Raw genomic sequence first — 56071 nt, 5'->3', positions numbered from 1 at the left:
CGTCCGACGTGCCACAGGCCGACAGGGCGAGCGCGCCGGCGAGGGTGAGGGAGACGGCGGCGAGGGTGCGCCGCCGGAGGGCGGGCACCGTGGCGCGACGGCGTGGGGGCATGACGTGCTCCTGCTCTACGAGGGTTGTGCGGGGGCTCCACAGGGGGCGTGGCGCCGGGCGGGGCGGGCCCTGGCGGCACGCCGGTCTCCTGGTGAGGCGACCCTTACCTTAAGCCGGCCCACGATCCCCCCGTGAGCCGCTTCCCTCGCCGCCCCGTCCCCCGCCCGGTGCGCCTCACGGGCGGGGCCGGGCCGCCACGGCGCTCCGTTCGCGGTCGCGCCGCGCCGGCCGCCCAGTCGGGCCAAGCACACCAACCCCGCACATGCCGGAAATCCGGGCGCTAGCCACCCTTTCGCGTGAAGTAGCGCACCGGTCTCCGCTCCTTACGGGGTCGACAAAACTACGTTCAGGCACTGGAGGTGACCGTTCCATGACGGCCTGTGCCATCGAGACCGCTCCCCAGACTGACCGCACCACGCGTTCCACCCACCCCGAGACCGCCCCGGGGCCCGCCCCCGGCGACGGCGGACGGGGCCCGGGTGACGCCGTACGGGGCCCGGCCGAGCACACCACCGCAGCCGCCGCGGCGCAGCCCGGCCCGGCCGCCCTGACCCTCGCAGCCGACGGTTCGTACGCGGCCCGGCTCGCGGTCTGCCGCGCGACCGGCGAGCGCTTCCCGGAGCGCTGGACGCTGAGCGGCCCCGAGCCGTACGCCGTGCCGCTGCCCGCGCGGCAGCCGGAGGAGCCGGAGAGCGAGGTGTTGCCGCTGGCGGACGGGCGCGTGCTGATCCGCCGTCAGGTCGCCGAGCGGCACGCGCTCTCGCTGCTCTACCCCGCCGGCCCCGGCACCGGCGAACTGCCGCTCGGCTACGTCGAGTGCGACGAGCTGACGCTGCTGCCACCGGCGCCCTGCGGCACGCTGGCGTACGCGCTGGCGCCCGGCGAGCACTCCACGCACGTGTGGCTGGTGCACGGCGGCTCGTTCGGGCCCGAGCACGTCGCGGAGGTGCCCGGGCGGTGCTCGGGAGGAAGTTGGCTGGACCGCACCGGGCGGCTGCTCGCCCTGGACCGCGAGTGGGGCGGGCGGGTCAAGTCCGTCGTCGTGGACCTGCGCCGGGGCGGTGAGACCACGCCGCTGCTCCAGATCGCCGAGGACAGCGACGACCGGCTCGTCCTGGCCGACCCGGACAGCGGCCTGCTGCTCGTGCGGTCCAACGCGCCGGGCCGGGAGCGGCTCGGCTGGGGCGTGCTGGGCAGCACGCTCCCGGTGCGCTTCCCCGACTGCCTCGACCCGCGCCCCGCCGACCCGCGTACCGGCGGCACGGCGCACCCGGCGGTCACGTTGGCGCCGTTCGCGGCCCAGCCGGGTCAGTCGCTGACGCCGGAAAACTGCGCGGTGGCGTTCCGGATGACGCCGGTGCACCCGGGCGGCGGCGCGAGTTGGGTCGCCGTGTGGCGGCCCACGGACCGCCGGCTGCGCCACCTGTCCGCGCCGTCCGGCTGGTTGCCGGGCACGGGCCTGTGGACCCGGGACGGCGAACTGCGCCTGCCGTACGCCACCACGCAGACGACCTGCGGTCTGGCCCGCCTGCGCGCGGCCGACCTCGCCGCGCAGCCCCCGGCCAGGCGACGGGCGCAGCCCGCCCACGTCCCGCCCGCGCAGGCCGGGCCCGCCGGCCGTGGCGTACGCGAGGGCGCGGGGCAGGGGCGCGCGCCGGGCGCTGGCCGGCCCAGGGTGCCGGGCCACTCGCTGGCCCCGTACGAGGCGGCCCGCTTCCGCGCGCCACTGCCCGCCTACGAGGCGCCGCTGCCCACGCACGAGCGGTGCGCCGAGCCGCCCGCGCACCCCGCCGCCCCGCGCGGGGGCGGGGCGCTCCCGCTCGACGCCACGCAGCACTGGCACGGGGGCCCGGGTCGGCACTACGAGAGCCAGTACCGCGCGAGCCCGCACCACGAGAACCCGTACGCAGCGCCGGCCGCCTGGGGCCCCGCCGCCGATCCGCACCGCGCCACGGCCGCGGCCCGCCCCGTGCCGCTCCAGCAGGCACCGTTGGAGCGGCCGGCGTAGGGCGGGCGCCGGCGGGCGGTTCGTTGATGTCGCGTCGGCGCCGACCGGTCGATTCCCCTCGACCGGTCGGCGCCTCGCCGTAACTCCCGGCACCGCACAACGCATTGCATCTCCCGCTATATCCGCCTCAGCAGCGCAAAGCGGGAGCGTCTGCGAAATCGCGGGGAAATACGCACCGTTCGGCGCGTACTCGCCGGCGGAGAAGCCCGCGACGAAAGGCAGTCGAAATCCGGCGCCTTATGCAGTCGGCGCGTGATCCACGGGCTGGTTAGACTTGAGTGGGGGCTACGCAAGCCGTAGGCGGAGCACGTTTCCGTGCGCCGAACGGCTCGTCGTTGGTGGCGTGTTGACGCTGGTCACAGCTCGCGTGCACGGGCAGTGACCCCCCGCGCGCACGACATTAGCGATATCTCACGGAGTGACTTCCCTCATGGCCAATGCCCGAATGGATTCCCCCGATACGCGTCAATGGGGATCGCCCGCATCGCAGCGGGGCGATGCCGCGTCCACCGACGCCGCGGGCGCCGGCAAACACCGCGGCCCGGCCGCCGCCGAAAGCGGCCAGGAACAGCCGCACGGCAAGCACCGACGCCCCGCGGGCCAATAGCAACAACCCATCACGCGCGGAGAAAGCGGCACCCGGGCGGCCGGGGCGGGACGCGGTGAGGGGGCACTCGGCGGTCGCGTGCGGGACACCTCGCCACCGGCCCTCCCCTTCTCCTCCCGCCCCTCCCCCGCACCCGTGACATTTCTCCCGCCGAGCCGCTGACATTTACATCTGCCCAGGTCAGCGGCGGGCTTCGTAGCGTCTGAGGCATGACGCGACCAGCCCGCACGGGCCCCCACGCACCGGCCGCACCCGGCGCCACCGGCCCAGCCACCTCAGGAAGCCCAGCCACCCCAGAGAGCCCAACCACTCCAGCCACCCCAGGCAGCCCCGCCACTGGGGCCAGCCTCGCCACCCCGGTCGGCGCGGGTGGCCCGTTCGACGGGCCGGGCCGCCGGGGCGCCGCGCCGGCCGTGCGGCTGAGCGGCGTGAGGCGCCACTACGGCACGGTCCGCGCCGTCGACGGACTCGACCTGGAGATCGCCCGCGGCTCCACCGTCGCCCTGCTCGGCCGCAACGGCGCGGGCAAGTCCACCGCGTTGAACGTGCTCCTCGGCCTGCTGCCGCCGACCGCGGGCGAGGTCGCGCTCTTCGGCGCGCCGCCGCGCCGCGCGGTGCGCGAGGGCCGGGTGGGGGCGATGCTCCAGGACGGTCGGCCCATCCCGCGCGTGACGGTACGGGAGTTGGTCCGGTTCGTGGCCGCCAGCTATCCGAGCCCGCTGCCCGTGGCGGAGACGCTGGCGCTCGCCGGGCTCGACGCGCTCGCCGACCGGCGCGTGGACCGGCTCTCCGGGGGCCAGGCGCAGCGCGTCCGGTTCGCGCTCGCGCTCGCCGGAAACCCGGAGTTGGTCGTGTTGGACGAGCCGACCACGGCCCTGGACGTGGCCGCGCGGCGGGCGTTCTGGGAGGCCATGCGGCGCTACACGGGGCGGGGCAACACCGTGCTGTTCTCCACGCACTACCTGCCGGAGGCGGACGAGAACGCGGACCGGATCGTCGTCATCGACGGCGGGCGCGTCGTCGCCGACGGCTCCGGCGCCGAGGTGAAGCGCTCCGTGGGCGGCCACCTGGTCGCCTTCGACCTGGCGGGAGCGTCGGGCGCGGACCTGGCGCGGCTGCCGGGCGTGACGGCCGTGCGGGTGCACGGCGGTCGCGCCCGGCTGCGCAGCGTGGACTCCGACGCCACCGTCCTGGCCCTGGCCGAGCGCGGCGCCGTCCGTGGCCTTGAGGTCGTCCCGGCCAGCCTCGACGACGCGTTCCTGGCCCTGACCGCCGCGCCCGCGACGGCGCGCGGCGCGGCGGAAGACGGTGCGGCGGAAGACGGTGCGGCGGAAGACGGTGCGGCCGGACGGGATGCGGCGGGGCGCGGCGCGGCGGAGGCGGTGGCCCGGTGATCGCCTACCTGAGACTCGAAGTACGCCGCACGCTGCGCGACGCCGGTTTCGTCATCTTCGGCGTCGGCATGCCGGTGGCGATGTACCTGCTCTTCTCCAACCTCGTTCTGGACGGCGGCGGTCAGCGGCCGGAGGCCACGGTGTCGCTGATGGTCGGCATGGCCGCGTACGGGGCGCTCGGTTCCGCGCTCAGCGTGGGTACGGGGCTCGCCGAGGACCGTTCGCTCGGCTGGCTGCGGCAGTTGCGGCTCACCCCGCTCGCGCCCTCCCGCGTCGTCGCCGCCCGCGCCCTCACCGGTTCGGTCATCGTGCTGCCCGCCATCGTGGCGGTGCTGCTGGCCGGCCGGCTCGTCAACCACGTGGCCCTGGCCCCCTGGCAGTGGGGCGCCCTCCTCGGCCTGCTCTGGCTGGGCAGCGCGCCCTTCACGCTGCTGGGCCTCGGCAACGGCTACCGGCTGAGCGCGCAGACCACCGGCGTGGTCAACCTCGTCTGCAACCTGGGCCTGTCCGTGGTCGGCGGCCTGTGGGTACCCACCGACTCCTTCCCCGGCTGGCTGCGGGCCCTGTCCGGTGGGACCCCCACCCACCGCTTCGCCGAACTGGGCTGGAGCGTGACCGACGGGCACGCGCCGCACCTGGCGACGGCCCTGGCGCTGGCCGGCTGGCTCGCCCTCTTCGCCGGCTACGCCCTGCACGCGTACCGCGTGTGTACCCGTACGGCATGACGCGCGGCCGAAACCAGCCCACCCCCGGCCGGTGCGCGCCGCCCGCGACGGGCCGGGGACCGGCGTCCGGGCCTGGCCCGTACGGTACGCACTGGCCGGAAACCGACGCCCACGGCCGCGCGGGCGGGGCGCCGGCCGGTGGGCGCAGTGGTCTGGTGAGCGGTGAGCGGAGGCTGGGTGTGACGGCGTGGTGGGAGCGGGTCGGCGCGCGGCTCAGGCGTCGGGTGGCGCGGGGCGCCGACGGGGCACCCGGGGCGCGGGACGAGGGGCCGAGCGAATGGGTGCTCGTGCCCTGGCTGCTGCTCGCCAGCGGGGCGGCGGTGGACGTGTGGCAGGGCGAGGTCGCCCAGCGCTGGTGGGCGGCGGCGGGGCTGGCCGCGTTCGTCGCCTGCTACCTCGCCGCCATCTTCGTCGGCAGCGTCCCCGCCCGGCGTCGCGTCGCGGTCCTGTTCCTCCTCCCGGCCGCGGCGCTGGCCTGCGCGCTCGGCAGCGCGTACGGGGGCGGTTGGCTGACCCTGTTCTCGCTGCTGTCGCTGGCCACCGGGGTCACGGTGCGCGCGCCGGCGGTGCCGCCGGCGCTGCTCGGCGTGGTGGCCGTGGGAGTGCTCAGCGCCGCGTTCGGCGACCACCCGGACGAGGTGCTGACCGTGGCGTACTCCTCACTGCTGTCCGGCGCGGTGGTCGCCATCATCCGGCGGCTGATCGTCACGGTCCACGAACTCCACGCCACCCGGGACGAGTTGACGCGCTCGGCCGTCGAGCGGGAACGGTTGCGCTTCTCCCGCGACCTGCACGACCTGCTCGGCCACACGATGTCCGTCGTGGTGGTCAAGGCCGAGGCGGTACGGCGGCTCGCCCCGCGCGACCCGGAGGCGGCCCTGGCCCAGGCGGCGGACATCGAGGCCATCGGCCGGCAGGCCCTCACCGAGATCCGCGAGGCCGTCACCGGCTACCGCGAGGGCAGCCTGGCCACCGAGTTGGACCGGGCGCGTTCGCTGCTGGACGCGGCCGGCATCACGGCGGTCGTCCGCCGGTCGGGGCCGCCGCTACCGGCCCAGACCGAGGCGTTGCTCGGCTGGGTGGTACGGGAGGGCGTGACCAACACGGTCCGGCACAGCGGCGCCACGCGGTGCGAGATCGAACTCCGCACGGGCGCGGACGCGGTGCGGCTGACCATCGTGGACGACGGGTCCGGCGGTGCGGCGGGCCCTGCGGGCCCTGCGGGGGCAGCGGGGGCAGCGGGTGAACGGCCCGCCGGTTCGTCCGAGCACGGTGCGACGCGGCCGGGCGGCGGAACGGGGCTCGCGGGCCTCACGGAACGACTCGCGGCGGCCGGCGGCACGCTGCGCTCCGGCCCGGCCGGCCGGCGCGGCTTCCGGCTCACCGCCGCGCTGCCCGTGGACCTCACCGCGCCGTTTCCCGGAGCCGATGTGGCGCCGGGGGACGGCGCGGGCGGCGGGGCGGCCCGTCAGTAGTAGCCCTTCGAGCCGTCCAGCGACTCCCGGAGGGTGTCCATGTGCCCGGCGTGCCGGGCGGTCTCCTCGATCAGGTGGAACAGGATCCACCGCAGGCTCGCCTCGCGGGCGGCGACTCCCGGCGCCCGGCCGGTGTCGTCGAGCGCGTGTCCCGCGATGATTTCGTTCGACACCGCGCACTGCCGCTCGTACTCGGCGAGGAGTTGGGCCAGCGGTACGCCCTCCACCCGCATCTCGGCACTCTCGGGAGCGTCGGCGGCGGCACGCGGCCCCCGCTCCGGCCGGCCGAGGAAGACGTGCTCGAACCAGAGGTGCTCGACCCAGGTCAGGTGGGCGACAAGGCCGGCCATCGTCATGAGGGGCGAGGTGGGCAGCAGCGCCCGGTGCGCGTTCTCGTCACTGAGGTCGGCGCACTTCCACTGGACGACCGCACGCTGCATGTCGAGCCAGCCGACCAACTGGGTCCGCTCGTCAGCGGTGTAGGGAGGACGCTCGCGAGGTGGTGTCGTCATGGCCGGCGACGCTACCTGGGCGGCGGCGCACCCGCATGGCGTTTTCTCGCGGGTTGGTGGAGGGCCGGCCAGCGGGCGGGGCGGGCGCGGCCCGGTGCGTACGGCCGCTGTGGGGGCGCGAGCACCCGTGTCTACGTCAGCCGGAGTGGGCGCGACTTGCCAGTGCAGGGATTGCGGCGATCACTTCAGGAGTGAGGTGATCCCAGATAATTCCTGGACGGCTCCTACCTGGCTTGCACTCAAAGGCGTCGTCTGGGGTGATGATGAGATCCACGCGAAAGTCGTGCTCGGTCTCTGGCAGATCCTCGTCCAGGACCTGCAAGGAGTGGACTGTGGTTGCGATACGAGTATGCGGACCTATGAGTCCCGCCTCGTGGAGAAGGGCTACTTCGATGTCGGCGTATCCGGCACCCTTCCCCAGTCGCACGCCGTCACGATTGACGGCAACGCTTCCGCAGACAACCAGATCAATCGGCGGCATAGCATCGAGGTCTACCGGTTGCGCCAACCTCGCCACTGCGCGATGGGCAGCCGCCTCGCTCGGGGGCACGGTGAGGCTTTTCGCGTCCACATGGTAAAACGGTTTCTGCGCGGCAAGCTTCGGGGATGCCATGTACAGCTGTTTGCCGTCTTCGAGCGCCCGAGTCCGGACCGGGAGTTGGGCCAGATCGGGGACCGCTTTGACTACGCGCACAGCTTGCCAATCAGGATGTTCAGCGAGGCGAGCAGCCGCCATTTCCGAACCCGTGAAATCCGGAATATGTCCGGCTACACCAAGCGACACTGCACGCTCGCGCTCCAAGAGATCCCAGACCCGTTCACGGAATGCCTGTTTGACCTGCTGAACCTGCACACTGTTCACCAGAACTCCTTTTGCTTCATCCGACCACCATGAGATTCATGAGGCGGTCGTAGAGACCATGCACTGCCGGAGCATCCCGCCACGGCTTCAGTTCGCGCGCCGCCTGAAACACGAGGTTCAACCCGCCACCACCTCGGTGGCGCCCTACGACGTCAATCGCGACGTAGAGTGCGGCGATGGCTTCATCGATCTTCCGTTGCCTAATATAAGCCAACGCGAGATTGGACAGCATAATCGCATGAGGCTTCGAGCCGTCACGCAAGGCATGCGTGGCGCCCACTAGAAACTCCTCGGCGCGAGAGGCATCGCCCAGAAACAGGAAGCAGGAACCGGCCAATCGACCGAACTGACTGAGGGAGAAAAGAGGCGCTGCCGCGTCAGATCCAGACACCTGGTCAAAGTGGCGCTCTGCCTTGCCTAACTCCCTCTCGCAATCCTTGCGCTCGTGCAACATGGCGTGCGCTTCGGCTGCGTGCAGTACGGCAAGACCGCCGAGTACCTGACTGTAGCCCTTCACTGTGGACGCTGTCCTCTGAGCAAGCTCCAGACCGGCGCGGGGGTCTTTCTCGCCGTACAAAGCGACAAAAGCGGTGCGCAGCAGTGCCAGACCTTCGGCAATCGGATCGCGCAGCTCGCGGGCGGCCGTCTCAGCCTGGTCGAAGTACGTTCGCGCCGTGGCGTGTTCAGTTCTTCCCGAAGCGTCCCATACTAATTGTCCCATCAGTATCGATGCCTCGGCTTGCGCGGCATGAAGATCTCGACGAATGACACCCGTCGTGGTGTAGGTCTGCCAGTGGCCCAATTGGCCCAAGCACTGCCCTGCATCGGCGATGAGGGATGTGGAGGGCTCGCTGACGTATCGAGCATCCAGGTCCTGTACGCGTTGCCGGAGTCCGGCCACGGTCAACAGGTCAAGGCTTCTCGGGTTGTCATGGGCATATTGCGCTCGCGCTCTGGGCTCGGAATCGAGCACCGATGCCAGATGGGGGTTCCCGTTGCCGGTGGCGTCAACGCTCCCCGGAGGGTCTTCCCACGGCCGTCTCGGCAGCCCAAGCATCTCACCTGGAATTCCGAAACCATCGGCCACCCGCTCGATCACACCTTGCCCCCGAATGCCGCGAACTCCACGGATGACATCGCTCACACGGGAGTTGGTCATCTTGCCGATGGCCGCCGCCATAGCAGCATGACTTGCTCCGGTGCGCCGGTTCACGAGTCGGAAGATCTCTTGAAAGTCCCGAGCTGCGCATGCGCGCTGCATGGCATCGCTCCGCAGCACCGCCTCGGGGATCGTCAGTGGGCAGTGATTCCCTCGGACTTCGTGTTGGTCCACGAGGCCACCTTGCTGGGCCGAAGGGGCATGGCCACATCAGCGTATCCCTTGCTCCACCCGACGGGGTTCCCCAAGGGGTGCTGTGGGGTTCCCCGTTCAGCGTTCCCTAACAGCTCCACCCCGTTGCACGCTCTGTGAGTGCCCGTCATCCCTGACGCCGTCATCACGGCCCGGGACGTTGCCGATCCGAGGGGAGCGGACCGACATGAGGGAAGCGAACTGGTGGACGCCCCTCCTCCATCGCCGAAGCGGTCGGTGCGACGCCAGAGCTCGCGCTCCGGCAAACGGACCACAGGATGCGCTCCCGGAAGCAGTTGGGGACGACGTGATTACTGTGCACACAGTGCGCGACAGTCACGCCCTCTGTGGAGTCACCGGAGTAGTGGCCCAGTAGCGACGAACCGTCACGTGCCCTGAACACATCGACCGCGAGTGACGGGAAACTCACCGCCACCGCCCGTGCTCCTGTGTAGAGAAATTCCGGGCGAGGGCGGACCTGCAAGGCGTACGACATCCTTCTCCGTCGGGATTGCCGGCGATCGGGAAGGAGAACCACCGCTGAAGGGAACCGTCGAAATGACCGTCATGCTCGAAACCACGAACAGTACGACGTACCGCGACCCGCGCTCCCTGCTGAACGCGGTACGTCCTCATGTCAAGGAATGCACGTACAACGTGCTGGAGAGCCGAGGGTCCGTGGGGCTCGACATCTGGGACCGCGAGATCTCGCTGCTCCTGCGCGACAACGTGATGGTGCGCGACATGGCGGAACGCCTCCTCGGCAACGCGGTCGCCTACCTGGTCACGGCCATGGAGCATCCGAACGTACACATCGGCGTCGGGAAGGTCGTGGACATCGGCGTCCACCAGATCATCCTGGACACGCCCGTGTACTTCGCTTTCTGCGACCTGTACAACGGCGGGCGCTACAAGCACCACGCGCCACTGATCGAGCGCAGGGGTGACGGCCTGGTGATCCGTACCGCCGAGTTCATCCGCTCCAACGGCTTCGACGCCGACGAGGAGCTGTGGGCCGTCGACGGCGCGAACTGCTCCCCGTGCGACAACAAGGCGCCTGACAGTCACTGACGCCGCTAGAGTGCCCCGTCTCCGTACCCTTCGGGGCCGGGGCCACCGCCTTCAACGACCTCGCGGAGGAAGCCCGTTGCCTGCTCAGCACGATGTCGACTCAGAGCGCGAAGTGTGGGACACGTACGCCGAGTCGACGGCGAAGGACGTGTTCGACTCCGATCCGGTGTTCAGGTGGACGCAGTACGGCGACCACGGTCCCGGTACCGAACTGCTCGGTTCGCCGGAAAACGTGCTTGAGATCGGGTGCGGGACTGGTCGTATGCTCGCCTACCTCGCGCGGCAGGGCGTCAAGGCGACCGGCGTCGACCTCTCGCCCGTCATGGTCAGGAACACTTCCGAGCGGTGGGGACCGTTGGGTGCGCGCTTCGTCTGCGCGGAGGTCCTCGAGTACCTCAATGACCACACGGAGACCTACGACGCCGTTTACTCGATCTTCGGGGCGGCCTGGTTCAGTGATCCGAAGAGGCTCTTCCCGCTGGTTCACGCTCGCCTGAACGCCGGTGGCAGGTTCGTCTTCTCCCAGCCCCCCGCCATTCCGGGAGCGTATGGGCCGCAGGGCATGTACAAGGGCGGGTTCGCGGGCAAGGCGACGTACACGTACCGCTACAGCTACACGCCCAGGAAGTGGTCGAGCCTGCTGGCGAAGACCGGGTTCACCGATGTCCACGCCTCAGTCCTGGACGCCCCGACCCCCGGGCACATCGGCACCCTGATCGTGCGGGCCACGCGGCGCTGAGACCTGACAGCGTCGCTCGAGGGCCGTGGCGTCCACGCCCTCCTCCCCCCATCGGCTGACGAGGGCTTTCCGCTGCTGTGGCCGCCTACGATGTTCCCCATGACGGCCCAGCCTCCCGAGCACGCCCACGTGGGACGTATCAGCGTCCTGCTCGCCGAGGACCAGGGCATGCTGCGGGGCGCGTTGGCGTTGTTGCTCGGGCTTGAGCCGGACATCGCGGTGGTCGCGGAGGTGGCGACGGGGGACGCGGTCGTGGCGCGGGCGCTGGAGGCGCGGCCGGACGTGGCGTTGCTCGACATCGAGCTGCCGGGTCGCAGCGGGCTTGACGCGGCGGCCGAACTCCGGGAGCGGTTGCCGGAGTGCCGCGTGTTGATCCTGACCACCTTCAGTCGCCCCGGTTACCTGCGGCGCGCGATGGAGGTCGGGGCGTACGGGTTCCTCGTCAAGGACGGGCCCGTGGAGGAGTTGGCGGTGGCGATCCGTCGGGTGCTGGCGGGTGAGCGGGTCATCGATCCGGCGCTGGCCGCGGCGGCGCTGAGCGCCGGGCCCAACCCCCTGACGCCGCGCGAGCGGGACGTGCTGTCCGCGGCGGCCGACGGCGCCACCATCGCGGACGTCGCCGGCCGGGTCCACCTCTCCCCCGCCACCGTGCGCAACTACCTCTCGGCCGCCATCGGCAAGACCGCGACCCGCAACCGCATGGAGGCGGTCCGCGCCGCCCGGCAGAACGGCTGGCTGTGAGCGGCCCGGCGCGCGCCGGGCGCGTCCGCCAGCGCGTCCGGTGGGCGGGCGCGGGCGCGGGGGCTGTGGGTGCCGGGGGCGTGAGCGTCAGGTGCGCAGGTACGAGGCGCCGTTGAGGTCCAGGACGGTGCCGGAGCTCCACTGCGCGTCGGGCGAGGCCAGCCACAGCACCGCTGCCGCGATCTCGGCGGGCTCCGCGACCCGGCCGAAGGGGCTCTGGGCGCGGATGGCCTCGCCCTCGGCCCCGGTCAGCCGGTGCGCGACGCGGTCGGTGTCGATGAAGCCGGGCGCCACCGAGGCGACGGCGATGCCGTGCGGCGCCAGGGCCACGGCCAGCGACTGGCCGAGCGCGTGCACGGCGGCCTTGGTCGCGCCGTACGCCGGGTGGTCGGGCTCGCCGCGGAAGGCGCCGCGCGAGCCGATGTTGACGATGCGGCCACCGGTGCCCTGGTCGATCATGTGCCGGGTGGCGAGGTGGCTGAGGTGGGCGGTGCCGAGCAGGTTGACCGCCACGTGCGCCTGCCAGGCCGCGGTCCACTCCGCGTAGGTGGTGTCCGCCGGCGGGTGCGGGGTGTTGACGGCGGCGTTGTTCACCAGGACGTCGATGCCGCCGAGCGCCGCGACCGTGTCCTGGACCACCTCCCGCGCCCCCTCCGCCGTGGCGAGGTCGGCGCCGACGAGGGCGTGCCCGGTGCCGGGCAGCGCGGCGAGCGTGGCCTCGGCGTCGGCGCGGCGCGTGCCGTAGTGCACCGCCACCCGGTCGCCGTGCGCCGCGAAGGCCGCGGCCACCGCCCGGCCGAGGCCGCGCGAGGCCCCGCTGACGAGCACCCGCCGCCCGGTGGCGGCGAACCCCGGACCGGGCGGCGAATCGGCGGTGGGCGGTGCGGGGTTGGCCATGGTGTGCTCTCTCCTCACGGTGCTGCGCGGGCTCCGGCAGGCTCCGCGCGGGATTGCGCGGGACCCGCGTGGCTCCGCGCGGTGCGCGGGCGCCGCGCGGGCCTCGCGGCCGGCGCGGCCAGCCTATGTCGCCGCGCCCGCGCGCCCCGGCGCCCCCTCCGCGCCCCGTACCTCCACGCCCCGCGCCTCCACGCTCCGCTGACCCGTACCCCGCTGGCCCGCGCGCCCGGTGTTCTCAGCCTCCGGTCTCGGCTCGCTGCCCCGGGGCACCTCCGTCGCGGCTCGCGTCGGCTCCGTCCGGGCCCGTCGTGGCGCCACCGGGCGTGTCCGGCGCGGCCGACACGGGCGACGCGTCCGCTCCGTCCGGACCCGGTTCCGGCCCCGCCCCCGGCTTGGCGCCGTCCGCCGCCGGCTGCGGGGCGGGGCGGGTCGGCAGCAGGGCCACCAGGGCGGTGGCGAGGACCAGTACCAGGGCGCCGACCAGGAAGGCCCGGGCGTACCCCTGCGTCAGCGCGTCGGCGGAGCGGCTGCCGAGCGCGTCCGTACGGTCCGCGGCGACGGTGACGAGCAGCGACAGGCCGAGCGCGCCGCCGATCGTCCGCGCGGTGTTGAGCAGGCCCGACACGACGCCGGCGTCGGTGGGCGGGACGCCCGAGGTGGCCGTGGCGGTGAGCGGGGTCATCATCAGGCCGGCGCCGAACGACATGAGGATGCCGGGGCCGAGCAGGGTCGTCAGGAACGTCCCGTCCACGTCCATGGCGCTCTGCCAGAAGAAGCCCGCCGACGCGATGGCGCCGCCGGCGAAGGTGAGCAGCCGCGGTTCCACGCCACGGGCCATGAACTTGGGGGCGACCTGCGCACCGACGACGATCGCGATGGTGTGCGGCAGGAACGCGAGGCCGGCCCGGACGGCGTTGTAGCCCAGGATGTTCTGCATATACAGCGACAGGAAGTACCACATCGAGAAGAAGCCCATGCCGCAGACGACCAGCACCAGGTTGGCCGACCAGACGGCGCGGACGCGGAACAGCCGCAGCGGCACCAGCGGTTCGGCCGAGCGGGACTCGACGGCCACGAAGCCGGCGAGCGCGAGCAGCCCGCCGCCCAGCGGCACCAGGGCCTCGGCCCCGCCCCAGCCGTACTCCTCGGTGCGCGCGATCCCGTACGCCACGGCGCCGACGCCCACGGTGACCAACGCGGCGCCCGGCAGGTCCAGCGGTCGGCGCGACGGTGTCGCGTGCTGGCCGGTGAGCGAGGTGGCGGCGACGACGCACACCAGCACGCCGATCGGCACGTTGATGAGCAGCACCCAACGCCAGGACAGGGCGTCGGTCAGCACGCCCCCGATGAGTCCGCCCGCCGCGCCGCCGCCGATGCCGACGGCCATCCACAGCCCGATGGCCCGCATCCGCTCCGGGCCCTCCGGGAACGAGGAGGTGATGATGGTGAGCGTGGACGGGGCGAGGGTGGCGGCGCCCACACCCTGGGCGGCGCGGGCCGCGATGATCTGCCAGGGCTCCTGGGCCAGGCCGCCGGCGAGGCTGGCCAGCGTGAACAGGCTGAGGCCGGCCAGGAACACCTGCTTGCGCCCGAAGAGGTCGCCCGCCCGGCCGCCGAGGAGCATGAAGCCGGCGTAGGTGAGGGTGTAGGCGTTGGCCACCCACTGCAGGTCGCTCTCGTCGAGGCCCAGTCCGGTACGCATCGAGGGCAGGGCCACGTTGACGACCGACACGTCGAGGACGACGAGGAACTGCCCGGCGCACGCGGCGAGGATCACCGCCCAGGCGAGCGGCGTGGGCCGGGCGGCGGCGGGGGCCGGAGCGTCGGCCGCGGCGGGCCCACCAGCATCTGTCTGCGACATGACAGCCATGCTGGCAGCGGGGCGCCGCCCCGCCGCCGCCCGCTCGCCGCGTACCGGGCCCCACCCGGCCGAGTTAGGGGCTCCGCTCGCCCGCCTAGGGGTCAACTCCGGGTGCTCCCCCGGCCCCCGCACCCCTCCGTGTCTGCCTGTGCCTGTCTGTGGTCGTCTGTTGTACGCGCCTGTGTCTACCTGTGCCCGTCCGTGTTCGTGCCGGCACCGCGTCCCTGGCGCCCATCGCCCCCGTACGTCCGTACGCCCACCGGCACGCCCCGCGCGGCCACGCGTGCCGGCTGGCGAACGGTCGTTGCGCGCCCCGTCGCGCCCCGTACGAGCTCCGCCCCGACCCCAGGCGCGGGGGCACCCGGCCCCCGTCGCGGGCCGCCCGCCCCTGGGCGCGTGTTCCGCCTCCGGTCGCGGGCCGTGCCGTTGGCGTCACCCCGCGCGTGCGCGGGGCCGGCGCATGGGGCACGATGAACGGCCCGGCCGGTCCGGGCGGCGGGGCGCGCGCAGGCGCCCGCGCCGAGGCGCGGCGCGGTGGCGCGGCGATCGCGTGCGGCGCGGTACGAGCGGCGGACCGTGGCCCGTATCGCGCGGCGGGAAATCCGGGCCGAAATGCGGTGGGAAATCCGACCGTTCGGGAATTGCGGTGTACGGCCCCCGGGCAGCGTTCCGGGGAACGAAAGGGACGCCGCAAGTCCCGGAATGGCCGCACATCGCGGAGAATTTCATACCCTCACCCGACAACCGGCCACACCACGTGGCCGGGAGCACCCAGAGATCGTCAGAGAGCAGAGGAACCGACCATGCCGCCCAAGCCGGAGATCGTCGCCGCTTTCGAGGCGGCCAAGGGATTCATGCCGCTCGACGAGGGATTGGCCCTGTACGAGGCGGCACAAGAGGCGGGCGCGCGTGGGCTACCGCTGCTTGAGGTCGGCACGTACTGCGGACGCTCCACGATCCTGTTGGCCGCCGCCGCGCGCGAGGCGGGCACCGTGGTCGTCACGGTCGACCACCACCGCGGCTCGGAGGAGCAGCAGCCGGGATGGGAGTACCACGACCCGTCGCTGGTCGATCCGCGGGTGGGCCTGATGGACACGTTGCCCACCTTCCGTCGCACGCTGCACGCGGCCGGGCTCGAAGGGCACGTGATCGCGGTGGTGGGGAAGTCGCCGCAGGTCGCCGCGGTGTGGGGCGGCCGGCTCGGCCTGGTGTTCATCGACGGCGGGCACACCGACGAGCACGCGGGCGGCGACTACGCGGGCTGGGCGCCGCACCTCGCGCAGGGCGGGCTGCTCGTGATCCACGACGTGTTCCCGGACCCGGCCGACGGTGGCCAGGCCCCGTACCGCGTCTACCGGCGGGCGCTGGAGTCGGGCGCGTTCACCGAGGTCTCCGACACCGGCTCGCTCCGCGTCCTGCGCCGTACGGCCCCGGGCGTCTGACGCCCCGCCGCTGACGCCCCGCCGCCCGCCTGCCCCGCTCCGCGGCGTATCGGCCGTCGCGCCGCGTACCGCCCGTCTCGTACGCCCTGCCGCCTACGTCCCGCTTCCGCCGCACTCGCACGCCCGCTCGCGCGCCGTCCTGCGGCGGCGGGCCACGGGAACGCGCCCCGGAGCGCACTGGCCGGCGCGCGGCGCACTACGATCGCCCGCGTGTCGAACGGCAGCTTTCCCCCACCCCGCGCCGGCTCGGCGGCACCCTCGTCATCGTGCTGGCCGTGCTCGCGCCGGTCTGCTTCGCGGGCTGGCTCGTGTGGCGCTCCATGGACGAGGGTGACGCGGAGGCCACCGGCGCGCCGGGCCCACCGCCCCTGTCGGCCGGGCCGTCCGCGACGTGGGACGACGGGCGGCGGGATGACACCGCCGGCTCGGGGCGGCCCCCGTCGCCGGGGCGCACGTCCGACGAACGGGCCCTGCGGGGCAAGGTCGTGGTCGTCGATCCGGGGCACAACCCGCGCAACCGGGACCACACCGCCGAGATCGCCCGGCTGGTCGACGTCGGCACCCACCGCAAGGAGTGCGACACCACGGGTGCCGCGACCAACGCGGGGTACGCCGAGGCCGCCTTCACGCTCGACGTGTCGCGGCGGGTGCGCACGCTGCTGCGCGAGCGCGGCGCGACCGTGAAGCTCACCCAGGACGACGACCGTCCCTACGGGCCGTGCGTGGACGAGCGGGCGGTGATCGGCAACACGGCGCGCGCGGACGCGGCCGTCTCCGTCCACGCGGACGGGGCGGGCGCCGGCCAGCGCGGTTTCCATGTGATCTTGCCCGCGTCGGTGCGCGGCGGCGGGGCCGACACGTCGGCCATCGCCGGTCCCTCCCGCCACCTGGGCGATTCGCTGGTGCGCCGCTTCAGCGAGGCCACCGGGAGCGCTCCCGCCAACTACCTGGGTGGCGGCGAGGGCTTGACGGTCCGCGACGATTTGGGCGGACTCAATCTCTCCACGGTTCCCAAGGTGTTCATCGAGTGTGGCAATATGCGCGACTCGAAGGATGCGGCGTTGTTGACCGATGCGCGCTGGAGACAGCGGGCCGCGCGTGGTATTGCCGACGGCATTACGGACTTCTTGCGTGGGAAGCGATAACGGCCGGGTTGAGCAGCCGTAACGGTCGCTCCCGAAGGGGCGCACCCGGCCGTTCCGGCGATAGATTCACCCGTACGATGGGGGGCCACCCCCGCGCCCTCGCACTTCGCGTCCGGCGACAGCGACGAAAACAGACGAGACCGATAGAGGACCTTACGTGAACATCCGCTCCCTCACTCGAGGCGATGGCGTGGTGATCGGAGCAGCGATTTTGCTGTTCGTCGCCTCGTTCCTCGATTTCCTTGCCATCGAATGCCCGTCAGGCGTGCCGTCCTCGCAGTGCTCGTCGTGGAACGGCTGGAGCTCCGACTTCGCCTCCAACACGGCCGGCATCTTCATCCTCGGTGTGGTCGGGGCGGCTCTCGTCGTCCTGTCGCACCTGCTGCCGCAGCGCAACCTGTTCGGCCTGACGCTGGAACAGTGGGGGACGGCGCTCGTGGTCGCCGCGGCGTTCACCTCCACCTGGACGATGCTCTTCAGCCACCCGGACGGCATGGAGAAGGGCGTGGGCCAGATCCTGGGCTTCATCGCCCTGCTGTTGCTGGCCGGCGCCGTCGTGGCCGGTCCGCGCGTGCCCGCCCTCAAGGCCCCGCTCATGGGCGCGGCCTCGCCGCAGCCCGCCCCCTCCCCCTACGGTGGCCAGCCGGGTCAGGTCGGCCAGCCGGCCGGCGGCTACGGCTACCCGGGCGGTCAGCAGCCGGGTGCCCCGTCCCCGTACGGCGCGCCGGCCGGTGGCCAGCCCTCGTACGGCGGGCAGCCGGGTGGCGCGAGCGCGGCGCCGGCCGCGGCGGGCGCCGGTGCCGGGGAGTTCGCCCCGTTCTGGTTCGCCGTTCCGGTGGCGCGTCCGCTCTACGCCGAGGACGGTTCGGCGACGCCGATCGCCGAGCTGGCGCCGGGCACCTGGTACCTGGCGGTGGAGCAGCGCGGGCAGGCGCTCGTGGCGCAGACGCAGGACGGCCGTCGCGGCGTGCTGCAGGACACCACGGGCATCCAGCGCGGCTGAGCTGAGCCAGCCGGTCGTTCGCGGTGTCACGGCCCCTCGTCCCTCGTGGACGGGGGGCCGTCGCCGTGCCCGGCGCCGGTCGCGGCCGGCGCGCGGCGGTTACTCGAAGCTGGCCCGGTCCAGCCAGAAGTCCAGCAGCGCGCGGTCGCCGGTCAGTCGCACGCGGTCGGTGTCCCGGGGCAGTCGGCGGTAGAAGAGGAGCACCAGGTCGGTGAGGGCGCCGCTGGCGGTGACCTCGGTGGCGCCCTCGGTGCGGTCCCAGCGCACGCCCTCCGGGGTCAGTTCGATGGTCCAGTGGCCGGCCGACTCCGGCGCGGTGTCCGTGGCCCGCAGTCCGATGGCCTGGCCGGTGCCCCGCAACTCGGCGAGTTTGGGGTTGAAGTGGGCGGCCATCGGGTTGCTGACGATCTCCAACCACTCGTCGACGGCGTCCGCCGCGACGTCCGGGGCCACCGCGTACTCCGTGCCCGTGGCGGAGACCGCGTCCGCGCGGTGGATGACCGTCTCGTGCGTCATGCGGCGCGCCCAGAACGCCGGGCTCTGCTCCTGGCCCCAGGTCCACACGGGGGTGGCGGGGCCCGCCTCGGCGAGCGCCGTGTCGAGCATCGCGGCCCCCTCGGCCAGCCAGGCGTCCATGGCGCGCGGGTCGCTCCCGTCGGGGCCGGCCGACGCGGGCCGCTCGTCCTCCACGTACTCCGTCGCGCGCGCGACGATCAGGGACTCGGCCCAGCGGTGGGCCCGGCCGACGTGGCGCAGCAGGTCGGCCAGGGTCCAGTCGGGGCAGGTGGGTACGCGCGTCGACAGGTCGGCGTCGGCGACGGCCGCGCGCAGCAGTTCGCTCTCCGTGGCCAACGCGGCACGGTAGCGGTCGTATCCAAGGTCGGTCATGGGCTTACCGTATGGCCGGCCCGCACGACCCGCCTCGGTATTTCCGCCCCGGCCGGGCTGGTCGAGACGGCGGTGACCGCGCCTGCGGACCCGCCGGCCGCGCGGCGCCCAGCGGCGCGCGGCCGGGGCGGGCCCGGCGGGGTCAGCAGCAGTCCGGGTCGAGCCCGGTGGGCAGCCGCTCGCCGCCGAAGACCTGCACGGTGGGCTCGTCGCCGCCGAGCGCGGCCACCGCGAGGAGCAGCGAGCCCGCGGTCCAACTGGTCAGCTCGCGCGGCCAGACGGCGTCGTCGTCGAAGACGTAGCCGGTCCAGTACAGGCCGTCGGCGGCGCGCAGGTGGTGGATGGAGCGCAGTACCCGTACCGCGTGGTCGCTCTCGCCCATCGCCCAGAGCGCGAGAGCCAGTTCGCAGCTCTCGCCGCCGGTGACCCAGGCGTTGGGGGACACGCAGCGCACGCCGTAGTCGGGGACGACGAAGCGGTCCCAGCCGCTCGCGATGCGCTCCTTGGCGGCGGCGCCGGTCACCGCCCCGCCGAGGACCGGGTAGTACCAGTCCATGGAGTAGCGGCTCTTGTCGAGGAACCGCTCGGGGTGGTGTCGGATGGCGTGCCGGAGCCAGCCGAGCGCCAACTCCCAGTCGGGCTGCGGGTCCTCGCGGTGCTCGGCGATGGCCAGGGCGCAGCGCAGGGCGTGGTGGATCGAGGAGCAGCCGGTCAGCAGCGCGTCGGTGACCAGGGCGCCGCCGTCGTCGGGCGCGGCGCGCTTCCAGCCGATCTGGCCGCCGGGCTGCTGGAGGCCGAGGACGAACTCGATGGCCGCGTAGACGGTGGGCCAGAGCTGGTCGAGGAAGGTCTCGTCGCCGGTGGCCAGGTAGTGGTGCCAGGTGCCGACGGCGACGTAGGCGCAGAAGTTGGTCTCCTTGCCTCGGTCGGTGGGCCGGTCGGCGGCCACGCCGTCGGGGGTGTCAGGGTAGGCCGCGTACCAGGAGCCGTCGGAGTTCTGGTGCCGGGCCAGCCAGCGGTAGGCGGCCTCGGCGCGCTCGTGCTCGCCGGCGGCGTCCAGCGCCATGGCGGCCTCGGTGTGGTCCCACGGGTCGAGGTGGTGCCCGCGGAACCAGGGGATGGCGCCGTCCGCGCGCTGCACGGCGAGGATGCCGGCGACGGTCTCGGCGGCCTGTTCCGCCGTCAACACGCCGGGCAGCACGAGGCGTTCGGTACGCCCCGGCCCGCGGCCCGCGACGGTCACGCCCGCTCCTCGGCCGCGGCACGGGCGGGGGCCTGGGCGGTGGCGGGGGCGTCCGGCGCGGGGTCGGGCAGCGGTTGCGCGGGGGCGTGCGGCTTCGTCGCGTACGCCACGAAGCTCTTGCCGATGAGCGGGTTGAGCGCGCTCTCGGCGACCCGGGTGGCCAGTGGCTTCTTCATGATGTCCCAGACGAGCAGCTTGTGGTACGCGCGGACCGGCAGCGCCTTGTCGTTGTCCACGCCGAACGCGCACTTGAGCCACCAGTACGGGCTGTGCAGGCCGTGCGCGTGGTGGGTGCCGTACGGTCGCAGGCCGGCCTCGCGGAGCTTGTCGAGCAGTTCGTCGGCGCGGTAGATGCGGATGTGGCCGCCCTCGACCTCGTGGTAGGCGTCCGAGAGGGCCCAGCAGACCTTCTCCGGGCCGTACCGGGGGACGGTGACCGCTATCCGGCCGCCCGGGCGCAGCACCCGCACCATCTCGGCGAGCACGCCCTTGTCGTCGGGGATGTGCTCCATGACCTCGGAGATGATCACGACGTCGAAGCTGTCGTCGGGGAAGGGCAGCGCGAGCGCGTCGCCCTCCAGGGCGGTGGCGGTGGCCGTCGCGGGCGCCTCCCCCGCCTCCCGCATGGCGGCGAACCACCGGGCGACCTCGCGGATCTCCTCGCCGTTGCGGTCCAGCGCGACGACGTGCGCGCCGCGCCGGTAGCACTCGAAGGCGTGCCGGCCCGCGCCGCAGCCGAGGTCGAGGACCCGGTCGCCTGCGGCGAGCGGGAAGCGGGAGAAGTCGACGGTCAGCACGGGGGTCTGCCCTCTCTTTCCATCAGGCGGTGGGGGTACCTCCCGGAAACCCGGCGGGGGCCGGGGCGGGAGGCGGTGCGGGGCGGGGTCGCGGCGGGCGGGGGCTTGCGGGCCGCGGGGGTCGGGGCGGGCTCGGCGGGCGAGGTGGTGCGGCGGGTACGGGGCGGGCGGGTCAGCGGCGCCGGGCGGCGGCGGCCCGCACGCGGATGGCCTCGCGGTAGTGCTCGACGGTGCCGCGCGCGGCCTGCTCCCAGGTGAAGCGGCGCAGCACGCGCTCCCGCCCGGCCGCGCCGAGTCGGGCCCGCAGCGCGGGGTCGTCCAGGAGCCGGCCGATGGCCTGGGCGAGCGCGCCCGCGTCGCCGGGCGGCACCGCGAGGCAGGTCTCGCCGTCCGGGCCCGCCACCTCGGGGATGGCGCCACCGGTGGTGGCCACCAGCGGGGTGCCGGTGGCCATGGCCTCGGCGGCGGGCAGCGAGAACCCCTCGTAGAGCGAGGGCACGCACGCCACCTGCGCCCCGCGGACCAGGTCGACCAGCTCCGCGTCGCTGATGCCCTTGACGAACTGGACGGCGTCCGCGAGCCCGTACCGCTCGATGGCTGCGGCCACCGGCCCGTCGTCCGCGCGCTTGCCGACCACGACCAGGTGGGCGGTGGGCTGTTCGGTACGCAGCTTGGCGAGCGCCTCGATCAGGTAGACGAGGCCCTTGAGCGGCACGTCGGCGCTGGAGGTGGTGACGATACGGCCGGGGATCTGGGGGACGGCGGGGTCGGGCGAGAAGAGCGTGGCGTCGGCGCCGATGGGCACCACGTGCACGCGGCGCGGGGAGACGCCGAGGTCGGCGACGATCTCCTGGCGGGAGGAGCCGGAGACGGTGAGCACCGTCGGCAGCCGCCTGGCGACGCGCTTCTGCATCCGGCTGAAGGCGTACCAGCGGCGCACCGAGGCGCGGCGGCGCCAGTCGGTGGCCGCGTCCAACTCCAGCTTGCGGTCCACCGTGATCGGGTGGTGGATGGTGGTGACCAGGGGGAAGCCGGCGCGGTCCAGGCCGAGCAGGCCGTAGCCGAGGGTCTGGTTGTCGTGCACGACGTCGAAGGCGCCGCGCCGGGCCGCGAGGTGGCGGCGGGCACGGAGGCTGAAAGTGAGCGGCTCGGGGAAGCCGCCGGTCCACATGGTGCCGACCTCAAGGGCGTCGATCCAGTCGCGGAACTCGTGCGCCTTGGGCGTGCGGAACGGGTCGGGCTGCCGGTAGAGGTCGAGGCTGGCCAGCTCGGTGAGGTGGACGCCGCCGCCGGCGGGATAGTCAGCTCCGTCAGCGCCGTCAGCGCCGTCCAGGACGGGGTAGGGCTGGGCGCCGAGCACCTCGACGCGGTGGCCGAGCCGGGCCAGCTCGCGGGAGAGGTGGCGCACGTACACGCCCTGGCCACCGCAGAACGGGTCGCCCCGGTAGGTGAGCAGCGCGATGCGCAACGGGGCGCCTTCGGCGGCGGGGGGCGCCGCCCGGAGCGGTTCGGGCCCGGTCGCCTGCACGGCCTCAGCGGTCACTCGCGGCCCCCTTCTCGACGCAGTTCAGCGGGAGCGTAACCGCTCGCTGAGATGTAGAACAAGTTCCACCATCGGAACGTGCGGGAAGTCTCGAAGATACCCGCCGCGCCGGGGCGCCCCGGGGTGAGGCCGGGTGATTCGCGCCACTGGGTGAACCGTGGTCGCGGCGGTCTGCCGGGGGCCGGCCGCGACCGGCGAGCCGCGCGCCGGCGGGCGGGCGCGGAGCGGTCCGGAGCGCCGGAGGCTCGTTAAACTGAAACAGGTTTCAGCACTCGCGCGGCCTCGTGGGCCCTGTCATCATGCACGGTGTTCGCAGCCGCCCGGCGGACGCACCGGCACCCGCACCGAAGTAGGACAGATGACCGCAGTCTCGAAGCCGACCTCGGCGCCGCTCACCGAGCGGCAGGAGGCGCGCCGCCGTCGGATTCTGCACGCCAGCGCCCAACTGGCCAGCCGGGGCGGGTTCGAGGCCGTCCAGATGCGCGCGGTGGCCGAGACCTCGGGGGTGGCGCTCGGCACGCTCTACCGCTACTTCCCGTCCAAGGTGCACCTGCTGGTGGCGACGATGCAGGACCAGTTGCAGCGGCTGCACGAGACGCTGCGCAAGCGCCCCCCGACCGAGGAGGAGCCCGCGGCCCGGGTCGCCCAGACGCTCATGCGGGCCTTCCGGGCCATGCAGCGCGAGCCACAGCTCGCCGAGGCGATGGCGCGCGCCCTGACCTTCGCCGACCGCTCGGTCAGCCCCGAGGTGGACACGGTCTCCCGGCTGACGACGGCCATCATCCTGGACGCGATGGGCCTGACCGGCACGCCGACCCCGGCCCAACTCTCGGCCGTCCGGGTCATCGAGCACACCTGGCACTCCGCGCTCATCACCTGGCTCTCGGGGCGGGCCTCCATCGCCCAGGTGAAGATCGACATCGAGACCGTCTGCCGCCTGATCGACCCCCCGAACCCCGCCTGATCCACCGGGGGGCGTGCGGCGTCACCGGCGTCCCCGCGGCCGTCCGTCCCACCGGCGCCGAGGGGGTGTACGGGCGCGCCTCACCCTCGATCGCGCCGCCCAACTCGACTCGTACGGCGCGTGGTTGAGCCTCGCCGACCGGGCAGAGGGTACGGAACTCGCCGCTGGAGCCGCGTTCGGCGCGGCGCCGGCGCGGCCCGCCACGCGTCGCCCCGCAACCCGCCGCCGGGGGTGGGCGGTTGCCGCCGCGTCGCGGCCCGGGCCCACGCGGCGGGCGCCCCGGCCCGCCCGCCGCGCGCCCGGGGAGGTCGCCGCCGGGTCAGTCCGCGGGCGGGAAGACGGGCTCGCCGCTGCCGAGCCGCAGCGTTATGGCCTCCACGGGGCAGCTCTCGGCGGCGTCCAACACCCGCTCACAGGCGTCCACTTCGGCCGCGATCGGCTCGGACCGCCGGGTCGCCCCCAGCCGGAACACGTCCGGCGTCTCGCCCACGCACAGCCCCGAGCCGATGCACCGACCCTGGTCGACCTCGATCTGCCAGCGCTCCGCCATGCCGTCCCGCCTTCCGCGTACGCCCGAGGGCACGTGATCATTCCCCGCGCACGATAGGCCGCCCCACACGGCGACCCAACCCCACCCCAGCACCTCCGGCCAACGCCGCGTCCGGCCCGGTCCCGCCCGGCCCCGTTCACTCCCAACCGGCCCCGTTCGGCTCCCCTTCGCTCCGCGCCGGCGCCGCCTCATCCGGCTCCGTTCCGACCACGGACCCACGCGGCGGGCCCGGCCGCCGGGCGGTCCGACGTACGGGGCGAGCGGCGGGCCGGCCGGCAGGCCGGTGCGGGCGGACAGGCGCGGACGGGCCGGTGCGGGCGGGTCGGTCCGGGCGGGTCGGCAGGCCGGCGGGAGTTACGGAACGTGATGAGTTGCGAAGTTTCCGTGACCTACTTAGCGTGCTTTGTGGCGGTTAGGTGGATTTTCATTGGATCTACCTGGTCGCTGTCGGGTGCCCGTTGAGGCGCCGGTGAGGTCGCCGGCGTCGCCGAACGCCCGGCATCGCACTCAGTCGCACTCTTTCGCTGGCTCCGCGCACTCCCCGCTGGGGAGCCGCTCTTTCACCTCTCTGGAGAAACAGATGTTCCTGCAGTCCACGTTCAGCAAGCTCGCCCTGGCGGCGGCGACGGGCGCCCTCGCGCTCGCCACCGCCGCCACCCCCGCCCTCGCCGCGGCCCCCACCGCCGCCCCGGAGAAGAACGCCTCCGCCGAGGCCCGGCCGCACTACAAGGGCCGCGTGATCGCGAAGTCGGGCCTGCTGATCCGGAGCGGCCCGAGCCAGAAGCACAAGGTCGTCGGCGCCCTCCCCTACGGCACGGTCGTCAACATCGTGTGCAAGGTCAACGGGCAGAACATCGACGGCAACCCGCGCTGGTACCTGCTGAGCAACGGCAAGTGGGCGTGGGGCGCGGCCCGTTACATCGTCAACATCGGCGCGGCCCCGCACTGGTGCTGACCTGACGCCCGGCCCAGCCGGAGCGACGCCCCCGTCGGCCTTCACCTCCCCTCGCGGGCGGTGGGGGCCGACGTGCTGGCGCGGCCGTACGGGCGACGGGGCGGCGTGCGGGGCATGGCGTACGGGCGAGGCACGGCGTACGAGCGAGGCACGGCGTACGCGGCCCGGAGGCGGGGCCGGAGCCGGGGTCGGGGGCGGGGTCGGGGTCGAGGTCGGGGTCGGGGGCGGCTGATATCGGGGGGCGCGGGGGCGGCGGATAAGCTGTGGCGGACAACTTCATCCCGCCCCGCGTCGGGGAAAGCCGGTGGAAGACCGGCGCTGACCCGCAACCGTGAGCGCGGCGCGCCCCGTGGCGCGAGCGCGCGAGCCGGACCACCCGCACCGGGGCGACAGGCTCCCGGAGCCGGCCGGGCCCGTGTGGGCGCCGGCCGGTCGCCGGCACCCGTCGAGGTCTGCGGAGCTGAGCCCGGTGCCACCGCGCGGAGCGCGCGGAGGGCGGCGTGCGCGGCTGCGCGGAGCGACGACCGACGCCGCGATGACGGACATCGCGACGCTACCCACCGAGAGGCACCGACCATGGCCCCCTCCTTCGCCGTCCACGCGCGCCGCGGCGCCGTGGCGCTGGCCTGCGCCGTCGCCGTGGGCGCAGCCGCGGCACCCCTCGCGAACGCCGCGGGCGCCGACGAGGCCCCGTCCGCCACGGCGTCCTCGTCCGCCCCGGCGCCCGGGGCGCAGAAGCTGCCCAAGGGGCTGTACGGGGCCAAGGACCCGAAGTTCGACGCCGTGTGGCGACAGTCGCTGGCGTTCCTCGCGCAGGACGCGGTGGGCGTCACGCCGGCCACCGAGGCCATCGACTGGCTGACCCAGCAGCAGTGCGCGGACGGTGGGTTCCCCGCCTTCCGGCCGGACACCAGGAAGTCGTGCGACCCGAAGAAGGGCGAGTTCAGCGACGCGACCGGGGCCGCCGTGCAGGCGCTGGCCGCCGTCGAGGGACGCGGCGCGGACGTCGCCAAGGGGCTCGACTGGCTCACCCGGCACCAGAACAAGGACGGCGGCTGGGGCATGAACCCGGGCAGCCCGAGCGACCCGAACTCCACGGCCGTGGTCATCGGCGCGTTCGCCGCCGCCGACAAGGACCCGGGCAAGGTCACCGCGAGGAGCGGCAAGAACCCGTACGACGCGCTGCGGAACTTCCAGCTCGGCTGCGACGCGAAGCAGGGCGAGCGGGGCGCGTTCGGCTACCTGCCGGACAAGGACGGCAAGCTGTCGCCGAACGGGCTGGCCACCGCGGACGGCGCGTTGGCCGCGCAGGGGCGGGGCTTCCTGGTGGCGCCGGCCAAGCAGTCAGATGCCGAGCCGAAGCCGCTGGCCTGTGCCGACGGGGCGAAGGGCGACGCCGCGAAGGCGGCGGGGCGCCAGGGCACGGCGGACGCCGCCGCCGCGTACCTCGCGGCGACGCTGACCGCCGGCGACCAGCACCTGACGTCCGCGATGCCCGGCGCCGAGCCGCAGCCCGACTACGGCAGCACCGCCGACGCGGTGATCGCGCTCGCGGCCGGCGGCCACAAGGACGCGGCACAGGGCCCGCTCAAGTGGCTCCAGGCGTCCAAGAGCGGCGCGCTGACCTGGGCGAAGGGCGACCCGGGCGCGCTGGCCAAGCTGGTGCTCGCCGCGCACGCGGGCGGCGCCGACCCGCGCGCGTTCGGCGGTACGGACCTGGTCGAGCAGCTCAACGCCACCGGCCCGACCCCCGCGGCCGTCTCCTCGGACGGCGAGGCCAAGGACGGCGAGGACGGCAAGGGCGAGAAGGACGACAAGGACGACGACGGGGGCGGCACGGGCGTCTGGTGGGTCGTCGGCGTGGGTCTGGTGGCCGGCATCGGGATCGGCTTCCTGCTGAGCGGCCGTAAGAAGCAGCGGCTCTGATGCGCGCGGGGGAGGCGACGGAGCGGCCCGCGACCGGGCCGGCCCGCCACGGGGTGCCGGCGGCGCGCGGGGCCCGGTCGGCGCGCCGGGCCCGGTCGGCGCGGCCGACCGGCGCGCGCTCGCGGCGCCCCGCCCGCCCCCGGACGCGGCGCGGGACGCTCGCCACGCTGGTGGCCCTCGCGCTGGCGGCCCCGCTGCTCGGCCTGTGGGGCGCGGCGCCGGCCGCCGCCGACGGCTACCGCTACTGGTCGTTCTGGGAGCGCGACGGCGGCGAGTGGACGTACGCGACCCAGGGGCCCGCGACCGCGCGGCCGGGCGACGGGGACACCATCGGCTTCCGGTTCGCCGTCAGCCAGAACACCCGGGACGCGGCGCGGCCACGCGGCGCCGCCGACTTCGCCGCGATCTGCGCCGGTACGCCCGACGGCGACAGCAAGCGGGTCGCGGTGGTGCTCGACTTCGGCACGGCGCGGGACGCGCCGGGCGGCGACCGGCCGCCCCGCTCCCGCACGGCGTGCGCGCGCGTCGGCGACGACGCCACGGCCGCCGACGCGCTCGCCCAGGTGGCCAAGCCGTTGCGGTACGACTCCACCGCCCTGCTGTGCGCCATCGCCGGCTACCCCAGGGCGGGCTGCGGCGAGCAGGTGGGCGACGGGGCGGACTCCCCCGGCGCGGGCGAGACGGCGGAGGGCGGCCCGGCGAAGGACGAAGCGGCGCGGGACGGCGCGGACGACAGCACGGACGACGGCGGGCCCTCCGCCGGGCTGATCGGCGGCGCCGTCGCCGTCGCCGCGCTGGGCGCGGCGACGCTGTGGCAGGCCCGCCGCCGTCGCGGATGAGCACCGACGACTGCCCGATGAGCCACCTTCCACACGGCGAGGCCCCCGCCGCCACCCGTGAGCACGCCCCAGGCCGGGGCGGCACCGAGCGCGCCACCGCCCCGGGCGAGGGACGCCCGGCCCGCGTCTGGCGCGCCGTCCGCGCGCCGGTGGCCACCCGGGCGGGCGCCCTGCACGCCGGGGCGTGGTGGGTGTGGGCGCTCGGGCTCGCCGTCGCCGCGTCCCGCACCACCAACCCGCTGCTGCTGGCCCTGTTGGTGGCGGTCGCGGGGTACGTGGTGGCGGTGCGCCGCACGCAGGCGCCGTGGGCCCGCTCGTACGGCGCGTTCGTCAAGATCGCCCTGGTGGTGATCGGCATCCGGCTGGTCTTCGCGGTCTTCCTCGGCTCGCCGATCCCGGGCACGCAGACCCTGTTCACCCTCCCGGAGGTGCCGCTTCCGGAGTGGGCCAAGGGCGTGCGGCTCGGTGGTCGGGTGACGGCGGAGGGGCTGGTGTTCGCGCTGTACGACGGGTTGAAGCTGGCCGCGCTGCTGATCTGCGTCGGCGCGGCCAACGCGCTGGCCAACCCGGCCCGGCTGCTCAAGTCGCTGCCGGGGGCGCTGTACGAGGCGGGGGTGGCCGTCGTCGTCGCCATGACGTTCGCGCCGCACCTGGTCGCGGACGTGCAGCGGCTGCGCGCCGCCCGGCGGTTGCGCGGCCGGGCCGACCGGGGGCTGCGGGCCCTGTTGCAGGTCGGGCTGCCCGTGCTGGAGGGGGCGTTGGAGCGCTCGGTGGCGCTCGCCGCCGCGATGGACGCCCGCGGCTACGGGCGCACGGCGCAGGTGCCGCGCGCCGTGCGGCACACCACGACGGCGCTCAGCGTCGGCGGCCTGCTCGGCGTGTGCGCCGGCACGTACGGCCTGCTCGCCGCCGAGGGCGCGGGCTACGCGCTGCCCGTGCTGCTCGCCGGGCTGGCCGCCGCCCTCGGTGGCCTGTGGCTCGGCGGGCGCCGCTCCGCGCGCAGCCGCTACCGGCCCGACCGGTGGGGCGCCCGCGCCTGGCTGGTCTCCGGGTCCGGGGTCGCGGTGGCGGGCCTGATGATCTGGGCGGGCTCGTACGCGCCCACCGCGCTGCACCCGCCCGCCGTCCCGCTGACCGCGCCGACGCTGCCGCTGTGGCCGGCCGCCTCGGTGCTGCTCGGGCTGCTGCCCGCGCTGGTCGCCCCCGTACCGCCGGACGCGGCCGTACGCCCCGGCCAGGACCGGCGTTCCAGCGCGGCCCGGCGTTCCGGCGCGGCCGGGCGGCCCGACGCGGCCGGGCGGGACCCGGCGGGCGCCCCCGACGGCGGCGGCCGGTGCCGCGCGGCGACCGGGCCCCGGGACGCGGCCGGCCCGCCGCCCGCGTCCCGCGCGGCGCGCCCGAGCACCGAACCACCAGCGAAGGAGAGCGAGCGGTGATCCGCTTCGACCAGGTGTCCGTCACCTACGACGACGCCGCCGGGCCCGCCCTGACGGGCGTGGACCTGACCGTGGACGAGGGGGAGCTGTGCCTGCTCGTCGGCCCGTCCGGGGTCGGCAAGTCCACGCTGCTCGGCACCGTGTCCGGGCTCGTGCCGCACTTCAGCGGCGGCACGCTGCACGGCACGGTCACCGTGGCCGGCCGCGACACCCGCACCCACCGGCCGCGCGAACTCGCCGACGTCGTCGGCACCGTGGGCCAGGACCCGCTGGCGCACTTCGTCACCGACACCGTCGAGGACGAGTTGGCGTACGGCATGGAGTCGCTCGGGCTGCCGCCGGACACCATGCGCCGCCGCGTCGAGGAGACGTTGGACCTGCTGGGCCTCGCGGCGCTGCGCGAGCGGCCCATCGCCACCCTCTCCGGCGGCCAGCAGCAGCGGGTGGCCATCGGCTCGGTGCTCACCGCGCACCCGCGGGTCCTCGTCCTCGACGAGCCGACCTCGGCGCTCGACCCGGCCGCCGCCGAGGAGGTGCTGGCCGTGTTGCAACGGCTCGTGCACGACCTGGGCACCACCGTGCTGCTCGCCGAACACCGCCTGGAGCGGGTCGTGCAGTACGCGGACCAGGTCATCGTGTTGCCCGCGCCGGGCGAGGCACCGCTGGTCGGCGAGCCCGCCGCGATGATGGCCGCGTCGCCGGTGCACCCGCCGGTGGTGGCGCTCGGCCGGCTGGCGGGCTGGTCGCCGCTGCCGCTCTCGGTGCGCGACGCGCGCCGCAGGGCCGGGACGTTGCGCGACCGGCTGGCCCCGGAGCCCGCCCCGGACGGCGCGGCCGAGCCGGCCGCGCCCGACGCCGCGCCGCCCGTCGGCCGGGCCGAGGGGCTGACGGTGCGCCGCGGCCGGACCGACGCCCTGCGCGGGGTCGACCTCGCGGTGCGCCCCGGCGAGAGCGTCGCCCTGATGGGGCGCAACGGGGCCGGCAAGTCCACGCTGCTGTCGGCGTTCGTCGGGCTGCACGAGCCGGCGGCCGGCACGGTGCGGGTCGGCGACGCGGTGCCGCACCGCACCCGCCCGGCCGACCTGCTGCGCCGGGTGGGCCTGGTTCCGCAGGAGCCGCGCGACCTGCTGTACGCGGACACGGTGGCCGCCGAGTGCGAGGCCGCCGACCGCGACGCCGACGCGCCGCGCGGCACCTGCCGCGCCCTGGTGACCAGGCTGCTGCCGGGTGTCGCCGACGCCACCCACCCGCGCGACCTGTCCGAGGGGCAGCGGCTCGCGCTCGCGCTGGCCGTGATCCTCACCGCGAGTCCGCCGCTGATCCTGCTCGACGAACCGACCCGGGGCCTGGACTACGCGGCCAAGGCCCGGCTCGTGGAGGTGTTGCGCGCCCTCGCGGCCGACGGCCACGCCATCGTGCTGGCCACCCACGACGTGGAACTCGCCGCCGAACTGGCGCACCGGGTGGTGATCCTCGCCGACGGCGAGGTGGTCGCCGACGGGCCGACGGCCGAGGTCGTCGTCTCCTCGCCGGCCTTCGCACCCCAGGTCGCCAAGGTGCTGGCGCCGCTGCCCTACCTCACCGTCCCGCAGGTCGCGCACGCCCTCGGGGCCGGAGCGTGACGGGCCACCCGCCGCGGCCCGGCGGCGCGCCCACGGCCGGCGCCGCCGCGCACCCGCCGCGCGCCCAGCGGCAGTCCCGGCCGATCCGCCTCGGCCCGCGCTCGGTGGCCGCGCTCGTGCTGGTCAGCGCGATCGGCGTGGCCGCGTTCGGCTGGCCGCTGCTGGCCGACTCGGAGTCGGGGCTCGCCCACTCGCGGGACGCGCCCTGGCTGTTCGCGGCGCTGCTGCCGCTGCTGCTCGCCGTGGTGGTGGCGACGATCGCCGACACCGGCCTGGACGCCAAGGCCATCGCGATGCTCGGCGTGCTGGCCGCCGCCGGCGCCGCGCTGCGCCCGCTGGGCGCGGGCACCGCGGGCATCGAGCCGATGTTCTTCCTCATGGTGCTCTCGGGCCGGGTGCTCGGGCCGGGCTTCGGGTTCGTGCTCGGCGCGGTGGCGATGTTCGCGTCCGCCCTGCTGACCGGGGGCGTCGGCCCGTGGATGCCGTTCCAGATGCTGGCGATGGGCTGGGTCTCGATGGGCGCCGGGCTGCTGCCGGGCCCCCACCGGCTGCGGGGCCGCGGGGAACTCGCGCTGCTCGCCGCGTACGGGGCCCTGTCGTCGGCGCTCTACGGCCTGATCATGAACCTCCAGGGCTGGCCGTACATCGGCGGCCTGGGCTCCGGCGTCTCCTTCGTGCCCGGCGACCCGCTACCGGAGAACCTGTCCCGCTTCCTCGCCTACCACCTGGCCACCTCGCTCGGCTGGGACCTGCCGCGCGCCGTCCTGACGGTCGTCCTCGTGCTGACGTTGGGCGGCACCATCCTGGCGGCGCTGCGCCGCGCCACCCGGCGGGCCGCGTTCGACGCGCCGGTCGCCTTCCGGCCGCACGAGGGCGCCCCGCGCCCCGGCCGAACGCCGTAGACGTGGCCGGAGCGCCGCCGACACCCGTTCGGCGCCGCCCTGCCTCGATCCGTCGCGCGCGCCGTTCAGTCGAGGACGAAGGCCAACTCCGGCCGGTCCCAGGCGACCGACGGCGGGTTGGCGCGCAGGGTGCCCACGCGCCGCGCGCCGACGCTGCGGTAGAAGCCCTCGGCCGGCGGGTGGGAGACGACGCGGACGCTGGCGATGCCCTCGGCGCGCGCCTGTGCCTTCATGTGCTCGGCCAGTCGCCGCCCGATGCCCAGGCCCTGCGCGAGGTCGCTCACGAACATCAGGTCCAGCTCGGGCGGGTCGAGGATCAGCGAGTAGAACCCGAACAGCCGATCCGTCGCGTCCACCGCCACGAAGACCCGGTGGGTCGCGATGTAGTCGGGGCCGACCCGGTAGCCCGCCACCATCGCCGCGTAGCGCCCCTCGTACGCGGAGGAGCGCCGGACCAGCGTCGTCAGCCGGCGCGCGTCCGCCGCCGTGGCCCGTCGGATCGTGACGTCCGTTCCGTGCATGACACCGCTCCCGTTGCCCTGACCGCGCCCGTCGCGCGCGGGCCGGGCCCGACGCACGCCCGTCGCGTAATAGATCACTAGGGCAACAGGCTATTACGCGCGGCGGCGGGCCTCCACCCGTGCGCGGCGTGATCCGGCGCACCCGGGGTGCGGGCGGCGGCGCGCGGCGCGCGCCCGGACGGGGCGCGAGGCCGGGGCCTACAGGCGTTGCAGCAGGGTGCCCGTGGCCTGGCCGCCACCCGTGCCCATCGCGATGAGCGCGATCTCGGCGTCCCGGCGCTCCAGCTCGTGCAGGGCCGTGGTGATCAGCCGGGCGCCGGTGGCGCCCACCGGATGGCCGATGGCGATGGCCCCGCCGTTCACGTTCACCCGTTCCAGGTCCTGCTCGAAGACCTGCGCCCAGGACAGCACCACCGACGCGAACGACTCGTTGATCTCGACCAGGTCCACGTCCGCGAGGGTCATGCCCGCCCGGCCGAGCACCGCTCGGGTGGCGTCGACGGGGCCGTCGAGGTGGAAGTGCGGGTCGACGCCGACCAGGGCCTGGGCGAGGATGCGCGCCCGCGGGCGCAGTCCGAGGGCGTGGGCCACCGGCCGGGCGGCCCACAGGACGGCGCTCGCCCCGTCGGAGACCGGCGCGGTGGTGCCCGCCGTGTGCACAGCGGCCGGCATCACCGCCCGCAGCTCCCCCAGCGCCGCCAGGCTGGTCTCCCGCACCCCCTCGTCACGCTCCACCAACCGCCAGTCGGCCGCGCCGGCGGCCTGGCCGTCCCAGCCCCCGGCCGCACCGTCCCACTCCCCGGCCGCACCGGCCCAGCCGCCCGCCGGATCGGCCTGACCGCCCCTGGGCGGCGGCACCCGCACGCCGAACGTCTCGCGCGCGAACCGGCCCCGCGCCCACGCCCGCGCCGCCCGCTGCTGCGAGGCGAGGCCCACCGCGTCCACCCGCTCCCGGGTCAGGCCCCGGCGGCGGGCGATGCGCTCGGCGGCCTCGAAGTGCCCCGGCAGGTCCACGTGCCACGGGTCGGGCCACGGCCGGCCGGGCCCCTGCCGGCTGTTGCTGCCGAGCGGCACCCGCGACATGGCCTCGACCCCGCAGCCGATGCCCACGTCGATCACCCCGCTCGCGACCATGCTGGCCACCATGTGGTTGGCCTGCTGCGACGAGCCGCACTGGCAGTCCACGGTGGTCGCGGCGGTCTCGTACGGCAGGCCCCGGGCGAGCCACGCGTGCCGGGCCACGTTCATCGACTGCTCCCCGGCCGGCGTGGCGGTGCCGCCGACGACCTGTTCGACGCAGTCGGCCGTGAGCCCGGTGCGGGTAAGGAGTTCGCCGTACGTCTCGCCGAGCAGGCTGGCCGGGTGCAGGCCGGCGAGCGCCCCGCCACGGGCGCCGATCGGGGTGCGCACCGCCTCGACGATGACGGGTTCCCGGGCCATGGCTCGTCCTCTCTCGCGTCCACGCGCGGGGCGAACCGGTGTGCGTGCCCCCCGGAGTCGGGACTGGTACGCGTATCTGTGACGGGCGTTCAGTCTGCGGAGGACGCGACGGGGGCGCAAGAGTCGTGCAGGAGGGGCGCGCTGGACGGTCGGCGGGCGCCCCCACGCGGCCGGGGGCTTGGCCGTCGCCGCTCGTGGCGGGGCGGGTACGAGCCCGGTCCGAGGGTGAACGCGCCCGCGTGGCGGGCAGGTTGCTGCCAGGCGCCGTCGGGTCGCCGCCATGTCACCCGGCGGAGATGTCGGGACCCTACACTCGCTCGCGTGGACCAGGCATCGGGGCACGGCCGGGAGTACCGCGTGGCGGAACTGGGGCGCGCGGCGGGCGTCAAGGTGCGCAATCTGCGCTACTACCAGGGCCGCGGGCTGCTGCCGCCGCCGCGCTACGAGGGCCGGGTGGCGCTGTACTCCGAGGCGCACCTCGCGCGGCTGCGGCTGATCAGCGACCTGCTCGCGCGCGGCTACCCGGTCAACGGCATCGCCGAGTTGTTCGCCGCCTGGGACCGGGGCAGTTGCCTCGCCGAGTTCCTGGGTCACGAGCACCCCGCGCGCGGGTGCTGGCACGTGGCGGAACGGCACACGCCGGTGGTGACCTGCCGCGAGGAGTTGCGCGAGCGGTTCGGCGACCAGGTGACCGAGGAGAACCTGCGCCGCGCCGCGGAACTCGGCTACCTCCGCGTCGAGGGCGAGACGATCACCCACGGGAGCCCCGAACTCGTCGACCTGGCAGCGGAGTTGGTGCGCGCCGGAGTACCGCTCGACGCGCTGCTCACCGCCGGCGCCATGGTCCGCGACCACACCGCGCGACTGGCCCGCCACCTGGTCACCGCCGTCGGCGCGCCCGCGTCCGCCGACCCGCGCGACGCGCCAGCCCCCCGAACACCCGGACCCGACACCGACCCGCCCGACACCGACCCATCCGCCGCCGAGCCGCCCGGGGTCGAGCCGCCGGGCGCCGCCGGACCGCCGCCCGCGGCGCGGCGACTCGCCCGCGCGGTGGCCACCCTGCGCCCGCTGGCCGGCGAGGCGCTGGGCGCCGAGTTCGCGCGGGCGGTGGACCGCGCGGTGGCGGCGGAGTACGGCGCGGCACGGCGGCCCGTGCGGGGCGACGCCGACCCCGCGCGCTGACCGGCTCGACCGCCTCGAACCCGGCCGGGCCAGGCCCCGGAACGACCCGACGGGGTGCCGCGCTCCCGGGGTGCGATCTCGCCAAGTACGGCTTCCATCCCATGGCTGACAACGACGGCATACCTGCACTTCGCTGGCGCGACCGGGCATCGATCGTTGATCCGACGATTCATCAGAACCTGCCGCGTCGGCCGAAAACCGCCCTGGCTGATCTTTTCAATGGCCATTGGCAGCTTTAGGATCGGGCCCCGTTACGTCAGGTAATCAGCTCGGTTCATGTTGTGCGCGGAGACCGCTCCGCAACGCCGCTCTCAAGGAGCCCCTTCATGACGAACCGCACGCACCGCTCCCGCGTTCTGACCACCTCCGCCGCCGGCGTCGCCGCCGCCGCGGCCGTAGCGCTCTCGCTCGCCGGCACCGCCACCGCCGAGTCACGGACCACGGCGGTGGCCGGGTCCACCACGGTGACCCCGGCGGGCCACTACTTCGGCGCCAAGCAGTCGGGCGACATCGTCCTCAAGGCCGGCGCCATGACCGTGACCTGTAAGGTCTCCACCTCGCAGCCCGCCGGCAGCGGCAGCGCCAACCAGATACCCGCGGCGCCGAACAACACCAACCCGAGCGGCCCGGTGTCCGGCACCATCACCGCGCCCACCTTCGAGGACTGCACCACCAACGTGCCCGGTGTGAACGTCTCCATCGCCACCTCCGGCACCTGGGGCATCTCCATCCAGCACGGCACCACGATCGCGGCCAACCTGTCCGCCCCACAGGGCGGTCTGGTCATGAGCCTGACCGGCGCCCTCACCTGCACCGGCACCTCCGGCGCCGCGAACGTCCCCGGCACCTGGACCAACGGCTCCCCGGCCAAGCTCAGCTACGCCGAGTCCACCGTCCCGGTGACCATCACGGGCGGCGCCGGCTGCCCGACCGACGTCACCTCGGCCTCGCTCAGCGCCGCGTACGACGTCTCGGACGTCACCGACCCGTCGGCCACGCTCGCCGTGACCGCCTGATCCGGCCCACTCTCCCCGCCCCGGCCCGGCGCGACGACGCCCGGGCCGGGGTGGGGTCCTGGCACACCCCCGGCGCACCGCCCGGCGCCGCCCGGGCCGGGCCAGTCCGGGCGGTGGCCCCGCCGGAACCGCCTGACCACGCCTTTCTCCCGTGCTCCGGGGGCCGGGCCTGGCCTACGGTGTCGCCATGGCCACTCCCCTCTCTCCCGCCTCGCTCACCGAGGCCGTGCCGCTCCTGGACGGCGTACTGATACGCCCCGCCGCCGAGTCCGACGCCGAGGCGCTGGCCTCGGCCTTCCGCCGCAGCCGCGACCACCTGCGGCCCTGGGAGCCGCGGCGCCCCGACAGCTTCTTCACCACCGAGGGCCAACGGGCCCGGCTCCGCGAGCAGGCCGTGGAGCAGCGCGCCGGCCGGGTCGCGGCCTGGCTGCTGACCGACGGCGAGGCGGTCGTCGGTGGGCTGACGCTCTCCGGCATCGTCCGCGGCCCCTTCCGCAACGCGCACCTCGGCTACTGGATCGCCGCCGGACAACTCGGCCGGGGGCTGGCCACCGCCGCGGTGCACGCCGCGTGCCAGGCGGCCGACGGGGAACTCGACCTGCACCGTCTGCAAGCCGGCACCCTGGTGCACAACACGCGCTCGCAGCGGGTGCTGGCCAAGAGCGGCTTCGAGCAGTTCGGCAGGGCGGAGCGCTACCTGCACATCGACGGAGCCTGGCGGGACCACCTGCTCTTCCACCGCGTCCTCAACGACCGCCACCCCGCCTGACGCCCACGCGCCCGCCCGGCCGGACCCACCCCGCCCGGCCGGACCCACCCCGTCCGGCCACCCCACCCCCGGCCGCGCGCCCACCGCGTACCGCCCCTCCAGCACGCGCCCCGGCATCGCCCCGACACCTCACCCGCGCGCCCGCGCGGGTGAGCGGGGCCCGCCCGGTGGGCGTCTCCGAGATGCGCGCGGCGGCGCGCCGGCGGATGCTGGCTGAACGCGACGATCCGAACGGGGGCGAGCGAGAGGGCAGGCATGTTCGCAGGTCTGGGCCGTTTCGTGGTGCGCCACCCGTGGTGGGTGATCGCGACGTGGGTCATCGCTGCCGCCGCCGTCCTCTCGTTCGCCCCCAAGCTCACCGCCACCAGCGACGAGGCGAGCTTCCTGCCGTCGGAGTACGAGTCGATCAAGGCGATGGACCTCCAGGAGGCCCAGTTCCCGCAGCAGCAGAACATCGCCGCCATCATCGTCTTCCAGCGCTCCGACGGCGCCCGGCTGACCTCGGCGGACTCCGCCGACGTACGACGGGCCTCCGCCGACCTGGCCGGCCGGGACATCCCCGAGGTCCAGGACGTCAGCGCGGCGGCGGTGTCGCCCAACAAGCGGGTGCAGACCGCGACCGTGGCGATGCCCGAGGTGGCCAACCCGGACGACACCGGGCAGCAGGGCGCGGTGCAGACCCTGCGGGACGAGTTGCCCACGACGTTGAAGGGCACCGACCTCACGGCGGGCGTGACGGGCTCGGCCGCCCAGTCCCTGGACGAGCGCGAGTCCTCCGAGCGGGCGGGCACGCTGGTGGCCGTCGGCACCATCGTGATCATCATCGTGCTGCTGGTGGTCATCTTCCGCAGCCCGATCATCGCGCTGCTGCCCGTCGTGCTCATCGGTCTCATCTCGCCGATGGCCACCGGCCTGATCGCCAGCGCCAACGACGTCTTCGACATGAAGGCGGACCGCTCCATCCAGGAGTTGCTGACGGTCGTGCTGTTCGGCGTCGGCACGGACTACATCCTGTTCCTGCTGTTCCGCTACCGCGAGGCGCTGCGCGCCGGCGAGGACGCCAAGGGCGGCATGGTGCACGCCGTGGAGCGGGTCGGCGAGGCCATCGCCTCCGCCGCCGGCGCCGTCATCGTCGCCTTCGCCGCGCTCGCCCTGTCCACCCTCGGGATGCTCAAGTCGATGGGTCCGGCGCTGGCCATCGCCGTCTTCGTCACGCTGCTCGCGGGGCTGACCCTGGTGCCCGCCGTGGTGTCGCTGCTGGGCACCCGCGTCTTCTGGCCCTCGCGCTCCTGGCGGGCCGAGCCGTCCGGCACCGGCTTCGCCCGCTTCGGGGCGGCGCTCGCCCGCCGGCCGGCGGTGTGGGCCGTGGCGTCCGCCGTGTTCATGGGGGCGCTGGCGGTGGGAGCGCTCGGCTACCGCGCCAACTTCGACCTCGCGGGCTCCTCGCTGCCCAAGACGAAGGAGTCCATCGTCGCCCAGCGCGACATGGAGAAGGGCTTCCCGGCCGGCACCACCGACCCGACCTCCCTCTACCTGGACGCCCCCGACGGCGGCCGGCTCAGCCGCGCCGAGACGACGGCCTTCCGCGACCGGCTCCGCCAGGTGGACGGCGTCGGCTCGGTCGATCCGGCCAAGCTCAGCAAGGACGGACGGACGGCGTCCTACGAGGTGGTGCTCGCGGACCCGCCCGCCTCCGACGACGCCCTCGACACGGTACGGAGCGGGCTGCGCCCGGCGGCGGACGAGGCGGCGCCGGAGGGCACCCGGGCCCTGGTGGGCGGCACCACGGCGGTGTACGTCGACATCAACAAGGCGGTCGACCGCGACTACGCCGTGGTCTTCCCGGTGGCCGCGCTGTGCATCATGATCATCCTCGGCCTGCTGCTGCGCAGCCTGGTGGCGCCCTGGTACCTGATGGTCTCGGTCGCGCTCGGCTTCGGCGCCACGCTCGGCGCGACGTCCATCATCTTCCAGCAGATCGGCACCCAGCCGGGGCTGATGTTCATGCTGCCGGTGATCATGTACCTGTTCGTGGTCGCCCTCGGCACCGACTACAACATCCTGATGGTCTCCCGGCTACGGGAGGAGGCCCGCGAGGGCCGCGACCCGCGCGACGCGGCGGGCACCGCCGTACGCCACTCCGGGCCGACCATCGCCGCCGCCGGCGTCATCCTGGCCGGCACGTTCGCGACGCTGATGCTCGCGGGCAACGCCACCCTGTCCCAGATGGGCTTCGCGCTGTCCTTCGGCATCGTGGTGGCGGCGTTCGTGATGGCCATGATCTTCACGCCGAGCCTCACGGCGCTGATCGGCCACACGGCGTGGTGGCCCGGCCACGGCGACCGGGGCCCGAGCCAGCCGGCCACCCCCGACACACCGGCCGCCCACCCCCGGAGCGAACGCGCCCCGGACTCCCCGCCGCCCCCACCCGACGCCTGAGCAGCGCGACCGCCCGTCGCGCGCGCCGCTGCCCGCCGCCCGCTGTCGCTAGCGGGCCGCGTCGGCCGGGGCTGGCTGGTCGTCCGGGCCCGCGTCGGAGCCCTCGGGCTTCCCGGAGGCCGGCTTGCCGGGCTCCGGCTTGCCCGGACCGGGCTTGCTGAGGTCGGGCTTGCCCGGGTCGGACTTGCTGAGATCGGGCTTCACGGATTCGGGCGTTACGGGGGCGGCCTCGGCGGGCTGGGAGCCGGCGGGCTCGGCGGCGTCGGCGCCGTCCCGTACGGCGGCCGGTGCCGTGGCGGAGGCCCGGGCGGGGTCGGCTCCCGGGAGCTTGGCCCGGGCGCTGGCCCACAGGGTGGCCGCCCGGCCGCGCGCCTCGGTGGCAGCGGACTCCGTGGCCCTGGCCGGCTCGACCGGGGCGCGGCCCGCGCCGGTCAGCACGTACTGGAGGGCGAAGCCGGCCGCGACGACGGCCGCGCCGCCCACCGCGTCAAGGAGGTAGTGGTTGGCGGTACCGACGATGACCGCGGTGGTCAGCACCGGGTACAGCAGGCCCAGCACCTTCATCCACAGCTTGGGCGCCACCAGGGCGATCACCACGCCGCACCACAGGGACCAGCCGACGTGCAGCGAGGGCATCGCCGCGTACTGGTTGGAGAGCTTGGTCAGCGCGCCGAAGTCCGGGTCGTTGAGGTCCTGCGGGCCGTGCGCCGTGTCGATGTAGCCCATGTCCATCAGGCGCGGCGGCGCCAGCGGGTACAGCCAGAAGCCGAACAGCGCGAGCAGCGTGGCGAAAGCCAGCGGGGTGCGCGCCCAGCGGTAGGTGGCGGGGCGGCAGACGTACAGCCAGGCAAGCAGCGACAGCGGGACCAGGAAGTGGAAGGTCGAGTAGTAGTAGTTCATGCTCGCTTCGAGCCACGGGGTGTCGGCCACGAAGTGGTTGAACCAGTACTCCACGTCGATGTGCAGCCAGCTCTCGATGCTGAGGATCTGCCGGCCGTGCCCCTCCGCCAGGCTCCGCTCGTCCGGCGCGTGGGCGCGGATGAACGAGTAGCCCCAGTAGCCGACGCGGATGAGCATCAGCTCCAGGACCAGGTTCGGCCGGGACAGCGGGCGCCGCCAGAACTTCAGCATCGGCACCCACGAGTACGGCGTGCGCGCGTGCTCCGCCGTCGGGCTCGGCTGCGGCCTGTCCCACTCGGGGGCGTCGCGCGTCAGGAAGGGCACCAGACAGGCGGCGGCCAGCGCGGCGAAGAGCTGGGCGTTGTCGCCGATGAAGCCGAGGCCCTCCAGGCCGCCCGGCATCAGGGCATGCCGGTTGAGCGTCATGACCAGCACCACGAGCACCGGCCACACCAGCCGGTCCGCCTGCCGCCTGCCGACCCGGCCGACGACGGCCAGCAGTATCCACAGGAGCTGGTGCTGCCAGGAGGTGGGCGAGACGGCCAGCGCGACGCAGCCGGTGATCGCGGCGGCGAGCAGCAACTGCCCGTCCCTGGCGTAGTGCGCGGCGCGACGCAGGCCCCACCAGATCACCGCCGCGGCGAGCACGGCCAGCAGGGCCAGCTCCAGCGGGCCACGCAGCCCGGCGCGGAGCAGCAGGCCGTGCAGCGACTGGTTGGACAGGCTGTCGGGGCTCTCGCCCAAGCCGGCGCCGCCGATGTGGTGCACCCAGTACGTCCACGAGTCGTGCGGCATCACGGCCCAGGCCAGCGCGGAGCAGGCGGCGAAGGTGGCGCCGGTCAGGACGGCGACCCGGCGGCGGCCGGTGAGCCACAGCAGTCCGGCGAAGAGCAGCAGGGCGGGCTGGAGCGCCGCGGCGACGCCGATGAGCAGGGCCGACTGGCGGGCGGAGGTCTTCGGCAGCAGGGACAGCAGCACCAGCAGGACGGGGATGATGCTGGTCTGGCCGAGCGTGAAGGCGTTGCGTACCGGGAGCGAGAGGACGATCAGGCTGATGGCGACGGGGGCGGCGAGCAGCGCGGTGCGCCGGGAGACCGGGCTCGGCAGCAGGCGGGCGGCGACCAGGCCGAGGATGGCGACGAGGGCGAGGGTGCCGAAGGTCCAGGCGACGCCGAGGCTCTGCTCGGCGGCCCGGGTCAGTGGCTTGAGGACGAGGCCGGCGAAGGGGGTGCCGGTGAAGGCGTCAGTGTCGTACAGCGAGCCCCGGACGTGCAGCACGCCCCGCTCGCCGATCCACGTTTCCAGATCGGTCAGGCGCTGGTCCGGGGGCAGTCGCAGCACCGCCGCCGCCTGGCGGGCGGCCAGCAGGCCGGCCACCACCCACAGCCCGGCGAGCGCCATGCCGATCCGCGAGCGGGCGGCCGGCTCCGGCCGGGTGCCCGCGGATCTGCCCAGTCCGCTCCGCTCGACGTCCGTCACGCCCTGCTGCTCCCCCACTCGCCGTGTCACTCGTATCCAATGTTCGAGACCTTACTGAGCCCGCGGAAAAGACGCGGAAAACCCCCACGTCACCTGACCGCTGCCGCGGGCTGCCTGGAAGTCGCCTGTCGTTCGCCGGGGTGACCATGTACGCGAATACGTCGCCAGGAGTAATTTCACCACTTTCCCGTGAGCCGTCCGATCACTGGGTAGCCGGGGGCACCCGCCGCCCGCCGGCCGGCCCGCGGCGCGAGCGCGCGGCACCCCGCGCGCCGGCGCGGACGCCCGCTCGGGAAGCCCGGAGCGCCGGGCTCCGGCCGTGGCCACCGTGCGGCGGGGCGCCGCGCGGCTACGCCGTTCGAGGGAGCGCCGACCGCGCGCGGGCCGGTGCGAGCGGGCGTGCGCCGAACTCGGCGAGCGCCGGCCGCCGACTCCGTGGCGGGCCGACGGGCCCGCCCGCGTCGCCGCTCCGCTCGCTGCCTCCATCACGTCATTGTGCCGCGATCTCGGGTACCCCCGCTCCGCGAGCCGGTCGCACACGACTTCGGCGCGGTGCCGGGACGGCGGCGGGCCGGCGCCGCGCACCAGCGTCCAAGACGCCGCCCCCGACCCCCCGGCACCGTGCTGACATGCGTTTTGACACCAAGATCGCGGTGATCGTCCGGAGCGACCTCGCCGCCTGGCAGAAGCTGAACGTGACCGCATTCCTCTCCAGTGGCATCGCTCACGCCGGGGCTGACGTCGTGGGCAAGCCCTACGAGGACGGCTCGGGCAACGGGTATCTGCCGATGTTCCGCGAGCCCGTCCTCGTCTACGCGGCCGAGTCCGCCACCCTGCTCCGTACGCACCAGCGCGCCCTGAGCCGGGGCGTGAGCACGGCGCTGTACCCGGTGGAGCTGTTCGCCACGGACAACGACGACGACAACCGCGCCGCCGTGCTGGCCGTGCCCGCCCCGGACCTCGACCTGGCGGGCCTGGCGGTGCGCGGCCCCCGCGCGGCCGTGGACAAGGTCGTCCGGGGGCTGCGGATGCACGACTGACCGGCACGACGGGGGGTTGCGTGCGCGCGCGGAGGGGGCGCGCGGGTCGTCACGGGCGCCGGCGGGCCCGGGTGCACGCCCCGGACCGGAAATGTTTCCCGGACACGCCGAGGCGCGTTGGCCACCATGGTCGGCGCAGGCAACTCTCTCCGTGGAAGGACACGCGTGGAACTCGCAACCGCACTCGCCATGACGAAGGCCGAGCGTCAGTCGAACATCGAGCGCATCGAGCGTGGCCGGGAGCGCGGTCGGGCGCTCATCCAGAACGCTCGGCCCGGTCCGTACGCGGACGGGCTGCTGGCGGCGCACGAGTACGACCTCGCGGTGGTCACCGCGCTGCGGCTGATCGACGCCGTGGGAGTCTCCGGCCCCGACGCCGCCGCCGCCATCTGGCCGGTGCCCCCGCCCCGACCGGCGTACCTGACCGCGACCTGATCGCTCGGCGGCCCCGGGGCGGCCGGCCGCGGAGAAATTCGCGGGTGAGATACGCCATGCGCCCAAAGGGAACCGTTCGGTGCATACTGAGCCCGCACCAGCGGCGCTCGGGCCGCTCGTGGCCATTCGGGGGGTCCCATGCGCGTGTCCCGCGCCCTTGCTGTCCTGACGTCCGCGGCGCTGCTGAGCGCCGTACTCGCCGGCTGCTCCGACGACGGGGGTGACGGCAAGGGCGCCGCCGACCCGGCCGCGTCGACGACGCGGCCGGCCGCCAGCGAGGCCGCCACCGGTACGGACGCCGAGGCCGCCGGCGACGCCCCGCTCGACGTGCCCGAGGAGACGACCGAGGCGAAGACCACGCCCGCCGCCAAGGCCCCGTCGCTCGCGGTCGGCGAGTCGGGCACGTACGAGGTCGGCGAGACCGACGAGTACGGCGAGAACTTCAAGGTCACCTCCCGGATGAAGGTGACGGTGGTCAGCGCGGAGTACGTGACGCCCGCGCAGGTCAACACCACCAACCAGCCCGAGAAGGGGCAGTACGTCGCCCTCACCCTCACCGTGCGCAACACCGGCGGGGCGCCGGCCGACTTCGCCGCCTACGGGATGATGAAGTGGGAGGACGCCAAGACGGCCGCGCAGGACGCCACCACGCTGGAGGGCGTCGGCGAGGGGGCGGACCTGGACACGACGTACAAGCCCGGGCAGTCCGTGACGGGGCGGCTGGTGCTCGACGTCGTGCGGCGCGGTGGAGTCGTCCACTACTACGACGCGAACGCCGGCGGCGAGTCCCCCTCCTTCACGGTCGAGCTGCCGAAGTAGCCCGGCCCGGGCCGCGCCGGCCGGGGCGTCGACCGCCTCGGCCGGCGCCCCGGGCGATGTAGGAGACTGCTCGCACAGGATCGAGGCGAGGTCGCCGGCCGGTGGCCTCCGGGTGTGAGAGGTGTCGAGTGAGCGTCGTCAAGATCAACGTACTGACGGTTCCGGCGGAGCAGCGCGAGGTGCTGGAGCAGCGCTTCGCCGCCCGGGCCGGCGCCGTGGAGGGCTCCGACGGCTTCGAGTGGTTCGAGCTGCTGCGCCCCGTGGAGGGCACCGACCAGTACCTCGTCTACACCCGCTGGCGCAGCGAGGAGGACTTCGCGGCCTGGATGGAGAGCACCATGAAAGCCGGCCAGGGCAGCCACGGCGGCGAGGGCGGCGAGCGGCCCAAGCCGGCCTCCACCGGCGCCACGCTGTGGTCCTTCGAGGTCGTGCAGCAGGCGTCGCCCAAGGGCTGAGGTCCGCGCCCCGCTGACCCGGCGAAATCCGGCTGCGGCGGCCCGTGGCGGGTGCTCACAATGACCCGCATGACATCAGCCTTCACCCGGCGGGCGACCTGGGAGGTCGCCGCGCGACCCGTGCACACGGCGGAGTCGGCCGCGTTGCTGCGCGCGTACTTCATCGAAGTAAGCGACCGCTACTACCTGCGGCACGAGAACCGTCGATCGACCCCCGAGGAGATCGAGTCGGGTCTCCTGGAGCACCACAGCGACGACCTGATACCGCCGCGCGCGGTCTTCCTGGTCGGGCGGTACGGGGGCGCGGCGGCGGGCTGCGCCGGGGTGCGGCTGCGCGACGCGACGACGGCGGAGCTGAAGCGGCTGTACGTGCGGCCCGCCGAGCGCGGCACGGGTGGTGGCTCCGCGCTGCTGGCCGCGGCGCACGCGAGCGCGCGGGAGCTGGGCGCGCGGCGCGTCATCCTGGACACCCGCAACGACCTGGTCGAGGCGCGGGCGCTGTACGAGCGGCACGGCTACGTCGAGATCGAGCGCTACAACGACGATCCGTACGCGGAGCACTGGTTCGCCAAGGACCTGGTCTGACGGGGACGGCGCGGGGGGCGTGGTTCACACCGGGCGGCGGCGCACGCCGGCCTTCGGCCGGTAGGCGTCGCCGTTGTGCGGGCGCTCGCCGTCGGAGCCGCACAGCTCGCCGGTCAGCTCGTGGACCAGGGCCACCAGGTCGGTCGGGCGGTCCGGGCCCCACCAGTCGCCGAGCAGTGCGGCCAGCGACTCCTCGCGGGCGTGCGCGAGGCGGGCCGCGACCTCGCGGCCCCGCTCGGTCAGGACCAGCGACAGGCCCTCGCGCTCCGCGAGGCGGCGCTCCTCGACCTGCCGGGCGGCGGCGGTGACCACGCCGAGGGGCAGGTCGGCGCGCTCGGCGAGCAGGGCGGGTTCCACGAAGCCGTGGTAGTTGATCCGCAGCAGCAACCAGCAGGACGCCGGCCGCAGCTCGACGCCGGCCCGCTCGGCGATCTCGGCGTAGACGTGCTTGCGGCCCTCGCGGCTGCCGAGCGTGGACAGCGCGCGGGCCACCTCGTCGCGCGAGGTGCGTTCGACGGGGTTGCTGGCCAGCACCTCGCTCGCCTCCGGGGCGGTCACGGAGGCGCGCAGCGGCTCCTCCCGCAGGAACCAGGCGAGCGCCAGCGCGACGAGCACCAGCGGCACCGCGTACAGGAACACGTCGGTGATGGAGACGGCGTACGCGTCGAGCACGCCGGCGCGCTCGCCGGGCGGGAGTCCGCTCACCGCGCGCGGGTCGGCGCTGAGCGAGTCGGGGCTCACGCCGGGTGGCAGCGGCTGTCCGGCGAGCGCGTCGGATATGCGCGGGCCGAGCTTGTTGGCGAAGATCGTGCCGAAGATGGAGACGCCGAACGAGGCGCCGATGGAGCGGAAGAACGTGGCGCCCGAGGTGGCCACGCCCAGGTCCGCGTAGTCCACCGCGTTCTGCACGATCAGCACCAGGACCTGCATCACCAGGCCGAGCCCGAGGCCGAAGACGAAGAAGTACGCGCTCATCTCGGCCACGCCGCTGTGCCGGTCGAGCTGGTGGAGCAGCAGCAGGCCGAGCGCGGTGACGGCGGTGCCGGCGATGGGGAAGACGCGGTAGTGCCCGGTGCGGCTGACGATCTGCCCGGAGGCCGTGGAGGCGATGAGCAGCCCGAGCACCATGGGCAGCATGTGCACGCCGGACATGGTCGGCGTGACGTCGTGGACGACCTGGAGGAACGTCGGCAGGTAGGTCATGCTGCCGAACATCGCGAAGCCGATGACGAAGCCGATGGCCGAGCAGAGCGCGAAGGTGCGGCTGCGGAAGAGCCGCAGCGGCAGCACGGGCTCCACGGCCCGCCGCTCGACGCGGACGAAGGCCGCGAGCAGCGCGATGGCCAGCACGCCCAGGCCGGTGATCTGCCAGGAGTCCCAGTCGAAGGTGACGCCGCCGAGCGAGGCCACCAGGACCAGGCAGGCGGCGACGGCCGCGATGAGGAAGGTGCCCAGGTAGTCGATGGTATGCCGGGTGCGACGGCGCGGGATGTGCAGCGCGGCGGCGATCACCAGCAGGGCCACGACGCCCACGGGCAGGTTGATGTAGAACACCCAGCGCCAGCTCAGGTGGTCCACGAAGACGCCGCCGAGCAGCGGCCCGAGCACGCTGGTGGCCCCGAAGACGGCGCCGAACAGGCCCTGGTAGCGGCCCCGCTCCCGGGGCGGCACGAGGTCGCCGACGATCGCCATGGACAGCACGATCAGCCCGCCACCGCCGAGCCCCTGCACCGCGCGGAAGCCGATGAGCTGGGGCATGTCCTGGGCGATGCCGCACAGGGCCGAGCCGATCAGGAAGATGACGATGGCCAGTTGGTAGAGGTTCTTGCGCCCGTACTGGTCGCCGAGCTTGCCCCACAGGGGCGTCGCGGCGGTCGCGGCGAGCAGGTACGCCGTCACCACCCAGGACAGGTGCTCCAGGCCGCCGAGGTCGCTGACGATGGTGGGCAGCGCCGTCGAGACGATCGTCTGGTCGAGGGCGGCGAGCAACATGCCGAGCAGCAGCGCGCCGATCGCCACCAGCACGGTGCGCCGTTCGTGGTCGTGGTGTCGGTCCGGGTGGGCGGCCGGGTGGCTGGCGGCGCCGGTGGCGGACGCGGCGGGCCCGCTGGGCAGCGGGCCCCGCGAACGTGCGTCCTCGGCCATGGGGCGTCTCCTTGTCCGTGGGTCGGCTGCGCGTGGTGCCGCTGGCCGCCGACGGCGGCCGGCCGCTCATCCCATCCTCACCCGTTTGCCCGGTTACGGCCTGTCGAGCGCCGTCCTCACCGCGGACATCCGCCTGCGCGAACACGTGTCCGGTCTGCATAATCGCCAGCGACGTACGAGGGAGGGAACAACGTGACGGGAGAACTCTGCCCGCACTGCTTCGCACCGCCGCGCGCGGACGGCCGACCCGGCTGCGCCTGCGCGGCGCGCGGGGCCGACCTGCCGGACCTCGCGACGACCGCCGCGCTGCCCGAGACACCCGGGACCGGCCCCCACCCCGACGACCTGCGCCTCTTCGACGACGACCCGAGGGACGCCGACCAGGCGGACGCCGACTCGGCAGCGGCGGGCGGGGCGGCCGGGGGCGCCACGGGCGCCACGCCGGCCGGCGGCGCGGGGCACGGGGACGGTCCGGACGGGGGCGGCGACGGCGACGGGGCGGGGGCGGGGGACAGACCGGCACGGCACCGGCGGCGGCGCCCGCTGGCGATCGTGATCGCGGCGGCGGTCCTGGTCGCCGTGGTGGGCACCGTCGCGTTCGGCACCGGGCTGCTCGGCGGCCAGAGCGGCGAGGGGTCGGACGACCGCGCGCTGACCGACGACCGCGCGGCCACCCCCTCCGCGGCCCTGCCCACCTGGGACGGGCGGATGACCGACGGCGCGACGCCGCCGCCGAGCAGCACCGCGACCCCCTCGCCCAGCGCCTCGCGCTCGGGCGGCGAGAGCCCGTCCGCGACACCGTCGTCGGCGACGCCGTCGCGGACGCGCGAGCCCAGCGCCTCGCCCTCCGCTCCGTCGGCGCGCCCCTCCGAAACCGGCGCGCCCGACCGGCCGAGCGAGCGCCCCACGCCCTCCACCTCGGCCCCGGCCGACCCGCCGCGGCCGACCGAACCCGCGGGCCCGCCCGTGCTGCGCCAGGGTGACAGCGGCGCCGAGGTCGCCGAACTCCAGGACCGGCTGCGCCAGACCTGGACCTACGTCGGCGCGGTGGACGGCGAGTACGACGCGAGCGTCACGGACGCGGTCGGCACCTACCAGCGCCGCCACGACATCACCGCCGACCCGGAGGGCGTCTACGGCCCGCACACCCGCGACTACCTAGAGGCCCGCACGGACCAGCCGTAGCCCGGCGGGGTCGCGCGTGCCGCCGGAGCCGGCGGGGCACGGCCGGGGGCCGGCCGCGCGCGGGTCCGTCACACGGCGGATATGAGGTGTTCATCCGGGCCGTGACCGGGGGCGCTGGCGTCGCGGGACGACTCTTTGTATGTTTGAGAAACAAAGTGGTTCCGCCCGCACCCCTGACCGTGGGCGGGGCCGCTTTCCTTCGCGCACCGCGCGTCCACGCCGAGCCCAGGAGTGCCCCATGGCTCCCACGAGCACCCCCCAGACCATCGGCGCCGTCAAGGCGCTGCTCCTCGACATGGACGGGACGCTCGTCAATTCCGACGCCGTCGTGGAGCGCTGTTGGCGGCGCTGGGCCGCGGAGCACGGCCTCGACGGTGACAGCGTGATCAGCGTCGTACACGGGCGGCAGGGCCACGCCACCATGGCCGTGCTCCTCCCCGACCGCCCGCACGAGGAGAACCTCGCCGACAACGCGCGCATGCTCGCCTGGGAGACCTCCGACGTGGCGGGCGTGGTGCCGATCGCGGGCGCGCCCGCGTTCCTCGCCTCCCTGGCGCGGCTGCCGCACGCCCTGGTCACCTCGGCCGACCGCGGCCTGTCCCAGGCCCGGATGGACGCCGCCGCGCTGCCGATGCCGCGCGTGCGGGTCACCGCCGAGTCCGTGAGCGCGAGCAAGCCCGACCCGGAGGGGTTCCTCAAGGGCGCGGCGGAGCTGGGGTTCGCGCCCGCCGACTGCGTCGCCTTCGAGGACTCCGAGGTGGGCATCGCGGCGGCCCGCGCGGCCGGCATGCGCGTGGTGGGCGTCGGTCCCCGCGCGGCGACCCACGCGCCCACGGCCCACGTGCGCGACCTGACACAGGTCCGCGTCGAGGCGCTGCCGGACGGCGGCCTCACCCTGCACATCGCCCCGTGAGCCGGGCGGCCCGGTAGCCGGCTCCCCACCGACCGCCGCGGCCCGCCCCGTACGGCCGGCCCGTCGCCGCCCGTACGCGATGCCACCCCGCCCCGGCGGCGCCCGACCCGGCGCCGCCGGGGCGCGCGCGTGCCCTCACGCGTGATCTCCCCCGTACCGCCGGGTCAACCGCCCGGGTGGTACAGGCTGATTTCCTACCTGACGCGCCGCACATCCCGCCTTCCCCACCACACGCCGCCGGTTGGCCCACTCTGGGCTGGTCTCCGCGCGGGCGCACGTGGGCCCCACACCTTGAGGAAGGGATACGGAACGATGACCTCCATGGGGAAGCCTCCGGCAGCGCTGGACGGGTCGGGTGGCCCGTGGCCGATGGACCCCGAACAGGGTCCGTCCCGCGGCGAGTTGGCCATGGACGAGTCGTCGGGCCGGATGGGGGTCGTGCTGCGCCCCGGCGCGGGCCGCGTCGCGCTGCGCGCGCTCACCGGGGGCGACCGGTGGGAGGCGGAGGCGGCGGCGGTACGGCTGCCCACGCCCCGGGAGCGGCTCAGCGCGCGGATCGCGATCGTGAACGGGCGGTGGGGGAAGTGACCGAGGAAGAGGCGGTCGAGGCGATCGGCGACGCCGTGGAGGACCTGACCACGGGCCGCGTCGGCGTGCTGACCGACGCCGGCCCGTACACCTCGCCGACCACCCGGCGCACCACGTTCCTGGTCTTCATCCGGCCGGAGCGCGGCGGCGTGGAGTGGACGGTCGAGCCCGAGCAGGTACGCCGCCACACGCCGGGGCACGCGCCGCACGGGCGCGTACCGACGGCGCGCGGCACCTCCCGCGCGCTGGCCGCCGCCCCACCGCGCCCGATCCCGTACCACTGACGGCACCGCCGACCGGCCCGCCACGCGGACCAGCCGGCGGGGCCACGACGGCGCGGGGCGCAGGGCACGCGGCGCCATCGGCCGCTCCGTGCCTGGGCAGGGCGGGCGGCAGGCGGGCGGCGGGCGCGCCGTGGAGCCGTCGCCGAGACCGGCCGGGGCCACCGGGCACGGGTCAGCCGGCGACCGCCTCGTACAGGCTGAAGCCCGCGAGGACCAGCATCACGCAGGCGCCGATCTTGGTGATGAGCCGCAGCGGCACGTACTTCATCAGGGTCCGGCCGCCGACGATGCCGATGCCCGCGACCGCCCACAGCGCGAGCACCGCGCCGACGCCGACGGAGAGCGGGCTGTCGTAGCGAGCGGCGAGGTTGGCCGTCATGATCTGCGTCAGGTCGCCGAACTCGGCGACCAGGATCAGCATGAAGCCGCTGCCGGCGACCTTCCAGAAGCTCTGGTCGGCGGGCTTGGCGATCTCCTCGTCGTCCTCCTCCCTCTTGAGCAGCAGCATCGCCGCGCCCGCCAGGAAGAGCACGCCGACGATGGCCTGGAGCAGCCGCTGCGGCAGCAGCGTGAGCACGCTGCCGGCGGCGATGGCGAGCGCGACGTGGACGGCGAACGCGGCGGCGACGCCGGCGAAGACGTAGGAGGCGCGGTAGCGGGCGCCGAGCATGAGACCGGCCAGGGCGGTCTTGTCGGGCAGCTCGGCGAGGAAGACGACGCCGAAGGTCACGGCGGCGACGGTGAGGCTGAACACGGGGTCTGGTCCCTCATTCGGTCGGGCGTCCGCGCCGAGAGGGCCCTGCGTCAGGGGTCGCTTCGGCACGGCAGCGTCGGACACTGCGGCCGAAGGTCTCGCTGGCACGGTGGTACGTGACGAACCCGTCGGCACATCGCGTAGATGTGCCCGGTCCGCACCCACCGGCCTCCGGGCGCCGGCTCCCCGTTCCCCCGAGTGCGCGAGCACCCCCACCGCGAGCGGTGGCCGGGAGGCGGGTGAGCAGTATGTCGACGATCCGGCGAAGAGCTACTCCCCTTCTGCTGCCGTCGAGGATACGTCAGGGTCCGCGTCGCGGTGCAGCCGTCCCCCGGCGACCAGCTCAAGGACCACCGCGACCGCCACCACCTGCACCGCCATCAGCGCCACCAGCACGAAGAGCTGCACCGCGCCGGCCTGGACCGGCGACGCGCCGCCCAGCAGCATGCCGACGAAGGCCCCGGGCAGGGTGACCAGGCCCACGGTCCTGGTCTGGTCGAGGCCGGGCAGCAGCGCGTCGGAGGCGGCCGGGCGGGCGATCTCCAGGCGGGCGTCGCGCGGCGGCAGGCCGAGCGCGAGCCCGGCCTCCACCTCGCCCCGCCGGGCCTCCAGCTCGTCCAGGGCGCGCCGGCCGCCGAGCACCGTCGCGGTGAGCGCGCCGCCGATGAGGATGCCGGTGACCGGGATCAGGGTGATGCCCCGCACCGGCACCAGCCCGGTCAGCAGCAGCGCGGCGACCACCGGCAGCACGCCCGCGACGATCGGCGCCGCCGCCCACCACCAGGAGCGGTTCGGGGTGATGCGGCGGCCGGCGGTGCGCACGGCGACCGCGAACATCACGGCGATGAACGTGAGCAGCAGCGGCACCGCGCGCACCACCCAGCCGATCAGCAGGGAGACGGCGGCGAGTTGGACGACGGCGCGCAGCCCCGCGGTCAGCACGGCGCGCGCGTGGCCCCGCCCGCCGCCGGCCGACCGGGCCCCGCCGCCGGGGCGGCCGGTGCCGTGCGTGAGGTGGGCGAGCGCGCCCACGGTGGCGGCGGCGAGCAACAGGGCCGCGAGCAGCACCCCGAGCGCGGGCCCGACGGGGAGCAGGGCGGCGCCCGCGAGGGGGACGGTGGCAGGCACCACCACACCTTACGGGGCGTCAAAGCGCTGGCCACGACCTCGGTTCGAGGCGCGTCGACCCGCCACGCCCCCTTGCTTTGACATGACCGCGTCGTCACGCTGTTACCTGGCGCCCACCCCACGGAAACCGGACGCCGAGACCATGTTCGGGCCACAGCGCCCGCATCCCCCCACCGCAGAGGGAGTTCGCCATGTCCCGTACGGACACGACTTCGACACGTCGCGGCATCTACGCGCGTCGAGCCACCGCCGTCGGCGGTCTCGCCACGCTGGTCGGCACGCTGGTGCTGAGCGGTCCGAGCGCGCAGGCCGCGCCGCCCACCCCGCCGAGCGCCGACACCGCGCGCACCTACCTCTCCCAGCTCACCGTCAGGTCCGAGGGCTCGTCCGACGGTTACAGCCGCGAGAAGTTCCCGCACTGGAGCACCCAGAGCGGCGCCTGCAACACCCGCGAGGTCGTCCTGAAGCGCGACGGCAGGAACGTCGAGCAGAACAGCAGTTGCGCCGCGGTCAAGGGCACCTGGTTCTCGCCGTACGACGGACAGACCTGGAGCGCCGCGTCGGACGTGGACATCGACCACGTGGTGCCGCTGTCCGAGGCGTGGAAGTCCGGCGCCAGCAAGTGGACCACCTCCCGCCGCGAGGGCTTCGCCAACGACCTCGGCCGCGCGCAGCTCATCGCCGTGACGGACAACGTCAACCAGGCCAAGGGCGACAAGGACCCGGGCGAGTGGCTGCCGCCCACCAAGAGCTACCACTGCACGTACGCCCGGATGTGGGTCTCGGTCAAGCACCACTACGACCTGTCCGTCGACAGCTCCGAGAAGAGCGCCCTCAGCCGCGTCCTCAACGGCTGCTGACGCCCGGGCCCACCGCCGGCCCACCGCCCGCGAGGCGCCGCGCCGATCCGCCGCACCCGACCGTCGGGGCGGCGGATCGGCCGCGTCCCGGGGCCGTTCCGGCGCCTCCCCGGTGGCGTTCCACCCCGCCCGGCCCCGCCGTTCCGTACCGTACGAACACGGGTACGCCGGGCCCGCACGGCACGCGACGCCGCACGGCACCCGCCGGCGGCCACCGGCGAACGCCCGCGGGTCGGCGGGTGAGGGCGATGGAGGGAACGCGGATGGCCGGGTTGCGACTGGGGCCGTTGCTACGTCAGATCGACTGGGAGAGCGGCGAGCGCGCCACCGTGTGGGTCGAGACCGACGCGCCGTGCGAGGTCGAGGTGCGCTGCACGCCTCCGGCGGGCGCGCCGGCGCGCGGGGCCGGCGACCCCGCGCCGGGGCCCGGCGGCACGGCCCGCACCTGGCAGCTCGCAGGCCACCACTACGCCCTGGTGGAGGTGGCGGGGCTGCGCCCGGACAGCGTGGTCGGCTACGAGGTGCTGCTCGACGGCGAGCGGGTGTGGCCGCTGCCCGACTCCCGCTTCCCCGCCTCCACGATCCGTACCCCGCCCGTACGGACCGAGGCGGGCGAGCAGGCCACCGGCGGCTTCGCCGTGCGGGTCGCCTTCGGCTCGTGTCGGTGGGCCGCGCCGCCCGCCCCCGGGGCCGGCGCGCACGACCCGATCGGCCCGGACGCTCTCGACGCGCTGGCCGCCCGCATCGCCCGCGACCCGGACGGCGAGCGCCCGGACGTGCTCGTCCTCCTCGGCGACCAGGTGTACGCGGACGAGACCTCGGCGGCCACCCGCGACTGGCTGGCCACGCGGCGCGACCTGAGCCAGCCGCCGTGGGACCAGGTCGCCGACTACGAGGAGTACACCCGCCTCTACGACGAGTCCTGGCTCGACCCGGAGGTGCGCTGGCTGCTGTCGACGGTGCCGAGTTGCATGATCTTCGACGACCATGACGTGATCGACGACTGGAACACCAGCGCCGCCTGGCAGGCGCGGATGCGCGCCGCCCCGTGGTGGCGCGAGCGCGTGCTCAGCGGCCTCATGTCGTACTGGGTCTACCAGCACCTGGGCAACCTCTCCCCCGCCGAACTCGCGGCCGACGAGCTGTACGCGGCCGTCCGCGCGGCCGGTCGGGAGGGGCCGGACGGGGCCACGGGGCTGCTACGGGACTTCGTGGCGCGCGCCGACGCCGATCCGACCTTCACCCGCTGGAGCTACCGCCGCGACTTCGGCCGGGTGCGGCTGGTGATGGTGGACAACCGGGCCGCGCGGGTGCTGACCGAGGGCAGTCGGTCGATGCTCGACAAGGAGGAGCTGAGCTGGTTGCGCGACCAGTTCCACGACGCCCCCGAGACCGTGGACCACCTGCTCGTCGGCGCCTCGCTGCCGTGGCTGCTGCCGCCCTTCGTGCACGACGTCGAGGGCTGGAACGCGGCGCTGTGCGCCGGCGAGCGCGGCCAGCGCTGGGCCAGGCTCGCCGAGGACCTGCGCCAACGGGCCGACCTGGAGCACTGGTCGGCCTTCCCCGCCTCGTTCGACGCGCTGACCGAGCTGATCGCCGAGGCGGGCGGCGGGCCCGCCGCGCCCGCGACGATCAGCGTGCTCTCCGGTGACGTGCACCACGCCTACGTCGCGGAGCCGGACTGGTCGCGGTGGCCACGGCCGCCCGTGAGCCGGGTACTGCAACTGACCTGCTCGCCGGTGCACAACAGCATCCCGGCCTCGATCCGGATCGGCTTCCGGTTCGGCTGGAGCCAGCCCGCGCGGCTGCTCGGCCGCCTCTTCGCCCGGCACGCCAGGGCCGGGCGGGCGAAGCTGAGCTGGCGCCGCACGGGCGGGCCCTGGTTCGGCAACCAGCTCATGACCCTGACGCTGCGCGGCAGACACGCCCGGCTCCGCCTCGACCAGGCACGCGGGACCGGCCCCGGGGCGGCGCACCTGGTCACCACGGAGCAGCGGGACCTGACGCCCGGCTGACCGGGGCCCGGGCCAGCGGTCCCGCCCTCGGTCCCTTCGGGCCGTACGGTGGCGCGCGGCCGGCCGGGCCCCGGGGCCGCGCGGGCTACCCGGGCTCGTCGGTGGGCGCGCTGTCGGCGACCGCCTGCGCCACATGGGCCGCGGCGGCGTCCTTGGCGACGCCGACGCCCGTGAGCACACCCGCCCCGTCCTCGTGCTCGAGGAGCGCGAGCAGCAGGTGCTCGGTGCCGATCTCGCGGTGGCCCAGGCGCAGCGCCTCGCGGAAGGTCAGCTCCAGCGCCTTGCGCGCGCCCGCGCTGTACGGGATCAGTTCGGGGGCCTCGCCGGCGGCGGGGGCGGGCAGCGCGGCGAGCGCCGCCTCGCGCACCCGCTCCAGGGGCACCCCCTGCGCGCGGATGGCCTGCGCGGCCAGCGTGTCGGGAGCGCTCAGCAGGCCGAGCGTCAGGTGTGCGGGCCCGACCTCGGGGCTGGCCGCGGCCTTGGCCTCGTTGTGGGCGCTCACCACGACGTTGCGGGCGGCGGTGGTGAACTGGTTGAAGCCCTGCTGGGCGTCGAGCGCCGGCGCCTCGGCGGCGCCCTTGGGCACGAACCGCTTCTGGGCCGCCTGCCGGGTGACGCCCATGCTCTTGCCGATCTCGGTCCAGGAGGCGCCGGAGCGGCGGGCCTGGTCCACGAAGTGGCCGATGAGGTGGTCGGCGAGGTCGCCGAGATGGTCGGCGGCGACCACCGCGCCGGAGAGCTGGTCGAGCGCGTCGGGGTGGGCCCGCCGGATGGCCTCGATCAGCTCGTCGAGCCGGACGGGGGGCGTGATGTCCAAGGGCTTCGTCATGCGTCAACCGTAGGTTGACAACCCACACTCGTCAACCCGAGGTTGACAGTGGATATGCACCAAGCCTCCCGCGCGACACCTTCGCGCCACGCCGGTACGCACCGCGCCGCGCGGGCGGCTCGACCAGCAGCCGGCCCCGACGGGCGGGACCTGCCGCGTCCGGCATATGCGGAACGGAGGGCCACACCCCGACCGGGACGATGCATTTCGGCCATTCACGGGCCGGGCCACCCGGGGCGCCGAGAGGCGGGTCGGTGGCTACCCGCAAAAAGTCCATACCAACTGGTCGAGACCACCTGACGGTCATGCCCATGTCGCCTTACGCTCGACACGGCGACCGAGCCTGTTCACGACACCCCGCCCACAGTGGGGCGATCCTCGCCACACACGCAATGACCTTGCATAACGCGCGCGCACCGGCCGCCACACGGCCACGGGCAGCGACGATGGACAAAAGCGGGCAGCCGCGTCGCCGCGTGATCCGCGCCACTCCCGCCGATCCGCGAGCCACGGCGCGGGACGAGCAGATCTGGCAGAACTTGAACTTGCAACAAAGTCTTAGGCGTCCCTAACCTGGCCCCCTCGTTGTTTCCCGTCCCCGAAACGAGGAGTCCCCTGTCATGTCGTCCCCCACCTCGCTCACCGAGCAGCTCGACGCCGCGCGACCGCGCGTCACC

At 74.6% G+C, this 56071-nt stretch carries 52 protein-coding genes (2 of these 52 only partly in view); 34 read left to right on the top strand and 18 right to left on the bottom strand.

What is annotated here, in order from left to right:
- A protein-coding gene (locus tag AC3CHW_RS26180) for an ABC transporter substrate-binding protein (RefSeq protein ID WP_488468110.1) crosses the window boundary here: on the bottom strand, positions 1–112 show its start. The gene continues 938 nt to the left of window position 1, outside the view; 112 of the gene's 1050 nt are visible here — the first part of the coding sequence; the start codon lies at positions 110–112; the stop codon falls past the left edge of the window.
- Between the two features lie 370 nt (positions 113–482).
- Between AC3CHW_RS26180 and AC3CHW_RS26175 the strand changes: the two genes are divergently transcribed.
- From AC3CHW_RS26175 to AC3CHW_RS26160, 4 genes are all read left to right on the top strand, one after another.
- Positions 483–2120, top strand: a complete 1638-nt coding sequence (locus AC3CHW_RS26175; protein ID WP_488468109.1) for a hypothetical protein — start codon at positions 483–485, stop codon at positions 2118–2120.
- 1026 nt (positions 2121–3146) lie between these two features.
- Positions 3147–4121 carry an ABC transporter ATP-binding protein gene (locus AC3CHW_RS26170; RefSeq protein ID WP_488471170.1) on the top strand — a complete coding sequence of 325 codons (975 nt, stop codon included), beginning with the start codon at positions 3147–3149 and terminating at the stop codon, positions 4119–4121.
- Positions 4118–4846 carry an ABC transporter permease gene (locus AC3CHW_RS26165; RefSeq protein WP_488468108.1) on the top strand — a complete coding sequence of 243 codons (729 nt, stop codon included), beginning with the start codon at positions 4118–4120 and terminating at the stop codon, positions 4844–4846. Before AC3CHW_RS26170 ends, AC3CHW_RS26165 begins: the two co-directional genes overlap by 4 nt.
- The gene (locus AC3CHW_RS26160; protein ID WP_488468107.1) at positions 4843–6321 is read left to right on the top strand and encodes a sensor histidine kinase; all 1479 of its coding nucleotides are present in this window, start codon (positions 4843–4845) and stop codon (positions 6319–6321) included. Before AC3CHW_RS26165 ends, AC3CHW_RS26160 begins: the two co-directional genes overlap by 4 nt.
- On the opposite strand, the gene AC3CHW_RS26155 is transcribed toward AC3CHW_RS26160, so the two are convergent.
- From AC3CHW_RS26155 to AC3CHW_RS26145, 3 genes are all read right to left on the bottom strand, one after another.
- Positions 6315–6833, bottom strand: a complete 519-nt coding sequence (locus tag AC3CHW_RS26155) for a DinB family protein (protein WP_488468106.1) — start codon at positions 6831–6833, stop codon at positions 6315–6317. The genes AC3CHW_RS26160 and AC3CHW_RS26155 overlap by 7 nt on opposite strands.
- A 136-nt stretch (positions 6834–6969) precedes the next feature.
- On the bottom strand, positions 6970–7695 hold the full coding sequence (locus AC3CHW_RS26150) for a 5-formyltetrahydrofolate cyclo-ligase (protein WP_488468105.1): 726 nt from the start codon (positions 7693–7695) through the stop codon (positions 6970–6972).
- Positions 7696–7711: 16 nt separating this feature from the next.
- Complete coding sequence (locus AC3CHW_RS26145; protein ID WP_488468104.1) at positions 7712–9028, bottom strand: NsdA family TPR-like regulatory protein; 1317 nt, start codon at positions 9026–9028, stop codon at positions 7712–7714.
- 576 nt (positions 9029–9604) lie between these two features.
- On the opposite strand from AC3CHW_RS26145, the gene AC3CHW_RS26140 reads away from it, so the two are divergent.
- The 3 genes from AC3CHW_RS26140 (at position 9605) to AC3CHW_RS26130 (ending at position 11597) form a co-directional block, all read left to right on the top strand.
- A complete protein-coding gene (locus tag AC3CHW_RS26140) occupies positions 9605–10117 on the top strand; it encodes a hypothetical protein (protein WP_488468103.1) in 513 nt (170 codons plus the stop codon).
- Positions 10118–10193: 76 nt separating this feature from the next.
- Entirely contained in the window at positions 10194–10856 is a 663-nt protein-coding gene (locus AC3CHW_RS26135) for a class I SAM-dependent DNA methyltransferase (protein WP_488468102.1), read from the top strand.
- 99 nt (positions 10857–10955) lie between these two features.
- Entirely contained in the window at positions 10956–11597 is a 642-nt protein-coding gene (locus AC3CHW_RS26130) for a response regulator (protein WP_398607919.1), read from the top strand.
- Between the two features lie 87 nt (positions 11598–11684).
- On the opposite strand, the gene AC3CHW_RS26125 is transcribed toward AC3CHW_RS26130, so the two are convergent.
- Entirely contained in the window at positions 11685–12494 is an 810-nt protein-coding gene (locus AC3CHW_RS26125) for an SDR family NAD(P)-dependent oxidoreductase (protein ID WP_488468101.1), read from the bottom strand.
- Positions 12495–12729: 235 nt separating this feature from the next.
- Positions 12730–14355 carry an MFS transporter gene (locus tag AC3CHW_RS26120; RefSeq protein WP_488468100.1) on the bottom strand — a complete coding sequence of 542 codons (1626 nt, stop codon included), beginning with the start codon at positions 14353–14355 and terminating at the stop codon, positions 12730–12732.
- An 803-nt stretch (positions 14356–15158) separates the two neighbouring features.
- Here AC3CHW_RS26120 and AC3CHW_RS26115 point away from each other — a divergent pair.
- From AC3CHW_RS26115 to AC3CHW_RS26105, 3 genes are all read left to right on the top strand, one after another.
- A complete protein-coding gene (locus AC3CHW_RS26115) occupies positions 15159–15797 on the top strand; it encodes a class I SAM-dependent methyltransferase (protein ID WP_488468099.1) in 639 nt (212 codons plus the stop codon).
- 266 nt (positions 15798–16063) lie between these two features.
- Positions 16064–16942 carry an N-acetylmuramoyl-L-alanine amidase gene (locus AC3CHW_RS26110; protein WP_488468098.1) on the top strand — a complete coding sequence of 293 codons (879 nt, stop codon included), beginning with the start codon at positions 16064–16066 and terminating at the stop codon, positions 16940–16942.
- A 157-nt stretch (positions 16943–17099) separates the two neighbouring features.
- Positions 17100–17945: a hypothetical protein gene (locus AC3CHW_RS26105; protein WP_398607924.1), complete on the top strand. Its 846-nt coding sequence runs from the start codon at positions 17100–17102 to the stop codon at positions 17943–17945.
- 99 nt (positions 17946–18044) lie between these two features.
- Here AC3CHW_RS26105 and AC3CHW_RS26100 read toward each other — a convergent pair whose 3' ends face one another.
- The 4 genes from AC3CHW_RS26100 to AC3CHW_RS26085 all read right to left on the bottom strand — a co-directional run bounded on the left by AC3CHW_RS26100 (position 18045) and on the right by AC3CHW_RS26085 (position 22416).
- A complete protein-coding gene (locus AC3CHW_RS26100; RefSeq protein ID WP_398607925.1) occupies positions 18045–18833 on the bottom strand; it encodes a maleylpyruvate isomerase N-terminal domain-containing protein in 789 nt (262 codons plus the stop codon).
- Between the two features lie 142 nt (positions 18834–18975).
- Positions 18976–20076 carry a prenyltransferase/squalene oxidase repeat-containing protein gene (locus tag AC3CHW_RS26095; RefSeq protein ID WP_488468097.1) on the bottom strand — a complete coding sequence of 367 codons (1101 nt, stop codon included), beginning with the start codon at positions 20074–20076 and terminating at the stop codon, positions 18976–18978.
- Positions 20073–20873: a class I SAM-dependent methyltransferase gene (locus AC3CHW_RS26090; protein WP_187086040.1), complete on the bottom strand. Its 801-nt coding sequence runs from the start codon at positions 20871–20873 to the stop codon at positions 20073–20075. Before AC3CHW_RS26090 ends, AC3CHW_RS26095 begins: the two co-directional genes overlap by 4 nt.
- A 172-nt stretch (positions 20874–21045) precedes the next feature.
- Positions 21046–22416 (bottom strand): glycosyltransferase family 4 protein, encoded by a 1371-nt coding sequence (locus AC3CHW_RS26085; RefSeq protein WP_488468096.1) that lies wholly within the window; start codon positions 22414–22416, stop codon positions 21046–21048.
- A gap of 358 nt (positions 22417–22774) precedes the next feature.
- Between AC3CHW_RS26085 and AC3CHW_RS26080 the strand changes: the two genes are divergently transcribed.
- Positions 22775–23380: a TetR family transcriptional regulator gene (locus tag AC3CHW_RS26080; protein ID WP_187059878.1), complete on the top strand. Its 606-nt coding sequence runs from the start codon at positions 22775–22777 to the stop codon at positions 23378–23380.
- Between the two features lie 319 nt (positions 23381–23699).
- Here AC3CHW_RS26080 and AC3CHW_RS26075 read toward each other — a convergent pair whose 3' ends face one another.
- On the bottom strand, positions 23700–23930 hold the full coding sequence (locus AC3CHW_RS26075; RefSeq protein WP_187089716.1) for a ferredoxin: 231 nt from the start codon (positions 23928–23930) through the stop codon (positions 23700–23702).
- 580 nt (positions 23931–24510) lie between these two features.
- On the opposite strand from AC3CHW_RS26075, the gene AC3CHW_RS26070 reads away from it, so the two are divergent.
- The 6 genes from AC3CHW_RS26070 to AC3CHW_RS26045 all read left to right on the top strand — a co-directional run bounded on the left by AC3CHW_RS26070 (position 24511) and on the right by AC3CHW_RS26045 (position 31610).
- On the top strand, positions 24511–24885 hold the full coding sequence (locus tag AC3CHW_RS26070) for an SH3 domain-containing protein (protein ID WP_488468095.1): 375 nt from the start codon (positions 24511–24513) through the stop codon (positions 24883–24885).
- Between the two features lie 576 nt (positions 24886–25461).
- Entirely contained in the window at positions 25462–26811 is a 1350-nt protein-coding gene (locus AC3CHW_RS26065; protein WP_488468094.1) for an SCO2321 family membrane protein, read from the top strand.
- Positions 26811–27650, top strand: a complete 840-nt coding sequence (locus tag AC3CHW_RS26060; RefSeq protein WP_488468093.1) for an SCO2322 family protein — start codon at positions 26811–26813, stop codon at positions 27648–27650. Before AC3CHW_RS26065 ends, AC3CHW_RS26060 begins: the two co-directional genes overlap by 1 nt.
- Positions 27651–27667: 17 nt before the next feature.
- Positions 27668–29086, top strand: a complete 1419-nt coding sequence (locus tag AC3CHW_RS26055; RefSeq protein WP_488468092.1) for an energy-coupling factor transporter transmembrane component T — start codon at positions 27668–27670, stop codon at positions 29084–29086.
- Positions 29083–30708 (top strand): ABC transporter ATP-binding protein, encoded by a 1626-nt coding sequence (locus AC3CHW_RS26050; protein ID WP_488468091.1) that lies wholly within the window; start codon positions 29083–29085, stop codon positions 30706–30708. The genes AC3CHW_RS26055 and AC3CHW_RS26050 overlap by 4 nt, the downstream gene beginning before the upstream one ends.
- Positions 30705–31610: an ECF transporter S component gene (locus AC3CHW_RS26045; RefSeq protein WP_488468090.1), complete on the top strand. Its 906-nt coding sequence runs from the start codon at positions 30705–30707 to the stop codon at positions 31608–31610. The genes AC3CHW_RS26050 and AC3CHW_RS26045 overlap by 4 nt, the downstream gene beginning before the upstream one ends.
- Positions 31611–31675: 65 nt before the next feature.
- On the opposite strand, the gene AC3CHW_RS26040 is transcribed toward AC3CHW_RS26045, so the two are convergent.
- The gene (locus AC3CHW_RS26040; RefSeq protein ID WP_398607935.1) at positions 31676–32131 is read right to left on the bottom strand and encodes a GNAT family N-acetyltransferase; all 456 of its coding nucleotides are present in this window, start codon (positions 32129–32131) and stop codon (positions 31676–31678) included.
- 198 nt (positions 32132–32329) lie between these two features.
- Positions 32330–33571: an acetyl-CoA C-acyltransferase gene (locus tag AC3CHW_RS26035; RefSeq protein WP_488468089.1), complete on the bottom strand. Its 1242-nt coding sequence runs from the start codon at positions 33569–33571 to the stop codon at positions 32330–32332.
- Positions 33572–33892: 321 nt separating this feature from the next.
- Here AC3CHW_RS26035 and AC3CHW_RS26030 point away from each other — a divergent pair, with 321 nt between their 5' ends.
- The 5 genes from AC3CHW_RS26030 to AC3CHW_RS26010 all read left to right on the top strand — a co-directional run bounded on the left by AC3CHW_RS26030 (position 33893) and on the right by AC3CHW_RS26010 (position 38980).
- The gene (locus AC3CHW_RS26030; protein ID WP_488468088.1) at positions 33893–34756 is read left to right on the top strand and encodes a MerR family transcriptional regulator; all 864 of its coding nucleotides are present in this window, start codon (positions 33893–33895) and stop codon (positions 34754–34756) included.
- 101 nt (positions 34757–34857) lie between these two features.
- Positions 34858–34995, top strand: a complete 138-nt coding sequence (locus AC3CHW_RS26025; RefSeq protein ID WP_488468087.1) for a hypothetical protein — start codon at positions 34858–34860, stop codon at positions 34993–34995.
- A gap of 87 nt (positions 34996–35082) precedes the next feature.
- Positions 35083–35772 carry a hypothetical protein gene (locus AC3CHW_RS26020; RefSeq protein WP_488468086.1) on the top strand — a complete coding sequence of 230 codons (690 nt, stop codon included), beginning with the start codon at positions 35083–35085 and terminating at the stop codon, positions 35770–35772.
- A 187-nt stretch (positions 35773–35959) separates the two neighbouring features.
- Entirely contained in the window at positions 35960–36541 is a 582-nt protein-coding gene (locus tag AC3CHW_RS26015; protein ID WP_398607940.1) for a GNAT family N-acetyltransferase, read from the top strand.
- Between the two features lie 255 nt (positions 36542–36796).
- A complete protein-coding gene (locus tag AC3CHW_RS26010) occupies positions 36797–38980 on the top strand; it encodes an MMPL family transporter (RefSeq protein WP_488468085.1) in 2184 nt (727 codons plus the stop codon).
- Between the two features lie 48 nt (positions 38981–39028).
- Here the strand turns inward: AC3CHW_RS26010 and AC3CHW_RS26005 are convergent, their stop codons facing one another.
- Positions 39029–41281 carry a bifunctional glycosyltransferase 87/phosphatase PAP2 family protein gene (locus AC3CHW_RS26005; protein WP_488471169.1) on the bottom strand — a complete coding sequence of 751 codons (2253 nt, stop codon included), beginning with the start codon at positions 41279–41281 and terminating at the stop codon, positions 39029–39031.
- 707 nt (positions 41282–41988) lie between these two features.
- Between AC3CHW_RS26005 and AC3CHW_RS26000 the strand changes: the two genes are divergently transcribed.
- From AC3CHW_RS26000 to AC3CHW_RS25980, 5 genes are all read left to right on the top strand, one after another.
- Positions 41989–42399: a DUF2000 family protein gene (locus tag AC3CHW_RS26000; RefSeq protein ID WP_459249770.1), complete on the top strand. Its 411-nt coding sequence runs from the start codon at positions 41989–41991 to the stop codon at positions 42397–42399.
- Between the two features lie 165 nt (positions 42400–42564).
- Positions 42565–42834 carry a hypothetical protein gene (locus AC3CHW_RS25995; RefSeq protein WP_398607943.1) on the top strand — a complete coding sequence of 90 codons (270 nt, stop codon included), beginning with the start codon at positions 42565–42567 and terminating at the stop codon, positions 42832–42834.
- Between the two features lie 138 nt (positions 42835–42972).
- Positions 42973–43653, top strand: coding sequence for a DUF4352 domain-containing protein (locus AC3CHW_RS25990; protein ID WP_398607944.1), 681 nt, complete (start codon positions 42973–42975; stop codon positions 43651–43653).
- 128 nt (positions 43654–43781) lie between these two features.
- Positions 43782–44108, top strand: coding sequence for an antibiotic biosynthesis monooxygenase family protein (locus tag AC3CHW_RS25985; RefSeq protein WP_488468084.1), 327 nt, complete (start codon positions 43782–43784; stop codon positions 44106–44108).
- A gap of 69 nt (positions 44109–44177) precedes the next feature.
- Positions 44178–44693, top strand: a complete 516-nt coding sequence (locus tag AC3CHW_RS25980) for a GNAT family N-acetyltransferase (protein ID WP_488468083.1) — start codon at positions 44178–44180, stop codon at positions 44691–44693.
- 24 nt (positions 44694–44717) lie between these two features.
- Here the strand turns inward: AC3CHW_RS25980 and AC3CHW_RS25975 are convergent, their stop codons facing one another.
- The gene (locus AC3CHW_RS25975; protein WP_488468082.1) at positions 44718–46838 is read right to left on the bottom strand and encodes a DHA2 family efflux MFS transporter permease subunit; all 2121 of its coding nucleotides are present in this window, start codon (positions 46836–46838) and stop codon (positions 44718–44720) included.
- Between the two features lie 192 nt (positions 46839–47030).
- Here AC3CHW_RS25975 and AC3CHW_RS25970 point away from each other — a divergent pair, with 192 nt between their 5' ends.
- From AC3CHW_RS25970 to AC3CHW_RS25955, 4 genes are all read left to right on the top strand, one after another.
- On the top strand, positions 47031–48023 hold the full coding sequence (locus tag AC3CHW_RS25970; protein WP_488468081.1) for a peptidoglycan-binding domain-containing protein: 993 nt from the start codon (positions 47031–47033) through the stop codon (positions 48021–48023).
- A 238-nt stretch (positions 48024–48261) separates the two neighbouring features.
- Positions 48262–48936 carry an HAD-IA family hydrolase gene (locus AC3CHW_RS25965; RefSeq protein ID WP_398607960.1) on the top strand — a complete coding sequence of 225 codons (675 nt, stop codon included), beginning with the start codon at positions 48262–48264 and terminating at the stop codon, positions 48934–48936.
- A gap of 321 nt (positions 48937–49257) precedes the next feature.
- Complete coding sequence (locus AC3CHW_RS25960) at positions 49258–49524, top strand: hypothetical protein (protein WP_488468080.1); 267 nt, start codon at positions 49258–49260, stop codon at positions 49522–49524.
- Positions 49521–49808 carry a hypothetical protein gene (locus AC3CHW_RS25955; RefSeq protein ID WP_387589356.1) on the top strand — a complete coding sequence of 96 codons (288 nt, stop codon included), beginning with the start codon at positions 49521–49523 and terminating at the stop codon, positions 49806–49808. The genes AC3CHW_RS25960 and AC3CHW_RS25955 overlap by 4 nt, the downstream gene beginning before the upstream one ends.
- Before the next feature lie 172 nt (positions 49809–49980).
- Here the strand turns inward: AC3CHW_RS25955 and AC3CHW_RS25950 are convergent, their stop codons facing one another.
- Together AC3CHW_RS25950 and AC3CHW_RS25945 are read right to left on the bottom strand one after the other, a co-directional pair.
- A complete protein-coding gene (locus AC3CHW_RS25950) occupies positions 49981–50562 on the bottom strand; it encodes a TMEM165/GDT1 family protein (RefSeq protein ID WP_398607961.1) in 582 nt (193 codons plus the stop codon).
- A 270-nt stretch (positions 50563–50832) separates the two neighbouring features.
- Positions 50833–51690 carry an ABC transporter permease gene (locus tag AC3CHW_RS25945; RefSeq protein WP_488468079.1) on the bottom strand — a complete coding sequence of 286 codons (858 nt, stop codon included), beginning with the start codon at positions 51688–51690 and terminating at the stop codon, positions 50833–50835.
- Positions 51691–51881: 191 nt separating this feature from the next.
- On the opposite strand from AC3CHW_RS25945, the gene AC3CHW_RS25940 reads away from it, so the two are divergent.
- Together AC3CHW_RS25940 and AC3CHW_RS25935 are read left to right on the top strand one after the other, a co-directional pair.
- Positions 51882–52550 (top strand): HNH endonuclease family protein, encoded by a 669-nt coding sequence (locus AC3CHW_RS25940; protein WP_459249764.1) that lies wholly within the window; start codon positions 51882–51884, stop codon positions 52548–52550.
- Between the two features lie 263 nt (positions 52551–52813).
- On the top strand, positions 52814–54565 hold the full coding sequence (locus AC3CHW_RS25935) for an alkaline phosphatase D family protein (RefSeq protein ID WP_488471168.1): 1752 nt from the start codon (positions 52814–52816) through the stop codon (positions 54563–54565).
- An 85-nt stretch (positions 54566–54650) separates the two neighbouring features.
- Here AC3CHW_RS25935 and AC3CHW_RS25930 read toward each other — a convergent pair whose 3' ends face one another.
- Complete coding sequence (locus AC3CHW_RS25930) at positions 54651–55394, bottom strand: Clp protease N-terminal domain-containing protein (protein WP_187063877.1); 744 nt, start codon at positions 55392–55394, stop codon at positions 54651–54653.
- Positions 55395–56014: 620 nt separating this feature from the next.
- Between AC3CHW_RS25930 and AC3CHW_RS25925 the strand changes: the two genes are divergently transcribed.
- On the top strand, positions 56015–56071 hold the 5' end (the start) of the coding sequence (locus tag AC3CHW_RS25925) for a DoxX family protein (RefSeq protein ID WP_176161395.1). It continues 402 nt past the right edge of the window; 57 of the gene's 459 nt are visible here — the first part of the coding sequence; it begins with the start codon at positions 56015–56017; its stop codon lies beyond the right edge, outside the window.

This window comes from Streptomyces sp. MGP-BFMKR1 (assembly GCF_057766585.1).
This window is presented reverse-complemented; position numbering and strand designations above follow the sequence as displayed.

Excerpts from the sequence above, each read along its gene's own strand:
- AC3CHW_RS25975 (WP_488468082.1), bottom strand. The coding sequence starts at position 46,838 with ATGGCCGAGGACGCACGTTCGCGGGGCCCGCTGCCCAGCGGGCCCGCC.
- AC3CHW_RS26020 (WP_488468086.1), top strand. The coding sequence starts at position 35,083 with ATGACGAACCGCACGCACCGCTCCCGCGTTCTGACCACCTCCGCCGCC.
- AC3CHW_RS26025 (WP_488468087.1), top strand. The coding sequence starts at position 34,858 with ATGGCTGACAACGACGGCATACCTGCACTTCGCTGGCGCGACCGGGCA.
- AC3CHW_RS25980 (WP_488468083.1), top strand. The coding sequence starts at position 44,178 with ATGACATCAGCCTTCACCCGGCGGGCGACCTGGGAGGTCGCCGCGCGA.
- AC3CHW_RS26070 (WP_488468095.1), top strand. The coding sequence starts at position 24,511 with ATGTTCCTGCAGTCCACGTTCAGCAAGCTCGCCCTGGCGGCGGCGACG.
- AC3CHW_RS26140 (WP_488468103.1), top strand. The coding sequence starts at position 9,605 with ATGACCGTCATGCTCGAAACCACGAACAGTACGACGTACCGCGACCCG.
- AC3CHW_RS25935 (WP_488471168.1), top strand. The coding sequence starts at position 52,814 with ATGGCCGGGTTGCGACTGGGGCCGTTGCTACGTCAGATCGACTGGGAG.
- AC3CHW_RS26100 (WP_398607925.1), bottom strand. The coding sequence starts at position 18,833 with ATGACCGACCTTGGATACGACCGCTACCGTGCCGCGTTGGCCACGGAG.
- AC3CHW_RS26010 (WP_488468085.1), top strand. The coding sequence starts at position 36,797 with ATGTTCGCAGGTCTGGGCCGTTTCGTGGTGCGCCACCCGTGGTGGGTG.
- AC3CHW_RS26130 (WP_398607919.1), top strand. The coding sequence starts at position 10,956 with ATGACGGCCCAGCCTCCCGAGCACGCCCACGTGGGACGTATCAGCGTC.
- AC3CHW_RS26000 (WP_459249770.1), top strand. The coding sequence starts at position 41,989 with ATGCGTTTTGACACCAAGATCGCGGTGATCGTCCGGAGCGACCTCGCC.
- AC3CHW_RS25965 (WP_398607960.1), top strand. The coding sequence starts at position 48,262 with ATGGCTCCCACGAGCACCCCCCAGACCATCGGCGCCGTCAAGGCGCTG.
- AC3CHW_RS26040 (WP_398607935.1), bottom strand. The coding sequence starts at position 32,131 with ATGCACGGAACGGACGTCACGATCCGACGGGCCACGGCGGCGGACGCG.
- AC3CHW_RS26160 (WP_488468107.1), top strand. The coding sequence starts at position 4,843 with ATGACGCGCGGCCGAAACCAGCCCACCCCCGGCCGGTGCGCGCCGCCC.
- AC3CHW_RS26175 (WP_488468109.1), top strand. The coding sequence starts at position 483 with ATGACGGCCTGTGCCATCGAGACCGCTCCCCAGACTGACCGCACCACG.
- AC3CHW_RS25960 (WP_488468080.1), top strand. The coding sequence starts at position 49,258 with ATGGGGAAGCCTCCGGCAGCGCTGGACGGGTCGGGTGGCCCGTGGCCG.
- AC3CHW_RS26035 (WP_488468089.1), bottom strand. The coding sequence starts at position 33,571 with ATGGCCCGGGAACCCGTCATCGTCGAGGCGGTGCGCACCCCGATCGGC.
- AC3CHW_RS26075 (WP_187089716.1), bottom strand. The coding sequence starts at position 23,930 with ATGGCGGAGCGCTGGCAGATCGAGGTCGACCAGGGTCGGTGCATCGGC.
- AC3CHW_RS26155 (WP_488468106.1), bottom strand. The coding sequence starts at position 6,833 with ATGACGACACCACCTCGCGAGCGTCCTCCCTACACCGCTGACGAGCGG.
- AC3CHW_RS26120 (WP_488468100.1), bottom strand. The coding sequence starts at position 14,355 with ATGTCGCAGACAGATGCTGGTGGGCCCGCCGCGGCCGACGCTCCGGCC.
- AC3CHW_RS25990 (WP_398607944.1), top strand. The coding sequence starts at position 42,973 with ATGCGCGTGTCCCGCGCCCTTGCTGTCCTGACGTCCGCGGCGCTGCTG.
- AC3CHW_RS26060 (WP_488468093.1), top strand. The coding sequence starts at position 26,811 with ATGCGCGCGGGGGAGGCGACGGAGCGGCCCGCGACCGGGCCGGCCCGC.
- AC3CHW_RS26015 (WP_398607940.1), top strand. The coding sequence starts at position 35,960 with ATGGCCACTCCCCTCTCTCCCGCCTCGCTCACCGAGGCCGTGCCGCTC.
- AC3CHW_RS26115 (WP_488468099.1), top strand. The coding sequence starts at position 15,159 with ATGCCGCCCAAGCCGGAGATCGTCGCCGCTTTCGAGGCGGCCAAGGGA.
- AC3CHW_RS25940 (WP_459249764.1), top strand. The coding sequence starts at position 51,882 with ATGTCCCGTACGGACACGACTTCGACACGTCGCGGCATCTACGCGCGT.
- AC3CHW_RS26065 (WP_488468094.1), top strand. The coding sequence starts at position 25,462 with ATGGCCCCCTCCTTCGCCGTCCACGCGCGCCGCGGCGCCGTGGCGCTG.
- AC3CHW_RS26055 (WP_488468092.1), top strand. The coding sequence starts at position 27,668 with ATGAGCCACCTTCCACACGGCGAGGCCCCCGCCGCCACCCGTGAGCAC.
- AC3CHW_RS26080 (WP_187059878.1), top strand. The coding sequence starts at position 22,775 with ATGACCGCAGTCTCGAAGCCGACCTCGGCGCCGCTCACCGAGCGGCAG.
- AC3CHW_RS25930 (WP_187063877.1), bottom strand. The coding sequence starts at position 55,394 with ATGACGAAGCCCTTGGACATCACGCCCCCCGTCCGGCTCGACGAGCTG.
- AC3CHW_RS26005 (WP_488471169.1), bottom strand. The coding sequence starts at position 41,281 with ATGGCGCTCGCCGGGCTGTGGGTGGTGGCCGGCCTGCTGGCCGCCCGC.
- AC3CHW_RS26125 (WP_488468101.1), bottom strand. The coding sequence starts at position 12,494 with ATGGCCAACCCCGCACCGCCCACCGCCGATTCGCCGCCCGGTCCGGGG.